At 62.7% G+C, this 57,671-nt stretch carries 39 protein-coding genes and 1 pseudogene (1 of these 40 running past the window's edge); 12 read left to right on the top strand and 28 right to left on the bottom strand.

Annotated elements, in window-relative coordinates; all coding sequences use genetic code 11:
• The 3 genes in view from BFN03_RS00195 to BFN03_RS20885 are tightly spaced (at most 45 nt apart) and all read right to left on the bottom strand, a layout consistent with a single transcriptional unit that may run on beyond the window.
• Positions 1-228, bottom strand: the 5' end (the start) of a protein-coding gene (locus BFN03_RS00195) for a mycofactocin-coupled SDR family oxidoreductase (protein WP_070377310.1). Its footprint begins 612 nt before the window's first position; the window shows 228 of its 840 coding nt (coding positions 1-228); it begins with the start codon at positions 226-228; its stop codon lies beyond the left edge, outside the window.
• A 45-nt stretch (positions 229-273) separates the two neighbouring features.
• Positions 274-1,110: a mycofactocin-coupled SDR family oxidoreductase gene (locus BFN03_RS00190; protein ID WP_070377309.1), complete on the bottom strand. Its 837-nt coding sequence runs from the start codon at positions 1,108-1,110 to the stop codon at positions 274-276.
• An 18-nt stretch (positions 1,111-1,128) separates the two neighbouring features.
• Positions 1,129-1,251 carry a hypothetical protein gene (locus tag BFN03_RS20885; RefSeq protein ID WP_269748457.1) on the bottom strand — a complete coding sequence of 41 codons (123 nt, stop codon included), beginning with the start codon at positions 1,249-1,251 and terminating at the stop codon, positions 1,129-1,131.
• Positions 1,252-1,562: 311 nt separating this feature from the next.
• Between BFN03_RS20885 and BFN03_RS00185 the strand changes: the two genes are divergently transcribed.
• Entirely contained in the window at positions 1,563-3,047 is a 1,485-nt protein-coding gene (locus tag BFN03_RS00185) for a multicopper oxidase family protein (protein ID WP_070377308.1), read from the top strand.
• Between the two features lie 49 nt (positions 3,048-3,096).
• On the opposite strand, the gene BFN03_RS00180 is transcribed toward BFN03_RS00185, so the two are convergent.
• The 3 genes from BFN03_RS00180 to BFN03_RS00170 form a co-directional block, all read right to left on the bottom strand.
• Complete coding sequence (locus BFN03_RS00180) at positions 3,097-4,164, bottom strand: 2-oxoacid:ferredoxin oxidoreductase subunit beta (RefSeq protein ID WP_084385715.1); 1,068 nt, start codon at positions 4,162-4,164, stop codon at positions 3,097-3,099.
• A gap of 11 nt (positions 4,165-4,175) precedes the next feature.
• Positions 4,176-6,104 (bottom strand): 2-oxoacid:acceptor oxidoreductase subunit alpha, encoded by a 1,929-nt coding sequence (locus BFN03_RS00175; protein ID WP_070377306.1) that lies wholly within the window; start codon positions 6,102-6,104, stop codon positions 4,176-4,178.
• Positions 6,105-6,201: 97 nt separating this feature from the next.
• Positions 6,202-7,092: a haloalkane dehalogenase gene (locus BFN03_RS00170; RefSeq protein WP_070377305.1), complete on the bottom strand. Its 891-nt coding sequence runs from the start codon at positions 7,090-7,092 to the stop codon at positions 6,202-6,204.
• Positions 7,093-7,232: 140 nt separating this feature from the next.
• On the opposite strand from BFN03_RS00170, the gene BFN03_RS00165 reads away from it, so the two are divergent.
• Entirely contained in the window at positions 7,233-8,240 is a 1,008-nt protein-coding gene (locus BFN03_RS00165) for an NAD(P)H-dependent glycerol-3-phosphate dehydrogenase (protein ID WP_070377304.1), read from the top strand.
• 138 nt (positions 8,241-8,378) lie between these two features.
• A complete protein-coding gene (locus BFN03_RS00160; RefSeq protein WP_084385444.1) occupies positions 8,379-23,057 on the top strand; it encodes a non-ribosomal peptide synthetase in 14,679 nt (4,892 codons plus the stop codon).
• Positions 23,058-23,064: 7 nt separating this feature from the next.
• Here the strand turns inward: BFN03_RS00160 and BFN03_RS00155 are convergent, their stop codons facing one another.
• The 3 genes from BFN03_RS00155 to BFN03_RS00145 are packed head-to-tail and all read right to left on the bottom strand — an operon-like array spanning position 23,065 to position 26,017.
• Entirely contained in the window at positions 23,065-23,256 is a 192-nt protein-coding gene (locus BFN03_RS00155; RefSeq protein ID WP_070377302.1) for a hypothetical protein, read from the bottom strand.
• Between the two features lie 58 nt (positions 23,257-23,314).
• Positions 23,315-24,031, bottom strand: coding sequence for a M50 family metallopeptidase (locus BFN03_RS00150; protein ID WP_070377301.1), 717 nt, complete (start codon positions 24,029-24,031; stop codon positions 23,315-23,317).
• A 30-nt stretch (positions 24,032-24,061) separates the two neighbouring features.
• On the bottom strand, positions 24,062-26,017 hold the full coding sequence (locus BFN03_RS00145) for an aconitate hydratase (RefSeq protein ID WP_070377300.1): 1,956 nt from the start codon (positions 26,015-26,017) through the stop codon (positions 24,062-24,064).
• Between the two features lie 557 nt (positions 26,018-26,574).
• Between BFN03_RS00145 and BFN03_RS00140 the strand changes: the two genes are divergently transcribed.
• Positions 26,575-27,453, top strand: a complete 879-nt coding sequence (locus BFN03_RS00140) for an alpha/beta fold hydrolase (protein ID WP_070377299.1) — start codon at positions 26,575-26,577, stop codon at positions 27,451-27,453.
• Positions 27,454-27,619: 166 nt separating this feature from the next.
• Here BFN03_RS00140 and BFN03_RS00135 read toward each other — a convergent pair whose 3' ends face one another.
• The 12 genes from BFN03_RS00135 to BFN03_RS20525 all read right to left on the bottom strand — a co-directional run bounded on the left by BFN03_RS00135 (position 27,620) and on the right by BFN03_RS20525 (position 41,741).
• Positions 27,620-28,825, bottom strand: coding sequence for an Ig-like domain-containing protein (locus BFN03_RS00135; protein ID WP_084385443.1), 1,206 nt, complete (start codon positions 28,823-28,825; stop codon positions 27,620-27,622).
• Between the two features lie 40 nt (positions 28,826-28,865).
• Complete coding sequence (locus BFN03_RS00130) at positions 28,866-29,726, bottom strand: Ig-like domain-containing protein (protein WP_070377297.1); 861 nt, start codon at positions 29,724-29,726, stop codon at positions 28,866-28,868.
• Positions 29,727-29,765: 39 nt separating this feature from the next.
• Complete coding sequence (locus tag BFN03_RS00125; RefSeq protein WP_070380470.1) at positions 29,766-31,214, bottom strand: Ig-like domain-containing protein; 1,449 nt, start codon at positions 31,212-31,214, stop codon at positions 29,766-29,768.
• Between the two features lie 114 nt (positions 31,215-31,328).
• On the bottom strand, positions 31,329-32,747 hold the full coding sequence (locus BFN03_RS00120; RefSeq protein WP_084385441.1) for an Ig-like domain-containing protein: 1,419 nt from the start codon (positions 32,745-32,747) through the stop codon (positions 31,329-31,331).
• A 38-nt stretch (positions 32,748-32,785) separates the two neighbouring features.
• Positions 32,786-34,000, bottom strand: a complete 1,215-nt coding sequence (locus tag BFN03_RS00115) for an Ig-like domain-containing protein (RefSeq protein WP_198163330.1) — start codon at positions 33,998-34,000, stop codon at positions 32,786-32,788.
• 40 nt (positions 34,001-34,040) lie between these two features.
• Positions 34,041-34,889, bottom strand: coding sequence for an Ig-like domain-containing protein (locus tag BFN03_RS00110; protein ID WP_070377294.1), 849 nt, complete (start codon positions 34,887-34,889; stop codon positions 34,041-34,043).
• Between the two features lie 38 nt (positions 34,890-34,927).
• Entirely contained in the window at positions 34,928-35,788 is an 861-nt protein-coding gene (locus tag BFN03_RS00105; RefSeq protein WP_070377293.1) for an Ig-like domain-containing protein, read from the bottom strand.
• Between the two features lie 39 nt (positions 35,789-35,827).
• Entirely contained in the window at positions 35,828-36,997 is a 1,170-nt protein-coding gene (locus tag BFN03_RS00100) for an Ig-like domain-containing protein (protein WP_070377292.1), read from the bottom strand.
• Positions 36,998-37,036: 39 nt separating this feature from the next.
• Entirely contained in the window at positions 37,037-38,233 is a 1,197-nt protein-coding gene (locus BFN03_RS00095; RefSeq protein WP_157109533.1) for an Ig-like domain-containing protein, read from the bottom strand.
• A 41-nt stretch (positions 38,234-38,274) separates the two neighbouring features.
• Entirely contained in the window at positions 38,275-39,438 is a 1,164-nt protein-coding gene (locus BFN03_RS00090) for an Ig-like domain-containing protein (RefSeq protein WP_084385438.1), read from the bottom strand.
• A gap of 41 nt (positions 39,439-39,479) precedes the next feature.
• Positions 39,480-40,676 carry an Ig-like domain-containing protein gene (locus tag BFN03_RS00085; RefSeq protein WP_084385437.1) on the bottom strand — a complete coding sequence of 399 codons (1,197 nt, stop codon included), beginning with the start codon at positions 40,674-40,676 and terminating at the stop codon, positions 39,480-39,482.
• 195 nt (positions 40,677-40,871) lie between these two features.
• Positions 40,872-41,741, bottom strand: a complete 870-nt coding sequence (locus BFN03_RS20525) for a hypothetical protein (protein WP_198163328.1) — start codon at positions 41,739-41,741, stop codon at positions 40,872-40,874.
• A 1,513-nt stretch (positions 41,742-43,254) separates the two neighbouring features.
• Between BFN03_RS20525 and BFN03_RS00075 the strand changes: the two genes are divergently transcribed.
• Both BFN03_RS00075 and BFN03_RS20965 read left to right on the top strand, forming a co-directional pair.
• On the top strand, positions 43,255-43,539 hold the full coding sequence (locus BFN03_RS00075; protein ID WP_232320378.1) for a transposase: 285 nt from the start codon (positions 43,255-43,257) through the stop codon (positions 43,537-43,539).
• Positions 43,540-43,568: 29 nt separating this feature from the next.
• On the top strand, positions 43,569-43,895 hold the full coding sequence (locus BFN03_RS20965) for an IS3 family transposase (RefSeq protein ID WP_070377286.1): 327 nt from the start codon (positions 43,569-43,571) through the stop codon (positions 43,893-43,895).
• A 92-nt stretch (positions 43,896-43,987) separates the two neighbouring features.
• Here the strand turns inward: BFN03_RS20965 and BFN03_RS00065 are convergent, their stop codons facing one another.
• Positions 43,988-45,175: an ATP-binding protein gene (locus BFN03_RS00065; RefSeq protein WP_070380469.1), complete on the bottom strand. Its 1,188-nt coding sequence runs from the start codon at positions 45,173-45,175 to the stop codon at positions 43,988-43,990.
• A 171-nt stretch (positions 45,176-45,346) separates the two neighbouring features.
• On the opposite strand from BFN03_RS00065, the gene shbA reads away from it, so the two are divergent.
• The 3 genes and pseudogenes from shbA to BFN03_RS00050 all read left to right on the top strand — a co-directional run bounded on the left by shbA (position 45,347) and on the right by BFN03_RS00050 (position 48,438).
• Positions 45,347-46,033, top strand: a complete 687-nt coding sequence (gene shbA / locus BFN03_RS00060) for an RNA polymerase sigma factor ShbA (RefSeq protein ID WP_084385436.1) — start codon at positions 45,347-45,349, stop codon at positions 46,031-46,033.
• Between the two features lie 43 nt (positions 46,034-46,076).
• Positions 46,077-46,786 (top strand): annotated as a pseudogene (locus tag BFN03_RS00055) (TetR/AcrR family transcriptional regulator).
• Positions 46,783-48,438, top strand: coding sequence for an FAD-binding dehydrogenase (locus tag BFN03_RS00050; RefSeq protein WP_070377284.1), 1,656 nt, complete (start codon positions 46,783-46,785; stop codon positions 48,436-48,438). Before BFN03_RS00055 ends, BFN03_RS00050 begins: the two are co-directional and overlap by 4 nt.
• A 119-nt stretch (positions 48,439-48,557) precedes the next feature.
• On the opposite strand, the gene BFN03_RS00045 is transcribed toward BFN03_RS00050, so the two are convergent.
• The 3 genes from BFN03_RS00045 to BFN03_RS00035 form a co-directional block, all read right to left on the bottom strand.
• Positions 48,558-50,030 carry a DUF4185 domain-containing protein gene (locus BFN03_RS00045; RefSeq protein ID WP_070377283.1) on the bottom strand — a complete coding sequence of 491 codons (1,473 nt, stop codon included), beginning with the start codon at positions 50,028-50,030 and terminating at the stop codon, positions 48,558-48,560.
• Positions 50,031-50,209: 179 nt separating this feature from the next.
• Complete coding sequence (locus tag BFN03_RS00040; RefSeq protein WP_070380468.1) at positions 50,210-51,310, bottom strand: VIT1/CCC1 transporter family protein; 1,101 nt, start codon at positions 51,308-51,310, stop codon at positions 50,210-50,212.
• Between the two features lie 69 nt (positions 51,311-51,379).
• Positions 51,380-52,045 carry a SanA/YdcF family protein gene (locus BFN03_RS00035; RefSeq protein ID WP_070377282.1) on the bottom strand — a complete coding sequence of 222 codons (666 nt, stop codon included), beginning with the start codon at positions 52,043-52,045 and terminating at the stop codon, positions 51,380-51,382.
• Between the two features lie 264 nt (positions 52,046-52,309).
• Here BFN03_RS00035 and BFN03_RS00030 point away from each other — a divergent pair, with 264 nt between their 5' ends.
• On the top strand, positions 52,310-52,738 hold the full coding sequence (locus tag BFN03_RS00030; protein WP_157109532.1) for an ester cyclase: 429 nt from the start codon (positions 52,310-52,312) through the stop codon (positions 52,736-52,738).
• 34 nt (positions 52,739-52,772) lie between these two features.
• Here BFN03_RS00030 and BFN03_RS00025 read toward each other — a convergent pair whose 3' ends face one another.
• Positions 52,773-53,258 carry a hypothetical protein gene (locus BFN03_RS00025; protein WP_070380467.1) on the bottom strand — a complete coding sequence of 162 codons (486 nt, stop codon included), beginning with the start codon at positions 53,256-53,258 and terminating at the stop codon, positions 52,773-52,775.
• A gap of 64 nt (positions 53,259-53,322) precedes the next feature.
• Positions 53,323-54,138: a DUF72 domain-containing protein gene (locus tag BFN03_RS00020; RefSeq protein ID WP_070377280.1), complete on the bottom strand. Its 816-nt coding sequence runs from the start codon at positions 54,136-54,138 to the stop codon at positions 53,323-53,325.
• 84 nt (positions 54,139-54,222) lie between these two features.
• Between BFN03_RS00020 and BFN03_RS00015 the strand changes: the two genes are divergently transcribed.
• Positions 54,223-54,543 carry a GYD domain-containing protein gene (locus BFN03_RS00015; RefSeq protein ID WP_070377279.1) on the top strand — a complete coding sequence of 107 codons (321 nt, stop codon included), beginning with the start codon at positions 54,223-54,225 and terminating at the stop codon, positions 54,541-54,543.
• 51 nt (positions 54,544-54,594) lie between these two features.
• Positions 54,595-55,449: an LLM class F420-dependent oxidoreductase gene (locus BFN03_RS00010; RefSeq protein ID WP_070377278.1), complete on the top strand. Its 855-nt coding sequence runs from the start codon at positions 54,595-54,597 to the stop codon at positions 55,447-55,449.
• A gap of 212 nt (positions 55,450-55,661) precedes the next feature.
• On the opposite strand, the gene BFN03_RS00005 is transcribed toward BFN03_RS00010, so the two are convergent.
• Entirely contained in the window at positions 55,662-56,171 is a 510-nt protein-coding gene (locus BFN03_RS00005; RefSeq protein ID WP_070377277.1) for a hypothetical protein, read from the bottom strand.
• Positions 56,172-57,671 lie beyond the last annotated feature (1,500 nt).

Genomic DNA, 57,671 nt, shown 5'->3' with positions numbered 1-57,671 from the left:
CTTGACGGCCACGATTTTCCTGCCGAGTGCCTCCACCTGCGCCACGGTCTCCTGGAACTCCTGATCGGTTGCAAGCGGGTAGAGCGGCGTAACCGTGTCGATGTTCCCGCAGATGTCGACCGCGATGATGTCCGCACCCTCCCCCGCCAGCCGTACCGCATGACTTCGCCCCTGCCCCCGCGCGGCACCGGTGATGAATGCAACCTTGCCCTCGACACGACCTGACATGTCGGCAAACCTCCTGAAGATGTTGTGTGGATTAGGATTTACGAGTCATTTCACGCACGCACCAGCATCGACAGGGAAGGTGACCCCGGTGACGTACCGCGCCTCGTCGCTGCACAGGAACAGCACGGCATTGCTGATGTCGGCCGGATCCATCCACGGCACGGGCAGCGTGTTGTGCGACATGAATTCCGGTATCGCCTTGTCCTGAGACGGCTCGGGTTCGTCCGGCAAGAACGCCGAGTACACGCCCAGATTCTGGAACATCGCCGTGTCCACACTGCCGGGATGGATGGTGTTCACCCGAATGTTGTACTGCCCCAGTTCCTTGGCCATGGTCCGCATCAGACCGACTACTGCGTGTTTGGCGGCCGCGTAGTGCCCCATCCCTTCCAGCCCTTTCAACCCGGCGGTCGAACTGGTGAACAGGATGGACCCACCACGACCGGCGGCGATCATGCTCGGGACCGAGACCTTGGCCGTGTTGAACACACCGGTCAGATTGACGTCGATCATGTCCTGCCACTGCTCCGTGGTGAGCTCCCACGACTGCCCGAAGGTGGCGATGCCGGCGTTGGCGACGACGATGTCGACATGGCCGAACTGCTCGATGCCCGAATCGAAGGCCTTCTGGAGACCGGCCAGGTCGCGCACGTCGGCCTTGACGGCCACGATTCGCCTGCCGAGTGCCTCCACCTGCGCCACGGTCTCTTGCAGCTCCTCATCGGTACCCAGCGAGTACGACGTAACCGTGTCGATGTTCTCGCAGATGTCGACCGCGATGATGTCCGCGCCCTCTTCCGCCAGCCGTACCGCGTGACTACGCCCCTGCCCCCGCGCGGCACCGGTGATGAATGCGACCTTGCTTTCTACACGACCAGACATGTTCAGACCTCCTGCACCCTAGAGCGCCGTGATGTCTTCGATACCGTTCGGAGGCCCGACGAGAGCGGCAGCATCCACGTCGAACTCGTATACCAATCCACAACGCGCGAGCGAATTTTCGATGCCATACCTGATCGACATTCCGGTTCCTCCGAACCGAAAGGTGTGATGTCGCACACTTTATACGAACGATCCGCAGGGGACTAGAGCAGCGCGATTTCTTCGGAGCACAGGGAACTTCAACGCCTAGTCGCTGCTTCGCCCCTTTGCCACTGAGTACACCGAACAAGCCGTTGTCCGAAGTTCGGTGTCGCCTGCATCAGCGCTGTCGCTCAACTCCTGAGCGAACAGTGCATGAGCACCCAGCAAAGAACGAGTAACCTCAAGAGAGACGCCCTAGCCACGCCGACGGGTTCTCTCGCACCCTAGGCAATCGCGCGGAGGGAGCGAGGATGCCCAGAAGGCCGGAGCTCGACGTTCAACTGTCGAGACGGCAGGCACTGCGCCTCGGCGCCGGAGTCGCGCTCCTCGGCTTCGCTGGTGCCTGCTCCATCACTGACGGCACAGCGTCCGCCGTCGAGCCCGACTCACCGCAGGCACGTGCGTTCGCCGAGGCCAAGGCCCGACAGTTCCCGCTCGGTAAACGGGTCGAATTCGACCTCCGTGCCGCCCCGGAAGAGGTCGACGTCGGAGGGGCACGCTGCGCCGCATGGCTGTACGACGGCCAGCTACCCGGGCCGATTCTGCGGGTAAATGTCGGAGACAGGGTTCGGGTTCTGTTCCGCAACCGGCTTCCGGCCGAGAGCACCGTGCATTGGCACGGCATCGCGATCCGCAACTACATGGACGGGGTGCCAGATGTCACGCAGCCCCCGATACCGGCTGGTTCAGAGTTCACCTACGACTTCATCCCGCCTGATCCGGGTACCTACTGGTACCACACACACGTCGATCTACAGCGCGGCCGCGGACTGTACGGGGCCCTGATCGTCGACGACCCGGGAGCACCGGCGGATTGGGACGCCGAGTTCGTCGTCGTGCTCTCCGACTGGCTGATCGGCCGCACGCCGCCACAGGTATTCGACGATCTTCGTAGCTCGACCACTGAAGCGACGCCCGAGATGACTTCGCCCGCTCTCGGTGGCGACGCCGGGGACGTGGTCTACCCCATGTACCTCGTGAACGGCAAACCACCCGTCGACCCGACAACCTTCATGGCGAGGCCGGGGCAGCACGTAGTGGTTCGTATCATCAACGCCAGCGACGACACCGCGTTCCGGGTCGCGCTCGGCGATCACCGCATGACGGTCACTCATACAGACGGCTTTCCCGTCGAACCGGTTGACACCGATTCGGTATTGATCGGTATGGGTGAACGGTACGACGCCACCGTAGTCATGCGGGACGGCGTCTTTCCACTGGTCGCGAAAGCGGAGGGGAAAGGAGCGCAGGCCTTCGCTCTGGTACGCACCGGCGCGGGCTGCCCGCCGAACCCTACGGTGGCGCCCGACGAACTGCGTGGCCAACCGCTCACCATCGCCGATCTCAACGCCGCCGAAGGCGCAAGACTGCCGACCAGGGAACCCGACACCACCTTGCTGGCCACACTCGGCGGGAGCATGGACCCCTACAACTGGATGATCAACGATCAGGCCTACCCCGAATACACCCCTTTGACCGTCCGAGAAGGCCAACGAGCTCGGCTGGTCTATACCAACACGACGGCGATGTATCACCCCATTCATCTGCATGGCCACACCTTCGCCGTTTCCCGGGCAGACGGATCGGGCCCCAGGAAGGACACCGTCATCGTGCTACCCGGCCAGACGCTTGCGACCGACATCGAAGCGAACAACCCGGGACAGTGGATCACTCACTGCCACAATGACTATCACCTCGCCGCCGGCATGGCGACCATCTTTTCCTACGTAAGCTGATGTCCGGGCATGTCAATCGCGAGGTTTTTCAACCTCATCGGCGCGCCACTCACTCCACCGTCCACGTCTCACGACCGGTGAGGAGTCGTTGAAGCGAGCCGTCGTCGACGGGATTTTCCTCGAGCGCAAGGTCGTTCTGCAGGCGCACCATATCGTCGTAAGTGTCCCGCACGACGCTGCGGAACACGCCGGTCACGGTATGGGTGAGGTCCTGATCCGAGAGCCGCGACAGCGCGTAGGCGTAGTCGGGATTGTCGGTGTGGGCGTCGTGAACGACGATCTCATCGCTGTCTACCTGGGCCGTCGGGACCACACGGAGACCGAATCCGGATCGGACAACGCAATATTCGCCGACGCCCCCGAACACGATCGGCTCACCGTGGGTCAGCGGAATCAATCGTTGCTCCGAACCCTCCTTGCGCAGAACATCGAAGGAACCGTCGTTGAAGATGGGGCAATCCTGGTAGATCTCCACGAACGAGGTGCCTCGGTGCTCCGCCGCCTGGCGCAGAACGTCGGTCAGACCTTTGCGATCGGTGTCCACCGCACGTGCCGCGAAGGTCGCTTCGGCGCCCAGCGCTAGTGACAGGGTGTTGAACGGATGATCCACCGACCCCAGCGGGGTCGACTTCGTGACTGTGCCCACCTCCGACGTCGGCGAATACTGCCCCTTGGTGAGGCCGTAGATCCTGTTGTTGAACAGCAGGATCGTCATATTGACATTCCGACGCAGGGCGTGGATGAGGTGGTTCCCGCCGATCGACAGCGCATCACCGTCGCCGGTGACCACCCATACCGACAGGTCCGGTCGAGTTACGGCCAGACCCGTCGCAATCGCGGGTGCGCGACCGTGAATCGAGTGCAGACCGTAAGTGTCGAGGTAGTACGGGAATCTGCTCGAACATCCGATGCCGGAAACGAACATCATGTTTTCGCGGCGAAGTCCCAACTCCGGCAGAAAGCTTCGGATTGTTGCGAGGATGACGTAGTCGCCACACCCCGGACACCAGCGGACTTCCTGCTCCGTGGCGAAATCCTTTGCTTTCTGAGGTTCGTGGGCCTTGGGCACCCTCGCACTGGCACTCAGCCCCAGATCCTTGCCGACCCTACCGATCATGCGTGTCACGCTTATTCCCCCTGCTCTGGTGCGGTCGTTCGGTAGGTTGCCGAGGCAAGCGCTTCGGAAGTCTTCGCGAGCTCGCTGCAGCTCAGGGTGCCCGCCAAAGCTGCGGCGATCACCTCGTGCAGTTCGTCGGAGAGGAAGGCCAGGCCCTGCACCTTCGTCACCGATTGCACATCCACCAGGTACTTCGAGCGGAGAATGGTCGCGAGCTGACCCAAGTTCATCTCCGGCGCAACAACGGTTCCGTAATTCCGAAGCACGTCACCGAGATTCGAGGGGAGAGGGTTGAGATTGCGCACCTGCACGTGGGCAACCTTCTTGCCCTCGCGGCGGGCTCGCCGGCACGCCTCGCCGATCGGCCCGTACGAACTGCCCCACCCGACGAGCAAGAGGTCTGCCTCTCCTGAAGGGTCGTCGACAACCACATCGGGAACGGTGATTCCCTTGATCTTCGCCTGGCGCAACCGCACCATGAGGTCATGATTGGCAGGGTCGTAGGAGATGTCCCCGCTGCCGTCCGACTTCTCGAGACCGCCTATCCGGTGCTCGAGCCCGGGTGTTCCCGGTATCGCCATCGAACGCGCGAGTGTGTCCCGGTCACGGGCATACGGGGCGAACCCCTCCCCCGCCGAGGACTCCACCTCAAACCCCGGATCGATCCGATCCAACTCGGACACCTTCGGAATCGCCCACGGTTCACTGCCGTTCGCGATCGCGCCGTCCGACAGCAACAGCACGGGCGTGCGGTAGGTGATGGCAATCCGTGCGGCCTCGACTGCGGCGTCGAAACAGTCTGCCGGTGATCGGGGTGCAATCACCGCGACCGGCGATTCACCGTTGCGTCCGTACATTGCCTGCAGCAGGTCTGACTGTTCGGTCTTCGTCGGGAGCCCGGTCGACGGCCCTCCGCGCTGGACGTCGATCACCAGCAACGGGATCTCCGTCATTACGGCCAGTCCGATCGATTCGGTCTGGAGGGCCAGCCCCGGACCGGACGTACTTGTCACGCCGAGGGCGCCGCCGATTGACGCTCCCAACGCTGCACCGATTCCTGCGATCTCGTCCTCCGCCTGGAAGGTGGTGACGCCGAGATTCCGATGCTTGCTCAGTTCGTGCAGGATGTCCGATGCGGGGGTGATCGGATACGTACCGAGAAAGACGTCCTGCGAGGCCAGTTGGCCCGCAGCCACCACCCCGTATGCCAGGGCCGTATTGCCCGTGACCTGGCGGTAGGTGCCCGGCGGCAGCTTTGCGGCCGACACCTCGTACGTGGTCGCGAGACTCTCGGTCGTCTCCCCGTAGTTCCACCCCGCCCTGAACGCAAGAAGATTGCCCTCGGCTATCTGCGGTGTCGCGGCGAACTTCGACCGTAGGAACTGCTCGATGCCTTCGGTGGGGCGGTTGTACATCCATGACAGCAAGCCCAGCGAAAACATGTTCTTCGCCCGGTCGCCGTCCTTCCGACTCAGACCTACGGGTTCCACCGCCCCGGCCGTCAACGTCCCCATCGCCACCTGATGAACCACGAAGTCCGCGAGGGAGTCGTCGTCGAGGGGATTCGAAGCATAGCCGACCTTCGACAGGTTCCTCTTGGTGAATTCGTCCGTGTTCACGATGATCGTGCCGCCACGCGGCAGATCACCGACGTTCGCCTTCAGGGCTGCCGGATTCATGGCAACCAGTACGTCCGGGCGGTCGCCGGCGGTCAGGATGTCGTAGTCCGCGATCTGGATCTGGAACGACGAGACACCGGGGAGCGTGCCTCGCGGGGCCCGAATCTCCGCGGGGAAGTTGGGCGCGGTAGCGAGGTCGTTGCCGAATGCCGCCGCTTCAGATGTGAATCGGTCGCCGGTCAACTGCATGCCGTCGCCCGAATCTCCGGCAAACCGAATGACCACCCGTTCCAGCTTGGTGGGGCCCGCAGTCTCGTTCATATGTGGACTTCGATCCCTCTCGACTCGACGTCTTCGCAGATCAGCTGCCTCTCATCCGACGATACCGGCGTTTGGGAGATTCATGGCGTATCGCGGCTTACTGCATCCAGGCGATCAGCGCCTCCGCGAGAACGTCGCCGCGATCCTCCTGCACGAAATGACCGCCGCCCTCGACGGTCTGGTGCGGTTGTCCTGCGGCGCCGTCGATCTTGTGGATGAGGGCCCGTTCGCCCCCGGCGGTGATGGGATCCTTGTCGGAGAACAGGCACAGGAACGGCTTGTCGAACTTCGCCAGTCCGACCCATGCCGCCCGGTTGTCCGGAGTGGCAACATTGTCCTCGTCCTGCGGAATGAGGTCGGGGAACGCTCGGGCACCGGCCTTGTACGAGGAGTCGGGGAACGGGGCCTCGTACGCGGCGATTTCCTCCTCGGTCAGCGGCTCCGTGCACCCGCCGGACACCAGACGGCCGATCGGCAGGTCGGGAGTGCTCGCGACGAAGTTGCGGAACATCTGCCATGCCTCAGGGAGCTTCCGGGTGCCGTCCGGAAGCCCGGTATTGGATGCGCAGACGCGGGCGAAACGCTCAGGGTGCTCACCGACCAGTCGCAGACCGATCAACCCTCCCCAATCCTGGCAGAACAGGGTGATGTCATTCAGATCGAGCGCATCGAACAGGAACGACCGCATCCACTCGACGTGGCGCGCATAGGTGTAGTCGGATACTTCGGTGGGCTTGTCGCTGCGACCGAACCCGATCAGGTCCGGGGCGATCACGCGCATGCCGGCATCGACCAGGACCGGGATCATGTGGCGGTACAGATATGACCAGCTCGGTTCTCCGTGCAGCAAGAGCACAACCGGACCGTCCTTCGGGCCCTCGTCGATATAGGCCATCCGCAGGCCGTCCGACGTGTCCGCATAGTGAGGACTCCATGGGAAACCGGGAAGGTCGGCGAAGCATTGGTCAGGGGTTCTCAACGTCTCCATCGCTCGACCCTAGCGCCAAACGCACAGCCGTAGCGCGCGAGGCGGCAGGAGAGATGGGAGTTGCCGATTCACCGTCGTCGAACGGCTTCAGATGCAAGGCTTGTCGTTATGCACAACAACAGATCTGGTGGTGATCGCTGATGTCCCGGCCGGTACGCGTTGTCATTCTCGGGGCCGGTTCGTGGGGCACGACGGTCGCAAGTCTCGCCGCCCACAACACTCCGACCCTGCTGTGGGCACGTCGACACGAGATTGCCGACGAGATCAACACCGAGCACCGCAACTCTCGCTACCTCGGCGACCGCGCGCTTGCCCCCACCATTCGCGCGACGTCCGATCTGGTCGAGGCGGCGCGGGAAGCCGATGTCCTGGTGGTCGGCGTGCCTTCGCACTCGATCCGGAGCACACTCGGCCAGATCGCCAACGAAGTGCGCGCGTGGGTGCCGGTGCTGTCCTTGGCCAAAGGACTCGAGCCGGGCACCCGATTGCGGCCCACCGAGGTGATCGCAGAGTGCCTGCCCGGCCATCCGGTCGGATTGCTCGCCGGCCCCAACATCGCGCGGGAGATCGTCGATGGGTATGCGGCGGCTTCTGTCGTCGCCACCCAAGATGTCCGGGTTGCTACCGCGCTGCAGCCGTTGTTCGCATCCGTGGTGTTCCGCGTCTACCGCAACACAGACGTGCTCGGTTGCGAACTCGGTGGAGTACTCAAGAATATCGTCGCCATCGCATCCGGAATGGCCGACGGACTGGGGGTCGGTGACAACACCCGGGCGATGGTGCTCGCTCGTGGACTGGCCGAGATGACCCGACTGGGCGAAGCGATGGGTGCGAATCCACGGACGTTCGCCGGACTCACCGGGGTCGGCGACCTGATCGCTACTTGCATGAGCCCGAGTTCACGCAACCGGCGAGTCGGTGAGGCCATCGCCCGCGGCTCGACGGTGGACGAAGCGCTTGACGCCCTCGGCCAGGTCGCCGAGGGTGTCAAGACTGCCCCTACGGTGATGGAACTGGCCCGCGATTACAACGTGGACATGCCCATCGCCGCCGAGGTCGAGGCGGTGGTCGCAGGGCGGCAGACGGCCGAGGGTGCCTATCGCGGGCTGCGAAGAGTGGCCCCGGGAAGTGAAGACGAGGTTGCCTGAGCCGAGGGCCGAACCCCGGTAGTATCAGTCTCTGGACGCTTCTAAGTTTTCTCCTAGAAACCTCGGGCAGACTCTGGACAGGAGTCATGTCCCCGGCAGGCGACATCGTCGGGGAGAATCCGTGAGAGAAGCCGACCAATGAGCTCAGTGACCTCGAACCATCCCGACGCATTTCCCCTCTCCCCTGCTCAGCGGGGTATGTGGCTGGCCCAACAGGTCGACCCGACGGTGCCGGTCTCGGTCGCCCAGTACGTCGAGATCCACGGCGCCCTGGACCGACGGTTGCTGGCGTCGGCGTGTACCCGAGCTGCATCGGAATTCGATTCGTTCTCACTGCGCATAGTCGAGGTCGACTCCCAACCACTGCAATGGGTTGACCCGAACCTCGAACTGAAGCTCGAGTACCTGGACTTCCGCGCAGAATCCGATCCCGAGGCATCGGCGCACGCCTGGATGCTCGCCGAGACCACTGCCCCGATCGACGTCCAGCGCGATCGGCTGACAATCTCCTGCCTGTTGCACGTCGGGCGCGAACACTACTTCTGGTATTCGCGGGCCCACCACATCGCCCTGGACGGTTTCGGCTCCATCAGCGCGCTTCGCCGGAGCGCCGAGATCTACACGGCCGGGATGCACGGACGGTCTCCGCCGGTCAACAGCCCACTGGGCGTTCGAGACATCCACGAACTCGAGATCGGGTACAGCCGCTCGGCGCGCCGGGAAGCCGACCGGAAGTACTGGACCGAAACTATGCGCGGGGTCGGTCATTCGTGCACGCTGGCGCGCGGCAGTGCCCCCGCCGCGGCCGGTTCCCGGGACGTCAGCGGACTGTTGCCCGATGACATCGCCGACCAGTTCGACAAGTGCGCCTCGGCTCATGACGTCAACGCGGCTACAGTCATGGTGTCTGCGGTGGCCGGGTATCTGGCGAGAATGACCGGCGAGGACGACGTCACGCTGAGCCTCCCCGTCTCGGGGCGCACAACAGCGGCGCTGCGTATGTCGAGCGGCATGGTCGCCAACATGGTCCCATTGCGGATCGCGGCCTCGGGCACATCGAGCGTAGGCGATCTCGTGTCCCGCACACGGCTTGCGATGTCCGGGGCCTTGCGACATCAGCTCTACCGTCACGAGGACATCCGAGCGGACCGGAGAGATTCGCCCACCGAACCCCGGCTGTTCGGCCCCGTGGTCAACATCATGCTCTCCCCCGAGGATCTCGAGCTCGGCTCTTTGACGACACACGTACACGTGCTCTCTTCGGGACCGATCGAGGACCTTCTGGTCAATCTCTACCGCCAGGGACCCAGCGAACCCATACACCTCGACTTCAAGGCGAACCCGCGCCTCTATTCGCAAGAGCAGCTCGAACACCATCACTTTCGATTCCTGCGATACCTCCGTCAGTTCCTCCGAGCCGATTCGGCCCACCCGATCGGCGACCTACCTGTCCTCACGACCGAAGAAGCGGCGGCGCTGGTTCCCTCCACCGGCCCTCCCGGCCACACCGGCGTCACCCTCGCCGAACTGTTGCGCCGGTCCGCAATGCAGAATCCGGATTCTGTCGCGGTCGTCTGCACGGGCCAGGAGATTACGTACCGCGAACTCGACGAACGGTCGGACCTGTTGGCTACGACTCTGATCAGCGCCGGGGTGGGGACGGACGACATTGTGGCGCTGGCATTCGGACGATCGGTCGACTACGTCTGCTCGGTCTGGGCGGTGGCGAAATCAGGGGCGGCGTTCTTGCCCGTGGATCCGAGCTACCCGAGGCCTCGCGTGCGGCACATGCTCGACGGATCCGGCGCTTCGGTCGGGTTGACCACCGAAGAGTTCTTGCCGAACCTACCGGCCACCGTCGACTGGCTGCCGGCGAGCGGATCGACTACTTCCCATCCTTCACGCTGTACACCGCGACTCGACCAGATCGCCTATCTGATTTACACATCCGGATCGATGGGCGTTCCGAAGGGAGTCGCGGTCACGCATCGCGGGATTGCCAACCTCGTTGCCGAACAGCGCGCCCGATTCGGCATCGATGGAGTGTCCAGGGTTCTGCATGCCGCGTCGCCCAGTTTCGACGCTTCCGTCTTCGAGATGTTGATGGCCTTCGGTTCCGGTGCCACCCTCGTGATCGCCCCGCCCACGGTCTACGGCGGATCGCCGCTGGCCCAGCTGGTGACCACCGAGCGCGTCACACACGCGTTCATCACCCCGTCCGTACTGACCTCGATCGAGCCGAGCGACGTCGAGGGCCTGCGCACACTGGTCGTCGGCGGTGAATCCTGTCCGCGAGACCTGTTGTCTCGATGGACTTCCCAGTGCAATGTCATCGACGCGTACGGTCCTGCCGAAAGCACCGTGATGGCAACCCTCAGCAATCCCCTGGATGCGTCGAAGCCGGTCACCATCGGCCGGCCGATTCGGGGAACGCGAGCGGTAGTACTCGACCACCGGCTGCGCCCCGTTCCCGTCGGTGTGGTCGGTGAACTCTACATCGCGGGAGCCTCACTTGCCCGGGGATATCACGGCCGAGTAGCGGACACCTCGGCTCGGTTCATCGCCGATCCGTACGGACCTTCGGGCAGCCGCATGTATCGCACCGGAGACACCGTCCGATGGACGCCCGACCATCAACTCGACTACCTCGGGCGCAGTGACGATCAGGTGAACCTTCGCGGTGTGCGCGTCGAACCCGGCGAGATCGACGCCACCCTGTGCCGACATCCGTCGGTCCGCTTCGCGGTCACCGTAGTCAGGTCGCAAGGTGCCTACTCCCAGCTGGCGTCTTACGTGGTCGGAACCGATCACGTCGACGAGGAGGAGTTGCTTGCATTCCTCGGCGCCGAACTGCCCTCGTATCTGGTCCCCGCCTCGGTGACCCCCCTCCCGGAAGTCCCCCTGACACCGTCCGGAAAGCTCGATCGTAATGCTCTTCTCGACAACGACTTCCGATCGTCGAAACGGAGATCACCGGGTAACGAACGCGAACGCATCCTGCACGACATCTACGCCGAAGTTCTCGGATCCGGTGACTTCGGGGTAGACGATTCGTTCTTCGCACTCGGCGGCGACAGCATCATGGCGATTCAGGTAGCGTCCCGCGCACGGACTGTGGGGATCTCGTTCACCCCCCGTGACGTGTTCGAGCAACGCACCGTCTCCCGCCTCTCCGGCATCGCCGATGACGCGATCGACACCCCCCTCCTCGAGGAACTTCCCGGGGGCGGGATCGGAGACATCCCGCTGACTCCGGCGGCGGCCTTTCTGCTGGACAATCTCCCCGACATCGATCGCTACGCGCAGGCCGTACAGGTGGAGTTGCCACCTGGAATCGATGCGACCGGACTGTGCGAGGTGGTCACAGCGGTACTCGAACGCCACGACGCTCTGCGCACACATCTGTTTCGACACTCGGATGGCAGGGCATTCCTCAGCGCGAGTGCATCCGGCCCGGCGGCCGCCGATCTCATTCTCCGAGTTCCCGTCAACGCACAGATCGGCGATGAGGAATTGGACGGCCGTGTTCGACATGAACTCGAAGCAGCTGCACGACGGCTGGATCCCGTTGCGGGCGTGATGTTGCAGTGCGTCTGGCTGGACGCCGGGGCGTCGGATACCTCCCGGCGCGGACGGCTTCTGCTCGTCGCGCATCACCTGGTGATCGACGGCGTCTCGTGGCGAATCCTGATCGGTGATCTCGCGGAAGCCGGGGCTCAGGTAGGGGCTCGGTCGTATCCCATCACGCTTGCCGCAGTCGGGACCTCACTGCGACGGTGGTCATACGGGCTGATCGAAGAGGCTCAGCGGCCGAACCGACGGTCCGAGTTGACATTCTGGCGCGAGGTTGTCGGTGCAGACGAGCCCCCTCTCGGCACCCGACCGCTCCATACCGAGCGCGACACCAACTCCACCGTCGACCGTGTTGCCGTGAATCTTCCTGCAACGGTCACACACTCATTGCTCATAGATGTCCCGAGGTCACTCCACTGCGAGATCGACGACGTTCTGCTCACCGCCCTTGCCCTTGCGCTGACGGAGTGGCAGCGACGTCGAGGTCGGCCCACGACCGCGCCCCTGATCCGAATCGAGGGGCACGGCCGGGAGGAATCGCTTCTGCCCGGCGCAGATCTCTCACGCACACTCGGGTGGTTCACCAGTATGTTCCCCGCGCGACTGGAGCTGTCAGGAATCGATCTGGCCGAAGCATTCGCTGGCGGACCCGCCGCGAGCAGCGCGATCAGCTCGGTCAAGGAGCAACTGAACGCCGTGCCCGACAAGGGAATCGGATACGGGCTGTTGCGGTATCTCGGTGATGACACCGCGAAGGAGTTGCGGGAGCGTCCGGACGGACAGATCAGCTTCAACTATCTCGGACGACTCGATGCCGCTGTTACGGACGGTGACTGGCGCCCCGTGCTGGACGACCTTGCTGTCTTCTCGTGGACCGACCCGTCGATGCCCGTGACCGCGCTGATCGACGTCACCGCATTCGCGTCGGCCGGCGCCCTTGACACAACGTTCGCGTTCGCCGCCGACGCAATCTCCGGCGAGGACGTACGCGATCTGGCTGATCTGTGGGTGCAAGCGCTGACCGCTCTCACGAAGCGGACTCTGAGTCCACCCCCGGGTGGGCTGAGCCCGTCGGATCTACCGCTCGTCTCCGTCGACCGGCGCGACATCGAGAAGTGGGAAAGGCGCCACTCCGACCTGCTCGAAGTGTGGCCGTTGACTCCGTTGCAAGCAGGTCTCCTCTACCACGCAGCGCTCACCGGTAACGATCCCGATCCGTATGTGATTCAGGTGATCCTGAGCCTGTCGGGGAAGGTCGATCCCGAGCGCCTGCGCCGCAGTTGCTCGGCCGTCCTTGCAGCGCACGCGAATCTGCGAACCGCGTTCGTACGTGACCGTCGGGGCGTCCCGGTTCAACTCGTACTCGACGACCCACCTCTTCGATGGCGACACGAGGACTTGTCTGGCCCCGATGCGGATGCCGCCGCCGAGCAGATTCTGCTCGAGGACCGCACCACCGCCTTCGACCTCGCCGCTCCCCCACTGCTTCGATTCACACTGCTCACGTGTGATCGAGGTCGCGTCGAACTCGCAATCACGAGCCATCATCTCGCGCTGGACGGCTGGTCGATTCCGGTTCTGGTGCGCGAAATGTTCACCGTGTATCGGGGCGGTCGAGCACCGAGGGAGTCGCCCTCGTCGAGCCCGTACCGCGACTTCCTGGTGTGGCTCTCGACAAGGGACACGGCCGAGTCGGCGAGGGTTTGGGCTGAGGCACTCGACGGTATCACCGCACCCGTGCCACCGACACAGAACACCGGGCACATATCCGAGGCCGAATTGGAACTGAATGCGGAGACCACCCGGACGCTGGCCGCACACGCGGCAGATCTCGGAGTCACGCTGAGCACCCTCGTCCAGTTGGCCTGGGGAATCGTACTCGGACACGCGACCGGAAGGGACGAAGTCGTCATCGGCGCAACCGTCTCCGGCCGACCGGCGGAACTCACCGGCGTCGAATCGGCGGTCGGGCTGTTCGTCAATACCGTCCCTGTCCGGATTCCGCTCGACCTCGATGTCGACGCGGCGACACTGCTCACCCGACTGCAGGCTCACCACGTCGAACTCCTCGATCACCACTATCTGGGTCTCACAGAGATCCAGAAGGCAGTCGGTGTGGCACCGCTCTTCGACACCTTGGTCGCGTTCGAGTCCTACCCCGTCGGCCGGATCGGGTCGACTGTCGCGGCGGACGGACTCGTACTGAAAGGAGTCCGTGCACATGATGCCTCGCACTACTCCGTGACGCTCTCGGCGCAAAACTATGAAACGCTTCGGCTCACCGCCAAATACCGGACGGGCGAGTACAACGGGGCCGCACTGCTCTCGCGCATGGGGTGCATACTCGAAGGCATCGGGCGGGATCCGCACACTCCGATCGGTGCTCTCGACCTGCTCGGCGCCGAGGAACGGGAACGAGTCCTGCGTGCGTGGAATGCGACAGATACGCCGGTTCCCCACGATACCCTGCCCGATCTGTACTCCGCCCAAGTGCGCCGCACGCCCACGGCCACCGCAGTGGTATCGGGTACGGAACGACTCACGTATGCCGAGTTCGATTCGCGGGTCAACCGGCTTGCGCGGTACCTGGTAACGAAAGGTGTCGGACCGGAAACCGTTGTCGGTGTGTCGATTCCCCGATCCTTGCCCCTTCTCGTTGCGCTGTACGCGGTAATGAAGGCGGGTGGCGCTTATCTTCCTGTCGATGCCGAGCATCCTCTCGGCCGCACCTCCCAGGTGGTCGACACCGTCCATCCTGCGCTGCTCCTGGTGTCCGGCGCCGAGCAACGAACCACGCCCGAGGGTGTGCCCATCGTGGACCTCGACGCTCTGGACGTGGCCGGCTTCGAATCGGATCCCATCACCGATGCCGACAGACGCTCGCCGTTGCGTCCCGCGAATGCCGCGTACGTTCTATTCACGTCCGGATCCACCGGAAGACCCAAGTGCGTCACGGTGACCCACGAAATGATGGTGAACCAGTTTCGCTGGGCCCAGAAGCAGATCCCGCTCGACTCCTCCGACGTGGTGCTCCACAAGACACCGCTGACATTCGATATCTCTGCATGGGAACTGTTCTGGCCGTTGGAGACCGGGTCGAAGGTAGTGGTCGCCGAACCCGATGATCATCGCGATCCCCGCTGTCTCGCAAGCATCGTCGAGCAAGAGGCGATCACAACACTTCATGTCGTGCCGTCCCTGCTCGACGCGTATATCGAGCAATGTGGGCGGGGCACGCCGGCAACGCTGCGCCGTGTGATCTCGGCGGGGGAGCTTCTGACCACGGCGACGGCAGCCGGATTCCGCGACATCAGCCACGCGGACCTCCACAACTGGTACGGGCCGTGCGAGGTTGCCGCATCGACCGCGGAGACGTTCGGCGCCGCGGACCTCGGCGACGCCGTCCCCATAGGTAGACCCGTCGACAACATACGTACGTATGTTCTCGACACCCGATTACGCCCAGTGCCCGCTGGGGTCACAGGCGAGTTGTATCTCGCCAGTGCATATGTGGCGCGATGCTACTCCGGGCGATCGGACCTCACTGCGGTCAGTTTCGTCGCCGATCCCTTCGGCGGAAAGGGCGGGCGAATGTATCGCACCGGCGACTCGGTGCGGTGGGACGACGAGGGCCGACTCCACTACATCGGACGGGTCGACTTTCAGATCAAGAGTCGCGGCCAGCGAATCGAACCCGGCGAAATCGAGACGGCGCTGAAGTCCGACCCCGCGGTGAGAGAGGCTGCGGTGAAGGTCAATCGAGATCTACGGACGGGAGAGCGACTGATCGCCTACATAGTTCCCGCCGATGGTCTGACTGTTGATGCCGAGGAGATCACCGAGCGGCTCGCGGACGTGCTTCCGGCCTATATGATTCCCTCGGTAATCGTCCACCTCGCCGCTCTGCCCCTCACGAGCAGCGGGAAGCTCGACCGCGCATCCCTACCGGAACCGCCCCCATTGCGAGGTGAAACCGGTTCTGTCATTCGCCCAGTCGAGGACGTCATCGCATTCGTATTCGCCGAGGTAACCGGCACACCCCACGTAGGTAGAGACGTGAACTTCTTCGCGGCGGGGGGCAACTCTTTGACCGCCTCGCAGGCTGTCGCCCGTCTCGGATCAGCGTTGGGGGTCTCACTCGGGATTCGCGAGCTTTTCGATCATCCCACCGTGGCGGGTCTGTCCGAGTACCTCGCCGTGCGAGGACGCGGCACAGAATCGATACCTCTCGTGGCTCGCGCTCCGGCCGCCTACGTTCCACTGTCGTCAGCACAACGGCAACTGTGGTTCCTGAACCGCCTCGACGGCTACGCGACCGTTGACAACATTCCGGTCGTGTTGTCCCTGAAGGGTGCACTCGACGAATTGGCGCTGTGCGCGGCGGTGAATGACGTGATCGAGCGTCACGAACCCCTGCGCACCGTTTATCCCGAGTGTGACGGGATTCCGTACCAACACATTCTTCCCGCGTCTGCTGTACCGCCGTGCCGGATCAGGAAGACGGTGGACCCCGCAGGACTGGTACACGAACTGCATTCGACGGAATTCGACCTCACCGTCGAACCCCCGATCGTCACGGCGCTCCTCGCAATCGGTGAGGGCGAGTGGGTACTGGTCGTGGTCATGCATCACATCTGTGTCGATGGTTTCTCGCTCAGTCCTCTTGTGCGAGATATTCTGGCAGCATACAAATCTCGGACAGCCGGTACCACGCCTGCCTGGGCTCCGCTGCCCGTTCGATATGCCGACTACGCACGGTGGCAGCAAGAACTACCCGGTCGACAGGGAGGCGCGGCGCTCTCGTATTGGACGCAGGCTCTGTCCGGCCTACCCGAAGTGTTGCCGCTTCCCTTCGACCGCACCCGCCCTCCTGTTGCGACCCACCGCGGCGCCGACGTGATATTCACGCTAGACGCGTACAGCCACCAACGGATTCGTGAACTCGCACTTTCACTCGACGCAACTCCGTTCATGGTGGTGCATGCGGCACTGGCGGTTCTTGCAACCAGGCTCAGCGGTGTCCACGACATCGCCGTCGGCACTCCGATTTCCGGACGTGGACCGCGAAAGCTCGACGATCTCGTAGGCATGTTCGTCAACACTCTCGTGCTGCGAACCGACACCCCTCTGCATACATCCTTCACCGAGGTCGTCGCCCACGTACGCAACGTCGACCTCGCCTCGTACTCCCATGCTGACGTTGCCTTCGAGGATGTGGTGGAGGCGCTTTCGCCAACTCGTTCCCGCAGCCACAACCCACTGTTCCAGCTGGCGCTGGCTTTCCACAACCCGGTCCCGATCGCGATCGACTTTCCGGACGTGTCCGCAAGAATCGTCGAGGTCGCCACCCGCACATCGAAGTTCGACCTTCAGTTGACGGTGACCGAGTCCTTCGACTCTGCGGGTGACCCAGGCACACTGTCCTGCGTCTTCACCTACGCCACCGACCTTTTCGACGAGGTGACGGTGACTGGCTTCGCGGATCGGTTCCAGCGAATCCTCGCGGCCGTATTCGAAGATCCCGCCGCAGTGATCGGTGACATAGAGCTGCTCGGCCGTGAAGAGCGAGAGGTCGAGGTCGGGCACCCAGGTCCACCGTCACTGCCACCACGAACGCTGCCCGAGTTGTTGTCGGAGGCCGTCCGACGAGACCCGGACGCGTTGGCGTTGAGAGCGGAGGGCCGGTCTGTCACCTACCGCGAACTCGACTTCGAGTCAAATCAACTTGCTCGCGCACTGATTCAGCGTGGAATCGGCCCGGAATCGGTTGTGGCCCTGGGCCTACCTCGTTCGATACTGTCGGTCCTCTCGATATGGGCCGTCACAAAGACCGGGGCTGCGTTCGTGCCCGTAGATCCCCACTACCCTGTACCCCGCATCGCGTACCTTCTCGAAGACTCCGACGCCGTCCTCGGGCTGACCACTCAGGCGGATCGCGAGGTGATGCCGAACGCGGTCGACTGGATCATGCTCGACGACCCGGGCTTCCGTACCGAGTGCCGCGGCTACTCGTCGGCGGAGATAACCGATTCCGATCGTGTGCAACGACTGCACACCCAGAATCCGGCGTACGTGATCTACACGTCGGGTTCGACCGGCAGGCCCAAGGGTGTCGTGGCGACACACGCAGGTCTCGCCAATCTCACTACAGAGCAGCGTGAGCGATACTCTGTGACGGCGTCCTCACGCATATTGCTCGCATCGTCCCCCAGTTTCGACGGGACGATGCTCGAACTGCTCATGGCGCTCGGCGCGGGTGCCTGCGCGGTGCTTACGCCACCGACGGTCTACGGCCACGATCAACTCGCAGATGTACTCGTAGCCGAACGGGTTAGCCACATGTTCACCACCCCGACGGTACTGTCCACGATCGACCCGGCCGGACTGCACGCACTACTAGTCGTCGTCGGCGGCGAACCCTGCCCCCCGCGCCTCGTTGCCGACTGGGTCGCGCAGGAACATATCTCATTGTTCATCGCTTACGGGCCGACCGAAACCACCATAGTTACGAGCATCAGTGATTCGATGGCGCCCGGCGAGGTCGTCACGATCGGCCGTCCGGTGCGCGGTTCCGCGATCCTGTTGCTCGATTCGCGCCTGCACCCTGTTCCGCCGGGTGTTGCGGGCGAACTCTACATTCGTGGTCCGGGTGTTGCGCGAGGCTACCACCACAAGTCGGGGCTGACGGGGGAACGTTTCGTGGCTTGCCCATTCGGGGCGGCCGGCGAACGTATCTACCGGACCGGCGATGTCGGGCGGCGGCGACCTGACGGCTCGATCGAGTACCTGTATCGCAACGACGCGCAGGTCGAACTGCGCGGAGTCCGGATCGAACTCGGCGAAATCGACGCGACCCTCCTCGAGCATCCGAGCGTGAAGTTCGCCGCAACTGATTTGCGCGTGCTCCACAACGGTGCTGACGCACTAGTGTCCTATGTCGTTCCGGCACAAGATGCAAACATTGATCCAGAGCAGATCATCCGATACGTGGCCGCGTATCTGCCGACGCCACTCGTTCCCACGACCGTGGTCGTCGTGGACACCGTGCCGCTGACCGGGAACGGGAAACTCGATCGCGCGGCCCTTCCCGACCCTGAGCCCGCCGCGGTCCGTTTCCACGCCCCCCGCACGCCCACCGAACAGGTAGTGGCGACGGTGTTCGCCCAGGTGATCGGTGCCGAACTGGTGGGGCGGGACGACAATTTCTTCTCTCTCGGCGGTACCTCTTTGTCCGCCACACGTGCCGTCTCGCGAATCGGTGCGGCACTGGGAACCACCGTGCCGGTGCGCACCCTGTTCGACGCCCCTACCGTGTCCACGCTCGCTGCGGTCGTCGCAGATCGAGCTCCGGGCACGGCCCCGGTAGCCCTGACCGTCCGTCCCCGGCCTACGCGTATCCCGCTCTCTCCCGCTCAACAACGTCTATGGTTCCTTGCTCGCCTCGCCCCCCGATCACCCGACTACAACATCTCTCTGGCACTGAGGCTTTCGGGGTCACTGGATGTGGCCGCCCTTGGCGCAGCGCTCGGGGACGTGGTGCGCCGTCACGAGCCATTGCGCACCCGATACCCCGAGCATGACGGTGTCGCCTATCAGCAAATCATCCCGGCACCGAGGGCGGTGCCGCGGCTCACACCGATTCCCGTATCCCATGATGAGCTCGCTGCACGAGTGACGGCTTGTGCGACTACTGGATTCATGCTCAGCGACGAGCTTCCGATACGCGCCCGACTCTTCGCCCTGTCTCGTTCCGAGTGGGTGTTGGCCGTGACCGTCCATCACATCAGCGCGGACGGCTATTCGATGGGCATACTGGCTGGCGACCTCATGCAGGCATACTCCGCGCGACTGTCCGGACAGGCGCCACACTGGCAGCCGCTACCCGTCCAGTACACGGACTACACGCTGTGGCAACACGACTTCCTCGGTGAACGAGAAGATTCCGATTCGGTTGTTACACAGCAGCTGTCGTACTGGAAGAAGATGCTGGACGGGGCACCGGAACAACTATGGCTTCCGACCGACAGACCGCGCCCCGCCGTTGCGTCGCACCGCGGCGGCAACGTCGAATCAACTCTCGACGACGATCTCTGCCGTGCGATCGAACGCACGGCAGCGGCGAACTCGGTCACCGCGTTCATGGTCGTGCACGCCGCATTCGCGGCTCTACTGGCGAAGCTCAGCGGATCGAGCGACATCGTGATCGGTACACCTGTCGCCGGACGAGGAGACCAAGCCCTCGACGAACTGGTCGGCATGTTCGTCAACAACCTTGCTCTGCGCACCGAAGTTGCTCCCGCGGAACGCTTCAGCAGCCTGCTCGCCCGGGTCTGCGAAACCGATCTCGATGCGTTCGCGCACTCCACCGTCCCCTTCGAAACCGTGGTCGAGGTACTCGACCCTGCGCGCTCCCGCGCACGTAATCCCCTGTTCCAGGTTGCCCTGGCCTTCCAGAACCTCGACCACACCCAGCTCACTCTGCCCGCTCTCGAGGTCCGCGAGCTATCCCCGTCCATCAGGTCAGCAAGGGTCGACCTCCAACTCACCGTGATCGTCGGACCGCACCCGCCGGCGGAGCGAGCCGGAATGTCCCTCGTGTTCACCTATGCGACCGATTTGTTCGACCATGACACTGTCGCGGCGATCGCCGACCGTTTCGTTTCGACCCTGAGCGAGGCTGTCGCACAACCTGATTTGCCCGTTGGAGATCTGGCCGTCCTCGAACGGATCGCTCCACCTGCGGTGGAAGCTCCCACCGGCCTGACGCTCGTCGATCTGTTCGACCGGCAGGTCGCCGAGTCGCCGGAGGCGACAGCAGTCGTGCAGGGCGGGCGCGAACTCACGTACCGCGAACTCGACGTGGCCGTCAATCGTCTGGCCCGCCATCTCATCGGCCTCGGCATCGGGCCGGAATCCATCGTGGGACTCGCCGTCCGCCACAGCGTTGATCTCCTCATCGGGATGTATGCCGTGGCGAAAACCGGTGCGGCGTACATGCCGATGGATCCGGAGCATCCGGCGTCTCGCAATGCCGAGATGATCCGGTCCTCGGGCACGCGCATCGTCCTCACCACAGAGCGCGACCGCCACGATGTCTTCGATGCCCTGCCCGAGAGTGTCCGTCTCGTCGTCCTCGACCGCGCTGATGTGTCCGTTGTCGATTCGTCTCCGGTCACCGATGCCGACCGGATCGCACCACTGCGGGCACAGAACCCCGTCTACGTAATCCACACGTCGGGATCGACGGGTACACCGAAAGGCGTGGTGGTGACTCATGCGTCCGTCGTGAACTTTCTGGACTGGCGGCAGCACGCCGACCCGATCGGCACGCAGGACACGGTGCTGATGAAGTTGCAGTCCACGTTCGACGCCTCGGTGCGTGAGCTCTGGTGGCCGGTCGTCGCGGGTGCGCGGTTGGTGATCGCACCGGCGGGCAGCCGGCGCGATCCGCGGCGCCTCGCCGAATTGATCGAACGGCATCGGGTGAGTGTGGGGTACTTCCTCCCACTCATGCTCGCCGAGATCCTGGCGGTTCCCGATGCCGATCTCGGGTCGCTGCGACAGCTGTCGTGTGGCGGCGAGACGCTGCCTCGGGACACCGCCCACGCCTTCCACACACGGTGTCCGGATGCGGTGCTGTACAACGAATACGGTCCGACCGAATCAACTGTGGCTGTCACACGCTGCATCGTCGACACCAGTGAGGGGGCCGTCCCGATCGGCTTGCCTGCTCCCGGCGTCGGTGTGCTCGTTCTGGATACGCGACTACACTCTTCCCCGGTCGGCGTTCCTGGTGAGCTGTATCTCGCGGGGGCGCAGCTCGCACGCGGTTACCTGGGACAACCCAGTACGACCGCCGCCCGGTTCGTTGCCAATCCATGGGGTTCGTCCGGTGAACGGATGTATCGGACGGGCGATGTGGTGAGTCGGCGAAATGACGGAACCCTCGTCTACCTCGGCCGAAATGACCTCCAGGTGAAAATTCGCGGCCAACGCGTCGAACTCGAGGAAGTCGAAGTGGCGATGCGAGCTCACCGCGATGTCGCTCAATCCGCAGCCGCCGTGCACCAATCCCCTTCTGCCGGAACCCGTCTGGTCGGGTATGTGGTCCCCTGCCCAGACGTAGAGATCGACACCCGACTGTTGTCGGCGGAACTGGCTCGGAGTCTTCCTCAATACATGGTGCCCAACCAGATCGCAGTGGTCGACGCGCTGCCGTCGACACCCCACGGCAAGCTTGATCGGCGAGCACTGCCCGATCCCGGTATTGCGCGGACCCAGCCATTTCGGCCTCCCATCACGCGTATCGAGAAAATGGTCACGTCCGTGTTCGAGGAGATTCTCGGTACGAGTCCGGTCGGGTTGGACGACAGCTTCTTCGAATTGGGGGGCAACTCGTTGTCCGCAGTCAGGGCCGCATCACGACTGCACGCCATGACGAGTGTCGAGGTCCGGCTCGAATGGTTCTTCGACGATCCGACGGCAGAAGCAATCGCGTCCAGGATGTCGTCCAGTGACGCGCAGGCTCCCGAAGCCGCTTCCGCGCTCGACATACTGTTGCCTCTGAGCCGAGGCGACGATCGAGAACCCCTGTTCTGCATACATCCTGCGATCGGATTGTCTTGGTGCTATTCGGGACTCCATACCCACCTCGATCCAGGTAGACCCGTCTACGGTGTGCAGTCGCCGGCCTTGACCGTGCCCGGCGCACGATTCACTTCGATCACCGACCGTGCCCACCGGTACGTCGAGGAGATTCGACGAGTACAGCCGCAGGGGCCCTACCATCTGCTCGGGTACTCGGTGGGTGGCGTAATTGCCCACGCAATGGCCGTCGAGTTGCGGTCGCTCGGTGAAGAAGTGGGCATGCTCTCGATGATCGACAGTTACGCCACCGCGCAACGAGAAGATCCGCTGCCGTCGGCGCTGGAGTTGCTGGCGGAGTTCGACGGCGACCTCGCCCAGCACCTCGGTCCGGAGCACCTGACGCGGCTGTACGAAGACTATGTCGACGTCATAGAAGCCGCTGCCGGCTTCGCGCCGGAGCGGTTCGATGGCGGATTGCTTTTCTTCAGCGCGGCCCGGGACGAATCCCAACCCGTCGCGGCGAGCGAGACGTGGCGGCAGTGGATCGGCGGGGAGTTGATCAACCACACCCTCGAGTACCCGCATCGCCACATGACGGACCCGGAGGCCCTCGCGGTCCTCGGACCCGTCTTGGCTTCCGCGCTCGTCAGCCGATAGGCGGCCGCTAGGTTCGTGCAACAGCCTGATCGCCGTGAGGGCCGAAGAGGTGCAGAATTTCCACGACGGTGGTTCCATTCGGGCCGAACCAGTGCGGTTCTTCGGTATCGAGTTCGGCTACTTCCCCCGGACGGAGCACGAGTTCTCTCGCGAGTCGGTTCGACGTGGTGGACGTGATCGGGCCTGGCCGGCTGGTCATGGGGCTGTGCGGACCACGCCCTGCACCCCCCGCATCACCGACCTGGCATCCGCGCTCGTCAGCTCAGAACCGGGCGGAGGATCCAGCCGCCGCCCAGCACGAGACAACTGACCGTTACCACGAGGAACAGACCCACCCAGACCAGCCCCGGAATGTGGGTGAGACGCGCGAGTTGATCGGCGTCAGAGTTCGGGGCCGCACCCTTGGCGCGATGCCGCTGCAGTTCGATGACCGGCCTCGTCGCGGCCACAAGCATGAACAGCGTGATCAGGTAAGCCGCCGCTACCTGCTGGTCCTGCGTCCCGAACCAGACGAGCCCGAACAGCAGCGCCCCGACCAGACTCAGGGAGAACAGCCCGTAGAGATTTCGGACGAGAAGCAGCATCGCCGCGAGGGCCGCCACCCCGATCCACAACACCGCCACCGCATGCCCGGTGCCGAGTACCCAGGCCGCACCCAAGCCGAGCAAGGCGGGGCCCACATAGCCTGCGAAGGTCATGAGAACCACGCCCAGACCGGTGGGCTTCCCCGAGGAAATAGCCACACCTGACGTGTCCGAGTGCAGTCGCACGCCTTTGAGTCTTCTCCCGAAGAGCAGCGCGACCAACAAGTGTGCGCCCTCGTGAACGATGGTCACTACATTTCGGGTAAGTCGCCAGGCGTGCGGTTCGAGAACCAAGACCACCGCCACCACCGCGGCGACCTGGACAATCCATGTGGGGGGTGCGGGACTGACCGCACTCATGCGCTCCCACAACGATTCAATTTCGTTCATCGGCGCCGAGTGTATCGGCGCCGACGGGTCCTACCCGCGGCTCGCGAGATGTGGGATCAGCCCGCCTGCAAGCACATCGTCCACCTGACGTCGGCTGAGACGATGGCGAACCGGAATCTCGGCCCCGCGCCTCGCATTCAAGAGGGTCAAGGACTGCCCGGATTGAATGGCCGCACGCACGCCGTCGAGGATCAACACATCGCCCTGCGCAATCGTGTCGTAGTCATCCGGGTTTTCGAACTCGAGTGCGAGCACACCGAAGTTGGCGAGGTTCTGCCAGTGGATACGGGCAAACGACTTGGCGATCACCGCATGGAGTCCGAGATAGCGGGGAGTGATAGCCGCGTGCTCTCGTGAAGAACCCTGACCGTAGTTTTCGCCGCCGACGACGAAGTGCCCGGTGCTCTTCGCCGACTTCTCCGCGCGCCCAGGATAGGTCTCGTCGATCTGAGTGAACGTGAACCGGGCCAGCTTGGGGATGTTGGACCGGAACGGCAGAGCCCGTGCCCCTGCGGGTGAAATCTCGTCGGTCGATACGTTGTCGCCGACCACGAGAAGGGCTGGCGCCTCGATCCGATCGCGAAGCGGAGGAAGCTCCGGCAGAGACGAGATGTTGGGCCCTTTGACCAGTTCGACTTCAAGGGCCTGGGCTGCCGGTAGCGGAGCCACGAGCATGGCTGTGTTGATCGCTGCCCGATCCGGAAGCTCGATCGTCGGGTACGGCATCCCGACGTCATCCGCCCAGCGACGCGGATCGGTGATGACCCCGGTGAGCGCCGACGCCGCCGCCGTCTCCGGCGAGCACAGCCACACCGAGTCCTCTCTGGTTCCCGAGCGGCCCGGAAAATTGCGGGGCATCGTCCTGAGTGAATTCTTGCCCGTTGCGGGTGCCTGACCCATACCGATACAGCCCATGCACCCGGACTGGTGGATACGTGCGCCCGCCATGACGAGTTCGAGTGTGGCACCCATTCCGGTGAGATCGGAAAGAATCTCTCGGGAACTCGGGTTGACATCGAAGCTCACGCTAGGAACGGTCTGCCTCCCCGACACCATGGCCGCAGCGATCGCAAAGTCGCGCAGCCCAGGATTGGCGGACGATCCGATCACAACCTGACTGACGGCTTCACCGGCAACCTCACGGACAGGTACCACGTTCCCCGGCGACGACGGTTTCGCGATCAGGGGCTCGATAGCCGATAGGTCAAGGTGTTCGCGGACGTCGTAACCTGCGCCGTCATCGGCGAGCAACTCCACGAAGTCCCCTTCCCTTCCCTCGCACCGCAGGAAGTCCCGAACCGCGTCATCTGCGGGGAATATCGATGTCGTCGCACCCAGCTCGGCGCCCATGTTCGCGATGACATGACGATCCATCGCGGTCAAAGTCGTAAGCGCCGGTCCGTGGTACTCGATGATCCTGCCGAGCCCGCCCTTGACCCCGTGGCGGCGGAGCATCTCGAGAATGACATCTTTCGCTGAGCACCACTCGGGCAAACGGCCGGTCAACTCCACTCCCCAGATCTGCGGCATCCGCAGATGCAGTGGCTTCCCCGCCATCGCCATGGCGACCTCGAGCCCGCCGACCCCGATCGCGAGCATGCCTAGAGAACCTGCCGCCGGAGTGTGCGAGTCGGAGCCGGCCATCGTCTTGCCTGGAACACCGAATCGCTGCATGTGGGTCGGATGGGAGACCCCGTTTCCGGGCTTGGAGAACCACAACCCGTACCGCAGCGCAGCTGTGCGGAGAAACTCGTGGTCCTCGGCGTTCTTCTCGTCGGCCTGCAATAGATTGTGGTCGACGTACTGCACGCTCAGTTCCGTGTCGACCCGGTCGAGGTCGAGTGCCTCGAGTTCCTGCATCACCAGTGTTCCGGTGGCATCCTGGGTGAGGGTCTGATCGACCCGAATAGAGATCTCCTCGCCCGGTTCCATTCGACCGCCGAGGAGGTGGGCACCGATGACTTTGCGGGCGAGATTGTCCGGCATCGTTGATCCCTTCGTCCTATCTTCAGGATGCCCCGCGACCCCCGGCGAGAGCCAGAGCCGACAGGCAACTCGAGACTCGACAGAACAATCTTCAACTATCTACACCATGCCCTAGATACCCCTAGATTTTGCTAGCGGCGCGGGTAGTGCGATTGGTGACAGTGCACTTCTCACAAGCGGCCCAGGCGGCGTGAGGCTCGCAGCACAACCGTGCGGAGTCAACCGAAATCGGGGCAATTCTCGTCACTGGACGATGGCACACCGGCCGAGTACGCTGCCCAATGCAGGCAACCCAACCGCCTGTGCAGTCAACTGAATTCAGATCAACAAGGCTTGACTCTAGCTCCAGGTGGACCCGGTATCGGGGACCAGCCAGGGTCAGGGCACTACAACATGGGACCCGATCGGCCTGAGTCACGCAAGGCGGACACGTCACGCTGAAAACCGAAGTGAGACACGGTTAATTCACAGCTGGATCATCTGTTCCACTTTGACAACTACACGTTGCCGAGAACGCACGAGCGCATCAGGTTAGGGGTCGAAGGAGAGTAGCTGACATGCCTCAAGTCACGCTGGAGCAGGCAACAATCAAGTATCAGGTACTGGGACCCGAGGACTCAGCGTATCCGCCAGTGCTTTTCATCCATGGTCTCTGTGTCGATCACCGGCTGTGGTCAGAAGTTGCCGAGTCCTTAGCCCGCAGTGGATTTCGGTGCGTCATGCCCACGTTGCCGTTGGGTGCCCATACCATCCCAGTGGATGACACCGTCACGTTGTCCTTTGCCGGCCTTGCGACGCTCATCCGCGATCTGATGGACGCCCTGGAACTGACCGATGTGACGCTTGTCGGTAGCGACACCGGCGGTGGGCTGTGTCAGGTGGTGGTTGACTATTACCCAGACCACGTCGGACGGATGGTTCTGGCCAACTGCGACGCCTTCGAAAAGTTCCCGCCGTTTCCGTTCACCATGACACTGCAACTGATGCGCGGTCCGATGTCCATCAGAACGATGTTCACCGCGATGCGGCTGCTACGTCCATTGCGCCACTCGATGTTTGGCTACGACCTGCTCACGGATGAGTACGCGGATCTCACCAAAGCCTGGTTCGAGCCGTGCCGGAACGACGAGCGCATCTGCCGGGATCTGGCGATCCTAGCGCGGCAAATCAGCGTCAGCGATCTCGTCGGGGTATCGACTAGGCTTCACCAATTCAACAAGCCTGTCGTCCTCGCCTGGGGACAGCAAGACCGGCTTTTTACACCGAGGCTCGGCAGGCGCCTTGCAGACGTCTTCCCCAACTCGACATTGATCGAGATTCCCAATTCGAGAACATTTGTCCCCCTGGATGATCCAAAGTCGGTAATCGAGGCCATCACAAGAGTGAACGCATCGCCACATCTAGACGTCGCAGCCGGAACGGACGCGAAAGCGTAAACGGACAACCGTCCATCCGCAACAGGGGACCAACGAGAACGCGAAGTGCAACAGAACTTTCCGAAGCCGACAGGCTTGTCTCGATGTGATGCGAGCCAGTTGTACGCAGCAGCCGACGCCGCGAGCGTTATGCCGCCACCTGAAACACCTGGCGGATAAACCTGGGTCAGGATCCGAAGATGTTGCCCGGCGATCCCATGCCGCCGTCGTCGGTGTTGCCGTCGCCGTCGCCGGGGCCACCGTCCCCGGGGACACCGTCCGTGTCGGTGACAGTGACCGTAACGGCCCCGGCGGTCGAAACGGAATAGCCCGGGGCTCCGCTGTAGACGGCGGTGATGTCGTGGGTACCTCCGGAGTTGAAGGTGTGAGTGATGCTCGCCTTGCCGTCCTCGATCACCGGCACCGGGATACCCAAGTCGGTGTCGCCGTCCCTGAACTGCACGATGCCACCCTCAGGGGCTGGAGACACCTGCGCCTCGAAACTCACCTCCACGCCGGCCTGCACGCTCGACGGGCCGGTGAGCACCGTGGTGGTCTCAGCGTCCGGGACCGGGACCTGCACGGTCTGCACACCCGACTGCGAGCCCTTCGAATGCGGGGTCTCCAGAAACTTCGCGGACAGTGTGTGCTCACCCGCCGCGTCCGGAGTCCACTCGAATGCCGCCACACCCTTTTTGTCGAGCTCAGCCGTCCCGATCTTGGTGGCACCGTCGTAGAACTCGACGGTGTCGCCTTTGGCGCCACCGGTCACGGTCGCAGTCAGCGATACCGACTTGTCTACCTGCACGTCGGACGGTGCGGCAGCGAGATCTGTGGTGGAGGTGTCCAGCGCGACCTTGATGGTCGGACCTTTGGTGCTGTACTTACCGCTGCCGAGCGAACCCGTGTAGCGCATTCCCGTATCCAGCGCAACGTTGCGGTCACAATCCGCACCGACCCTGTAGGTGAACTCGAACGTGCGCGACTGCTTGAACCCGGGAAGCTCCGGTCCGAACATCGGGTACACCGGCCACTTGATGATGTTGCCCTTTACCTTCGCCCAATCATCGCCCTTGCTGTCGATGCCATAAGACTTCCCACCCACCTTCGCCGACACGACCGTCAGGCACGCGGGATGCACATCCCGAACGTTGTAGATGTACTCGACGGCGCCACCGGCTTTGCGTTGGAACTTTGTCGTCACGGTGATGGTCTCTCCCGAATGGGGGTTCACGTTGCTTATCGTCCGGGTGAACTGGCTGAAGTGGTCGGACCATTTCTTCGAGTCGTCAGCCGCGTCAGCAACGCCGGCGCCCACGGTGACCGCGAATCCTGCGGCCACCACCACGGCACTGAAGGCACCGAGCGCACGACGAATGTTCATGCCAGGCATGAATTTCCTCTCAATGACGAAGCGTGCGTGATGGTTCGGGTCAGGATCCGAAGATGTTGCCGATCGATCCTGTTCCGGTCTCGGCGTCCGAAACCTGCACGGTCTGCACACTCGACTGCGAACTCTGGGTCTGCGGGTTTCCCAGGTACTTCGCGGTCAGGGGATGGGCACCTGACGTGTCCGGTGTCCAATCCAATGTCGCGGCGCCAGTGTCGTCGAGCTCAGCCGTCCCGATCTTGGTGATGTCGTCGTAGAACTCGACGGTGTCACCGGCGCCGCCGCCGGTCACGGTGGCCGTCAGCGGTACCGACTGCCCTATCTGCACGCCGGACGGTACGGCAGCGAGATCGGTAGTGGAGGCGTCGGAGACCGTGATGCGCGGTCCAAGGTTGACTTCTTGGACGGTGGTACCCCTGTCGTTCAAGACCGTAAATCGCATTCCCGTCGCGAGCGGAACATTGCGGCCACAATCCTCGCCGACCTCGTACGCGAACTCGAAGGTGTGCGATTCCGGGCCGATTGTCAGGGGCAGCACATCCCCTGCACCATTGCCGCTGCTGACCGTGACGGAATCGGGACCGAGAGTGTTGGTGAGATCCAAGGGCTCCCCGTCCAGCTTCACCGATTGAAACGTCATACATGCCGGGTAGATATCCGTGAAGTCATCGATGGTCTCCGACACATCACCGACCGGTTCGATCCTCGTCGTCGACGTGATGGTGTCTCCCGGGGCCGCGCTCACGTCGCTGATCGTGCGAGTGAAGGTGCTTGTGCCGTCGTTGAATGCCACCGGCGCCGGCGCCGCAGCACCGACGCCGACGCCGGCAGTGACCGTGAATCCTGCGGCCGCCGCTACGGCGCCGAGGGTGCCGAGAGCGCGACGATTGTTCCTTTCGGACATGAATTCCCTTTCAAATATGAAGCATTCGTGATAACAGAGTCAGGAGCCGAAGATGTTTCCCGGCGATCCTGTGCCGCCATCGTCGGTGACGGTGATCGTGACGGGACCGGAGGTCGAGCCCCGATGGCCCAGCGTTCCGCTATAGACGGCTGTGATTTCGTGGTCACCTGCGGAGCGGAAAGTGTGGGTGGTACTCGCCTTGCCGTCCGCGCCCACCAGTACCGGGCTGCCCAGGTCGGTGTCGCCGTCTTTGAATTGCACGACACCGCCACCGATTGCCGGTGTGATCTGAGCCACGAGATCCACGGCGGCACCCCTTGCCGCGGACGCGGGTGGAGTCAGCATCACTGTGGTCTCGGCCTCCGACACCGGCACGGGGAGGCCGTCGGAGGTCGAACGGGCAAACCCATCCGTGCCCGAGTATTCCGCGATGATGGTGTGGGTGCCTTGGGAATCGAAGGTGCGGGTGATATTCGCCTTGCCGTCCGCATCCACCGGTACCGGGTCGCCCATATTGGCTGCGCCGTCTTTGAATTGCACAGTGCCACCGCTTGGTACGGGCGACATCTGCGCCGTGAAGGTTGACTCGGAGCCGATATCCGCAGCCTCCGGACCGGTCAGCACCGTCGTAATCTCAGCATCCGAAACCTGCACGGTCTGCGCGCTCGACTCCGAGGGCTCGGCCCGCGAGTTCCCCACGTATTTCGCAGTCAGAGAGTGCTGACCGGGCGTATCCGGTGTCCAGTCGAATGTCGCCACACCCTTGTTGTTCAGCGGACCTGTCCCGATCTTGGTGGTGCCGTCGTAGAAATCGATCTTGTCGACCTCGGCGCTGTCGGTCACGGTCGCCGTCAGCGTTGCCGACTGCGTGAAAGGCACATCGGCGGCCGCGGAGAGGCTTATCACGGGCTGGTCCTTCTGGACCGTGATGGCTGGGCCCTTGGTCTTGTACGTGCCGCTGCCGAGCGAGCCCTTGTAACTCATCCCCGTATCCAGTGGAACATCGCGGTCGCACTTCGCTTCGACCTTGTACGTTATCTCGAACGTGCGGTGCGACGGATATGTCGGCCTACCGCTCAGCGTTGGTGAGTTCACCGACCATTTTGTGAGATTGCCGTCAAGCTTCGTCCAGTCACCGTTTTTGCCGTTGCTGTCGATGCCATAGGATTCAAAGCTGTCGTACCCGTTGGGGTTACTACCCACCCTCGCCGACAGAGGCGTTAGGCACGTCGGGTGCCAGTCCTTGACCCAGTAGATGAACTCCATGACGCTCGAGGTCCGCTCGAACCTCGTAGTCGAGGTGATGGTGTCTCCCGCGCGGGGGTTCACATTGCTGATCGTCCGGGTGAACTTGCTGTTGCCGTCGGTCCACGTCACCGAATTGGAAGCGGCGTCAGCGACGCCTGCACCGACGGTGACCGCGAATCCAGCGGCCACCGCAATGGCGCCGGCGGCGCCGACAAGGCGGCGAATATTTCTGTCGAACATCGATTTCCTCTCGATCACGAGGCGTGCTTCGTCGGTGACGAACTGCTACTCGACCAGGTGAACTGGTTTCGGACCGGATTCTGCGAACGCAGATGGACGGGTGGTGAAGCCAAGTCAGGATCCGAAGATGCTTCCAGGCCAGTCGGCGACGGTGACCGTACCGGCCTGCGCGGTCGAGCCGAGCTGGCCCTGTGCTCCATGGAAGATCGCGGTGATTTGGTGATCACCCGACTCGGTGAAAGCATGTGACAGCGTTGCTATTCCATCGGTCACCGGTACCGGGTCCCCGATCGGGACGGTGCCGTCGAAGAACTGCACGGTACCACCCGTCTGGTTCGGGGAGACCGTCGCTGAGAGGTCCACCGCAACGCCCCTCGCCGCGGACGCGGGTAGGGTCAGCACCGTGGTCGTCTCGATCGAAGACACCGTCACCGAGAGGCCGGCGGATGTCGAACCGGCGACTGCGGCCGTGCCGCTGTAGACAGCCGTGATGTCATGGGTGCCTTCGGAATCGAACGCGTGGGTGATGCTCGCTTTGCCGTCGGCATCCACCGGCACCGGGAGCCCCATATCGCTGTCACCGTCCCTGAATTGGACGATACCGCCCCCGGGGGTTGGTGAGACCTGCGCCTCGAAACTCACCTCCGTGCCGGTCTGCGCGGTCGGCAGACCGGTGAGCATCGTGCTGGTCTCGGCGTCCAGGACCTGCGCGGTCACGTCCGACTGCGAAGCCGCGGTCCTCGTATCCCCCAGGAATTTCGCGGTCAGCTTGTGTTCACCGACCGTGTCGGGTGTCCAGTCGAATGTCGCCGTCCCCCTGAAGCCGTTCAACGTAGCCGTCCCGATCTTGGTGGGACCGTCATAGAATTCGATGTCGTTCGGGAAATTGTAGGAGTTACTCAGCGTAGCCGTCAGGGGTACGGTCTGCCCGACCTGCACATCGGGTGGCACAGTGAGAACAGTGGTGCTGGGATTGAGTGAGACCGTGACGTCTGGCCCCTTGGTGTTGTAGCTGCCACTGCCGAGTGAACCGCTGTAGTTCATCCCCGTCTTCAGCGGAACGTCGTAATCACAGTTGTCGCCGACCTTGTAGTGGAACGTGAATGTGCGTTTGTTCGGATTGACATTCGGGTACACCGGCCAGTCGCCGACGCTACCTCTGTTGGCCTCCGCGTAATCCATGCCTTTGGCCGTACCTTTGGTAATACTGCCCGTGGAAGTTCTTCCCCAGTAAATACTGTTCACATCCGCCCCAGTGAACTGCCAACACGGCGGATGCACGTCCTTTACGTGGTAGATGTACTCAACGGCGCCAGGAGACTTCCGTTCGAACTTTATCGACACGCTGACGTTGTCTCCCGGGTGGGGGTTCACGTTGCTGACCGTCCGGGTGAACTTGCTGTACCCATCGGACCATTTCATTGTTTTTTCAGCCGCACCCGCGGCGCCGGCACCCACGGTGACCGCGAACCCTGCAGCCACAACCACAGCACTGACGGCACTGACTGCACGACGAATATTACTGCCAGACATGAATTTCCTTTCGATGATGCAGCGCGCTTGGCATCAGATCAGGATCCGAAGGTGTTACCCAACGATCCTGTGCCGCCGTCGTCGGTGTTGCCGCCTCCGTCGCCGGGTCCTCCGTCGCCGGGTCCACCGTCCCCGGGGCCGCCGTCCACCACGTCGGTGACCGTGACGGTGACGGTCTCGGCGGTCGATCCGGAATATCCCGGTGCTCCGCTATAGACGGCGGTGATGTCATAAGTACCCTCAGCATCGAAGGTGTGAGTGATACTCGCCGTACCGTTCTCGCTGACCGCCACAGGGCCACCCAGGTCGATGTCGCCATCCTTGAACTGCACGGTGCCACCCTCAGGGGCCGGGGACACCTGCGCCTCGAAACTCACCTCCACGCCGGTCTGCGCGCTCGACGAGCCGGTCAGTACCGTGGTGGTCTCCGCATCCGGCACTGGCGAGACCTGCACGGTCAGCACACTCGACTGCGAACCCGCCACTCGTGCGGTAGCCACGTACTTCGCCGACAATGTGTGGGTACCCTCCGTGTCCGGCGTCCAGTCGAACGCTGCGCCACCCTTGGCGTTGAGCGTGGCCGTCCCGATCTTGGTTGCGCCGTCGTAGAACTCGACGGTGTCGCCGGTGGCGCCACCGCTCACCGTCGCGTTCAGCGGGACCGCCTGCCCGATCTGCACATCGGCCGGCACGGCGTCCAAAGCGGTGGTGGAATTGCTCAACCCAACCGTGATGGCCGGCCCCTTGGTGTTGTACGTACCGCTGCCGAGCGAGCCCGAGTATCGCATTCCCGTCTTCAACGCAGCGCCACGGTCACAGTTCGCACCGACCTTGTACGTGAACTCGAACTTGTGCGACTTCGGACTGATGATCGGGTGCACGACCCACGTACTGTTGCCTCCCCTGACCTTCACGTAGTCGGTACCCTCGCTCACGAGATTCGAGTTAGGGGACTTGCCGTCCACCTTGACCGACTCGAGCGTCAGGCATTCCGGGTGCACGTCATTGACCTCGTGGATGTACTCGAGCACACCACCGACCTTCCGTTCGAACTTCGTCGTCACGGTGATGGTGTCGCCCGCGTGGGGGTTCACGTTGCTGATCGTGCGGGTGAACTTGCTCTTCCCGTCGGTCCACGACTTCGATTGGGAATCCGCAGCCGCGACGCCGGCACCCACGGTGAACGCGAACCCCGCAGCCACCACCACGGCACTGAACGCGCCGGCCGCACGACGAATGTTCCTACCAGACATGAATTTCCTCTCGATGATCAAAACACGCGTAGTGGGTGGGTCAGGATCCGAAGATGTTGGTCGCCGACCCCGTACCTGGAGGCTCGGCGTTCGGGGCGCTCGAGACTTGCACGGTCTGCACGCTCGACTCCGAACTCTGTGTCCGCTGGGCACCAACATATTTCGCGGAAAGTCTGTGCTCACCACCTGTGGCGGGCGTCCAGTCGAGTGTTGCCATGCGAAGGCTGCCCAGCTGAGCTGTCCCGATCTTGGTGCCGCCGTCGTAGAACTCGACGTCGTCACCGGTGGAGCCGCCGGTCACGGTCGCCGTGAGCGGTACCAACTGCCCGACCTGCACATCGGCCAGCACGTCAGCAAGAGCGGTGGTCGTGGGGTCTTTTGTAACCGTGACAGTCGGGCCCATGGTGTTGTAGGCATGGCTACCCCCACCGTAGTAGCGCATTCCCGTCGTCAGCGGAACGTTGACATCGCAGTTCTCGCCGACCTCGTAGGTGAATTCGAACGTGTGCGAGGGGTTTCTAGACTTGCTCCACTCCCACGCCCCCGTGATTTGCGCCCCAACGGCATCCTGGCTGTCGAGATCGTAGGGCGTCCCGTCCACCTCCACCGACTCGAACGTGAAGCATTCCGGGTGTACGTCGTTGACCAGGGTGATGTACTCGATAAGGGCAAAGGCGTTGGTTTCGAACTTCGTCGACACGGTGACGGTGTCTCCCGGGTAGGGGGTTGCGTCGCTGATCGTGCGAGTAAACGTGTGGTCACCATCGGTCCAGGTCACCGTGTCGGGTGCCGCACTGGCGACGCCGGCACCGGCGGTGACCGCGAATCCTGAGGCCACCGCCACGGCGCCCAGGGCACCGATTCTGCGACGAATGTTCGTGCCAGACATCAATTTCCTCTCAATGAAAAAGCGTGATTGTGGTTGGGTCAGGATCCGAATATGTTGCCGAGCGACCCCGTCATGCCGGGCTCGATGCCGGAGTTGCTCGAGACCTGCACGGTCTGCAAACTCGACTGAGAGCTCTCCGTCTGTGGGTTTCCCAGGTATTTCGCGGACAGACCGTGTCTGCCCGCCACGTCCGGTATCCAGCCGAAGGACGCCACACCAGTGCCGTCGAGCAGGGCCGTGCCGAGTTTGGCAGGACCGTCGTAGAATTCGACTGCTTCTCCGGCGGCACCACCGGTAACCGTCGCCGTCAGCGGCACCGACTGCCCGACCTGCACGTCGGACGACACAGTATCGAGGGCGGTGCTGGAGCTGTCCAACCTGACCGTGACGCCCGGGCCCACATCGGTGTAGGCATTGATGTTTCCGTCGGAACGGCTACTGAGGTAGCGCATCCCCGTCGTCAGCGGGACGTTGCGGTCGCAGTTCGGCCCAACCAGATACGTGAACTCGAACGTGTGCGACTGATTCGTATTTACATACCACGAGCCGCTGACCCTCACGAAATCTGCACCCTGGGTATAGGGGTCATATGGCTTCCCGTCCACCCTGGCCGATCTGAAGGTCAGACATTCCGGGTGTATGTCCCAAATGTCATGGACTTGTTCATTATCCAAGACCGAACCCTTGAACCATTCGAACTTCGTCGTCACAGTGACATCGTCGCCCACGCTAGGTTTTATGTTGCCGAAACTGCGGGTGAGCCTGGCATTTCCATCGGTCCACGTCACCGAACTGTCTGCCGCACCGGCAACACCGGCACCAGCGGCGACCACGAGTCCTGCGGCCACCGCGGCGGCACCGAGGGCACCGACTATGCGACGTATGTTCCTGCCGGGCATGATTTTCCTTTCGATGATGCGGTGTGATCGGTATTCGTGTCAGGATCCGAAGATGTTGCCGGGCGATCCTGGCCCGCCTCCATCGGTATTGCCGCCGTCGTCGGTGCCACCATCCCCGTCGTTGTCGGTGACCGTGACGGTGAGCGCCTCGGAGGTCGAACCGACATAACCCGGTGCTCCGCCGTAGACGGCGGTGACGTTATGGGTGCCAGCGGAATCGAACGTGTGGGTGATGCTGGCTCTGCCGTCCGCATCCACCGGTACCGGGGTACCCAGGTCGGCGAAACCGTCCCGGAACTGCACGGTGCCACCCTCGGGAGTCGGGGAGACCTGCGAGCCGAAGATCACCTCGGTGCCGGTCTGCGCGGTCGCCGGTCCCCTGAGTACCGTGGCGGTCTCGGCGTACCCAGCCCAGACCTGCACGGTCTCGAAGCTCGACTGCGAGCTCCGGGTGTGCGAGTTTCCCGGGTACTTCGAGGTCAGTGTGTGCGCACCCTCCCTATCCGGTGTCCAGTCGAATAGAGCCACACCACTGCGGTTGAGCACGGCCGTCCCGATCTTCGTGGCACCGTCGTACAATTCGACGGTCTCTCCGGCGTTACCACCGGTCACCTTCGAGTCGAGCGGTACCGACTCTCCGACCTGCGCATCGGTCGGTACAGAGCGGAACTCGGTTTTGGAGGTGTCCAACCCGACCAAGATGGCCGGACCCTTGGTGTTGTGCTTACGGGTGACGAGATTGCTCACGTAGCGCATTCCCGTGTCCAGCTCAACGTTGCGTTCACAACTCGATCCGACCTTGTACGTGACCTCGAACGTGCGCGACCTCGTACCGACGACCGGGTGTATCGGCCACTTGATTCTGTTGCTACTGAACCTCACCCAATCGGCACCCGTGCCGACTCCAAAGGACTTACCATCCAGCTTCGCCGAGTCAAACATCAGACACGCAGGGTGCACATCCGTTACCTCGTAGATGAACTCCGTCACACCGCCGAACTTCTTCTCCAACTTGGTTGTCACGGTGACGGTGTCGTCGACTCGAAGGTACGCATTGCTGACCGTTCGGGTGATCTTGGTCATGCCGTCCGTCCATGACACCGATTCGTCTTCGTCCTTTGCGCCCGCGGGACCGGCCCCGACCGTGGCAACCAATGCTGCGGCTGCCACCACGGCGCCGACCGCACGACGTATGTTGCTGCCGAACATCTATTACCTCTCGATGGTGAAGCGTGTTTCGTGGTCGAATCAGGATCCGAAGATGTTGCCGGCCGATCCTGTGCCGCCTCCATCGGTGTTGCCGCCGTCGTCGGTGCCGCCATCCCCGTCGTTGTCGGTGACCGTGACCCTGATGGGCTGAGCGGTCGAACCGACATAGCCCGGTGCTCCGCTGTAGACGGCGGTGATGTCATAGGTGCCAGCGGAATCGAACGTGTAGGTGATGTTCGCCTTGCCGTCCGCATCCACCGGTACCGGGATACCCAAGTCGGTGTCACCATCCCTGAACTGCACGATGCCACCCTCAGGGGTCGGGGACACCTGCGCCTCGAGGTTCACCTCCGCGCCGGTCTGCACGCTCGACGGGCCGGTGACCACTGTTCTGGTCTCCGCGTCCGGGGCCGGCGAAATCTGCACGGTCCGCTTGCTCGACTCCGAGCGCGCGACCCTCGAGGTCTCCACGTATACCGCGGACAGGCTGTGGGCACCGTCCGTCTCGGGTGTCCAGTCGAGAACCGCCGTGCCCGTCCAGTAGTGAGACCCCCTTCCGACTGGGGCCTCTCCTATCTTGGTGGTGCCGTCGTAGAACTCGACGACGTCACCACTGACTATCTGTTGCGCTCCATTGGTCACGTTCGCCGTCAGCGGAACCGAATGCCCGACCTGCACACCGTCAGGCACATCGCCGAACTCGGTGGTCGTGGGATCTTTGACGACCGTGACCTTCGGGCCCTTGGTCTTGTTGCCGCCTTTGCCGAGCGATGTGTCGTAGGTCACCCCCGTGTCCACGGTATCGGTGCGCTTGCAGCTGTCCGTGACCCTGTACGTGAACTCGATTGTTCGCGAATTCTTGCTGACCAGGCCGCGAATCGGCCACTGGATAGCGCCTCCCCGGACCTGTGCCGCACCCGCGGTAGTGCCGTGACTATAGGACTCCCCATTCACCTTCGCCGACAACACTTCCCAGCATGTAGGGGTGATATCCGTGAACTCTCTGAGGTACATCACCACCCCACCAGTCCGTTCGATCTTCGTCTTCGTGGTAACCCTCTCGTTGACGTGAGGGTTCACATTGCTGATCGTTCGGGTGAGCTTGGTGTTGCCTTCTTTCCAGGACACCTCACCTTGATCTGCACTGGCTACGTCGCCGGCGGCCAAGGTGAATCCTACGGTTACCGCCACGACACCCAGGGCACTGATCATGCGGCGAATATTCCTGCCGGACATCTCTTTCCTCTCGATCACGAAGCGCGCTTCACAGTCAGGTGTCAGGATCCGAAGGTGTTGCCCACCGATCCTGTGCCGGTGGGCTCGTCGGTGCCACCGCCGCCGTCGTTGTCGTCGTCGAGAGTGACCGTGAGAGCCTCGGAGGTCGAACCGACATAGCCCGGTGCTCCGCGGTAGACCGCGGTGATGTCATGGGTGCCAGCGGAGTCGAAGGTATGGGTGATGTTGGCTCTGCCGTCAGTATCCACCGGCACGGGACTACCCAAGTCGGTGTCGCCGTCCCGGAACTGCACGATGCCACCCTCGGGGGCCGGGGAGACCTGCGAGCCGAAGATCACCTCGGTGCCGGTCTGCGCGGTCGCCGGTCCCCTGATCACCGTGGTGGTCTCGGCGTCCGGGGCCGGCGAAACCCGCACGGTCTCCACGTTCGACTGCGAACCTCGGATCTCCGAGTTGCCCACATATTTCGCAGACAGTTTGTGCAAACCCTCTGTGTCCGGTGTCCAGTCGAACGTTGACACACCCCAAAATAATTGATCCGTCAAGGGTGCTGTCCCAATCATCCTGGTGTCGTCGTAGAACACGACGGAACCGATGCCATGGTTGACGAACGAGCCGGAAACGGTCGCCTTCAATCGCACCGGACTACCGACCTGCGGGTCGCCCGGCACTTCGAGGATGGTGCTGGTTGTGCTCTGACCGACCGTGATTTCTGGCCCCTTGGACTCGTAGGAATGTATACCGCGTGAACTCGTGTAGTTCATTCCCGTCGTCAGCGGACCGCCCCCGCACTCGACCCGGTACGTGAACTCGAACGTGTGCGACTTCTCCCAAATGATCGGGTGCACTGTCCAAGACCCTCTGACCTGCGTCCACTGGGGGTACCGGTTCGCGATATCGTGGCTCTTCCCGTCCACCTTCACTGACAGGGCGTTCAGACATTGCGGGTGCACGTCGGTGACCTCGTGGATAGTCTCGAGCGCACCACCGACCTTCCGTTCGAACTTGGTCGACACGGTAATGGTGTCTCCTGGGCTGGGATTCCCGTTGCTGATCGTCCGCGTGAACTTGCTCTTTCCGTCGGACCACGACTTCGTGACAGGAGCCGCACCCGCGTCTCCGGCGCCCACCGTGACAGCGAAACCCACGGTCATCAGCATGGCACCGACGGTGCCGACCACACGTCGTATGTTCCTGCCGGACATCTCTTTCCTCTCGATGTTGCAGCGCGCTTCGTAGTCGGGTGTCAGGATCCGAAGGTGTTGCCCGCCGATCCTGTGCCTACGGGGTCGTCGGTGCCGCCGTCGTCGTTCCCGCCGCCGTCGTCGTCGAGGGTGACCGTGACGGTAAGCGCCTCGGAGGTCGAACCGACATAGCCCGGTGCACCGCTGTAGACGGCGGTGATGTCATGGGTGCCAGCGGAATCGAAGGTGCGGGTGATGCTGACCATGCCGTCTTCGACCACCGGTACCGGGATACCCAAGTCGGTGTCACCGTCTCTGAACTGCACGATGCCACCCTCTGGGATCGGGGAGATCTGCACCTCGAAATTCACCTCCGCGCCGGTCTGCACGCTCGACGGGCCAGTGAGCACCGTGGTGGTCTCAGCGTCCGGGGTCGGGACCTGCACGGTCTGCACACCTGACTGAGAGCCCCCCACCCGCGAGGTCCCCAGGTACTTCGCCGACAGCTTGTGCTCACCATCCGTGTCCGGAGTCCACTCGAACGACGCCACGCCCTTGGCGTCGAGAGCCGCCGTCCCGATCTTGGTGGCACCGTCATAGAACTCGACGGTGTCGCCTTTGGCTCCACCGGTGACGGTCGCCGTCAGCGGCACCGACTGCCCGAGGTGGACTTCGGCCGGCACATCGCCGAACTCGGTGGTAGTGGGGACTTTACCGATCGTGACCCTCGGGCCCTTGGTTTTGAAGTTGCTGGTGCCGTGCGAGCCCTTGTAGCTCATCCCCGTGTCGAATGGAACACCTTGCTCACAGTTGCTCCACACGTTGTACGTGAACTCGAACAGAATCGACTTCGGACTGATGATGGGGCGGATCGGCCAATCGAAGATGCCAGCCGCGAGTTTCGCGGCACCGGGGGTATCGCCATAACCCCCTGGGCCGCGGCCGACCGATTGATAGGGATACCCGTTCACCTTCGCCGACAATAAGCTCCAGCATGTAGGGGTTCTGTCCGTGATCTCGTAGATGTACTCCGCCGAACTGCCGAACTTCTTCTCGATTTTGGTCTGCACGGTGACCCTGGAGTTGACTGAAGGGTTCACATTGCTGATCGTTCGGGTGAACTTGGTCTTTCCGGAAGTCCACGACACCGATCCGGACTCTGCACCCGCAACGCCGGCACCAGTCGTCACCGCGAAACCTGCGACCACGGCCATGGCACTGACGACACTGACCACGCGACGAATAGTCGTGCCAGACATGCGTTTCCTATCGATAGCAATTCGAGACAGGGCACCGATTAGAGGGAACAGCGCGAAACATGCAAGACTTCCGGCCGGGTATCGCCAACCCCTGACCCGTCACGCGACGGCTACAGAGACAACAAGCACCACTTGGGTCCGCATCCGGCATCGTCGGTGGTCCCGATGCCGGATGCGGCCCTTTCCACGGCCTCCCTATTCGGTGGCCGTATCCCGAGGCGCGTGGCGAATCATGTCCACGCTCCCGGTGGTCTTGCCACTAGTAGTCCCCTCATCCGAGGTCCCCTCATCCGAGGTCCCGTCATCGGAGGTCCCGTCGTCCGAGGTCCCGTCATCGGAGGTCCCCTCATCCGAGGTCCCCTCATCGGAGGTCCCGTCGTCCGAGGTCCCCTCATCGGAGGTCCCGTCGTCCGAGGTCCCCTCATCCGAGGTCCCACCGTCGGCATCTTCTGGGTTGAGGACGCCACGTGCGAACTTCAGCTCGTCGACAGCAGACTGCAGGTCGAACTTCGCGCCGAGAGAGTCCAGCACGGACTGCATCGAGCGCACCTTGTTGGGGTCCAGGTTGTCGACGTCAATTCCGATCTTGCGGAGGTTGCTGTCGATTACGTCCAGGTTCTTGGCGAGATCTTCCCTGTCTTTGGCGCTCAGGTCCGAGATCGAGACATCATGGCCCGGATTGGTAAGGCCGCTCGGGAAGAGCTCACCCGTATTCAGCACTTGCTCCATTGCATAGAACGATGCATAGAGGGCGATCGGATCCCACGGCAGGAAGTAGCTCACTACCGAGAGCGTCGGACTGACCAGGTTGGGGAATTGCCGGACGAAGGCCTCCTTGGGGTCCCCGGTCTCGCTGGCTCGGGTGGCGGCGTCGACAGCGGCCTGACCAATGCCGGGGAACAGGTAGTCGCCGAGATCCGACGCGAACCCCGCAAGTTGAATGTCCGGTGCCGTGGTGCTGGTTGAGGGCTGTGTGGACGAGAGGATGCCAGCGCCGGCGATGCCGCCGACCACAGCAAACCCGGCTATCCCAGCAGCAAGCCGAGAACAAACTGATACCTTCATATTACCTTCTCTTTGGAATCAAAGCTGGCTGAACTCGCTTGCGGCAACACATGTCTCGAGATCCCTCCCAATGGTCTTCGCAGGGTTCGCCGACCAGCTCGGCCGGAGGCAGTGATTGTTCGTAGGAGATGTGACTGAGCATTCCGCTCCCGGAATGTGTACGGGACAGTATTTGGACGTATCCCACTTGTCAACCGCCGCAATAAATTCCGCAACTCACAGTAGTTGAAACGCCAAGCACTATTCGCAAATCTGCCGATGACGTGCGAGAACATAGCGAATCATGTTCAGCGCCAAAGGTGAACGCGAGTTCGAACTCGAACTCTAGAATCAGTTCGTGCCGACGAGGAGGAAGAGCAAGCGACATGAGACCAGTCGAGGTGAGAGTGGCGGCCGCACTATCAGTTCGGCGTCGTTGATCCGAACTATCCTGTCCCCATTGACGAGTCAGGATGAAACTAGAGCCTCACTACCTGCCGAGTGAGGTCGGGCAACTCGATGAACAAGATGCCGGGATGAAAGAGGCGTGCATAGGCCACTGTGCGGGCAGCTACAGCGAACGCGACGAACCACCGCGTTGGGAAGAACCGGCGAACAGATCGCGAGCGAATGCGCCTCGGTTCCGTAATCGCCGTAGATACATTTAATACGTTGCAGGCATTGGCTTTTGATTTGATCCCACCATTGCCCACCAAATCGCAACTCGGCTTCTCGCGAGCCATCGAGGCATGCGCACTCCCCGGCTGCCCACCGACGATGGACCTGCGAAGCGACAAGAGTTCGGCGTTCGTTCTCGAGACCCTGAGCGACCGTTGCCAACTTCAAAGGGCGTCTAGCAGCACAGGCGCTGGACTGTGTGCTACTTCCACGAGACGGGCACACGCACCCGTGCTCAGCACCCGTCGACCGCGCTGTCAAACGACGCGAATCATTCGCCGGCCGCTCCAGAGCCGGCTGGACCGACTAGCGGGACCTCTCAGTCGAAGAAAACCCGCAAGCTGTCAACCCGGGGAGAGCGTCGACATCGGCCCATGCCACATGTAGGAAGCACAAGACCCCTGCAGAGAAGGTGCCGGTGCGGAGTGAATTACTCCTGCCACGACTGGTGAGGAATGGACTCGATTCATCAACTGTCCTTACAGACCTGCGCTAGGGGCGGACATACTCGTCATGCCAAGGAAGTACTCGTGCCGACCGGCACCTGCTTCTTGGCATCTTCCTGTCCCCTTCTCCTGCTGTGTACCCGGACAGACGACTGAGGACCGCATCGAGTGTGACTCCGACCAAGAATCATGTCAACAATTTTTTTGACGAATCTTGGCATGTCTCCCATGAACGGTTCCACAACGTTTTAGAGTCCAATTAATCCCCGACCTGCGGTGTGTCTCCCCCAGCTGGTCCACCCGGTCTTGGAGTCCCGCTGATCCCAGCCTCAGGGGGCAAACTTCCGCGCTTGTTTCACTTTGTCTAGAGTCCTCTCGCCCCCAAGACTGGGGGTGGAAGGACGATGGAGATGATGGCTGAACGGAAGCGGAGCTCTGCAGAGGACATCGTTCGGAAGCTGCGGCGGGCAGACGAGCTGACCGCTACAGGTAAGACGCAGGAGCAGATCGCCGCCGACCTCGAGGTATCGACAGCGACGCTGTACAACTGGCGACGCCAGTACAGCGGCGTAGATACCGAAGCCGCAAAAGAGCTCGAACAGCTCCGGAAACAGAACAGCAAGCTCAAACGCCAACTCGCCGAAGCCGAGTTGGAAAAGGACGCACTACGTGAGGTGGCCAAGGGAAAATTCTGAGCCCAGCAGCCAAGCGCCGCGCAGTCGAGATGCTGACCTCCACGTTGAGTATCTCGGAACGATTGGCATGCAAAGCTGTTGGGCTCGCCCGATCAACGTTTCGGCGGATTCCCGCAGCGCACGATCAACCAGATCCCGACGCCGACTTGCGGGCCTGGCTTCGCCGCTACGCCACGGAACACCCGCTGCATGGATTTCGGCGCGCATGGGCACATCTGCGTCAGAACGAGGGACTGTTGGTGAACAAGAAGAAGATCCATCGACTTTGGAAAGAGGAAGGCCTCCAGGTGCAGATCCACTGCCGTAGCAAGCGTGTGAACTCGAGTTCGGGTCCTGATGTCAGGAAAATCCTCTAAATACACTGCAAAACTGCATATTTCGGTTCAGCTGCGTTGTTGAGGAGATCCGCAATGATCTATAGCAATCCCAAAATTGCTGCCTTGCATAGTTAGTCGCTCTGCGCGCGCAAATACTGACCGAAGTGCGGGACGGTGAATCCGATCGATCCACGCTCGGCCGAATAGATCAGACCCTTCTTGATCAACCCATCCCGCGCGGGTGACAGCGAGGCGGGCTTGCGATCGAGTTCGGAGGCGATTGCCGCCGTTGCAACCGGCCCGTCATCCGCGGAGAGATCGGCCATCGCTCGCATGTACTCGCGTTCTGCGGGTGTGGCGCGCTCGTACCGCGAGCCGAAGAAGCCGACCGCGAGTTCTTCCTCCGCCCTCGGAGCAGCTACTCGAACATCCTCCTCGGTGATCGGACTCGCCGCAGCCACATCCCACGTCGCCTTGCCATACGCCTGAACGAAATACGGGTAGCCGTCGGCAGCCGCATACAATGCGTCGAGCGCCTCGGCGGAGAACTTCACGTCCTCGCGATCGGCCGGCGCGATCAAAGCCCGATCGGCCGACGACCGGTCGAGGCGGTCGATGCGGTGGTAACTGAAGAGCCGCTCCGAATAACTCCTCGAGGCCGACAGCACGGTGGGAAGATGCGGCAGGCCCGCACCGACCACGATCAGCGGTGCCGCGTCCTGACTGAGTTCGTGACAGGCGCCGCAAATAGCCGAGACGTCGGCGGCGCCAAGATCTTGCATCTCGTCGATGAACAATGCGATCCCGACACCAACGTCTCGGGCCAATGAGGATGCGTCGAGAAGCAACTCCACCAGGTCGATCTCGATGTCCCCGGAATCGGCGCGTCCCTTCACGGCCGGTACGTCGATACCCGGCTGCCACCGTTCCCGCATACCTTTGTCTGCCGTCGCGCGCAGCGCGAACGATTTCAGGGTGCCGAGAAACTCCTCCACCCGGTCGGGGCAGCGATGCGAACCGGCGATCTCTCGAACCGCCATGTGCAACGCAGACGACAGCGGCCTGCGCAACTCCTGGTCTGGACGAGCCTCGATCTTCCCAGTTCCCCATCGACGCGAAATCGCCGCCGAGCGCAGATGGTTGAGCAGTACCGTCTTTCCGACCCCGCGTAGGCCGGTGAGCATCACACTGCGTTCAGGACGGCCACGCGCGATCCGCTCGAGCACGACGTCGAACGCGTCGAGTTGCCTCGTTCGTCCAGCGAGTTCCGGCGGCCGCTGCCCGGCACCTGGCGCATACGGGTTGCGGACGGGATCCATGGCCATGAAGGTAACAACCTCTGTCACAGAATCTGCGCCGATCTAGCGCGTGTCCTAGATCTCGTTATGGAGTTCTCGTCAAGGAGTGGGCACATTCCCACCCTGCGGTGCCTATCACCGCTCGTACGTTCCGTCGATGCTGGATACGTACACACCAGCGGGGAGGAAGTCATGATCGAAGTGGACGTCAGAGCCGAGTTGGAGCGACTCGCGCCGCGCGCCGCGGCCGGGGACACGGATGCCGTGGAAGAGGTCCTGCGCGTCGCCTACCCCGTCGTGTACCGCTACTGCAGGACCCGACTTGATACCGGCGACGGGTCGAATACCGGCGCCGACGACGTCACCCAGGAGGTCTGTCTAGCGTTGGTGAGCGCACTTCCCACATATCAGGATCAGGGAAAGTCTTTGCTGTCGTTCATCTTCGGCATCGCGGCGCACAAAGTATGCGACGCTCGGCGCCGCGCCGCGCGATGGTCCGCCACCACCGCGCGCGTAGCAACCGCACACGCCATCGATTCGATCGGTGTCGAGGACGGACCGGAACACCGCGCATTACGCGGCGATTGGCACAGCGGCATGAGCTCGCTCGTCGAAACCCTCTCGACCCGCCACCAGCAGATCCTCTTCATGCGCATTGTTTTGCAAATGTCGGCGCAACAGACTGCCCGCGTCCTCGGCACCACTCCAGGCGCCGTCCGCGTCGCACAGCACCGGGCACTGAACCACCTGAGGGCCCGGATCAGCTCAGAGGCGTCACAGCATCATCCGCGAGCACCGCGCTGCACAGTCAGAGCAGAATCCGCTCGAACCGGGAACAGCGATCAAAAAAAGCATACGAGAATGTATCCGATGCACTAGCGTATCGAACGTTCCCGTCAAACCCGGATCGTGAGGAGGCGCTATGCCGACATCACCGTCGAGCTCCTCCGAACCTGTCGCCGATGCACCCCGGCGAGTGACGAAACGACGCGGACGTACTCGTCAGCGCCTTCTCGACGCCGCAGTCGAAGTTTTCGCGGAGAACGGATTCGGCCGGTCGACCGTCGAGCAGGTCTGTGAACGCGCCGGCTACACCCGCGGCGCGTTCTACTCCAACTTCGCGTCGCTGGACGAGATGTTCTTCGCCATGTGGGAGCAACGCTCCAATTCGATGCTCGACCGAATCCGGGACGCAGCCGACTCCTCCACCGTGGCCCTCGCCCAGCTCACCCCCGACGACAAGCTGCGGACCGGCACAGCACTTGTACTCGACGCCGTCCCGGTGGACGATTACTGGTACCGGATCAACGCCGAGTTCACTGCCCACGCTCTGCGCAATCCGTCGCTCAAGAAGGCACTCGCCGCCCGTGAAGAGACGATCTTGCACACCATCATGCCCATTCTCGAGAAGGCGCTTACCCGCCTCGGGCGCCGCATCGTCGGCGATCCTCCTGTGCTCGGCAGGGCACTTGTGGCCCTGCACGACGGCACCACGGTCCAGTGCCTGATCGAGGATGACAACGCGTCCGCACGCGAACTCCGCCTCGACCTCTTCACCCACGTCGTGGCCGCATACACCGAACCCGATACCACCAACACTCAACACACCACAGGACAGAGGAGTCTTCGTGACCGAACAAGCTGATGCGATCGTTGTCGGAGCCGGGCTGGCAGGACTCGTCGCCACGTACGAATTGGTCCAGGCAGGTCGGAAAGTCCTCGTCGTCGACCAGGAAAGTTCGGCGAACCTCGGCGGACAGGCCTTCTGGTCGCTCGGCGGACTGTTCCTCGTCGACAGCCCCGAACAGCGACGCCTGGGCATCAAGGACTCGTACGAACTGGCGATTCAGGACTGGATGGGCACCGCCGCATTCGACCGCGACCGTGAGGACCGCTGGCCACGACAGTGGGCACAGGCGTACGTCGAGTTCGCCGCAGGCGAGAAGCGGCAATACCTCCACGACCTCGGCCTACGTCTGATGCCGAATGTCGGTTGGGCGGAACGTGGGCGTGGCAGCGCTCTCGGGCAGGGCAATTCCGTTCCCCGTTTCCACATCACCTGGGGCACCGGTCCGGGTGTCGTAGACATCTTCCTCACCCGTGTCCTCGCGGCATCGAAGCGGGGACTGGTCACGTTCAAGCACCGCCATCAGGTCGATGAAATCGTCGTGACCGACGGCGCCGCCACTGGCGTACGTGGCACGGTCCTCGAACCCTCCACCGAGGCTCGCGGTGTGAAGAGTTCCCGCACCCCAATCGGGGAGTTCGAATTCTCTGCGCAGGCAGTGGTCGTCACGTCGGGTGGCATCGGCGGGAATCCCGAACTGGTCAAGAAGAACTGGCCCGCCCGCCTCGGAACGGCTCCCGAGCACATGCTCACAGGGGTCCCGGCACACGTCGACGGCCGGATGCTGGAAATCACCGAGAACGCCGGCGGCAACATCGTGAACCGCGACCGTATGTGGCACTACGTCGAAGGCATCGAGAACTGGGATCCGATCTGGCCGAACCACGGCATCCGGATCATCCCCGGACCGTCTTCGATGTGGTTCGACGGCAACGGCAAACGACTGCCGAGCCCCAACTTCCCTGGGTTCGACACCATGGGAACGCTTCAGCACATCATGAGCAGCGGTCACCATCACACCTGGTTCGTCCTCGATCAGAAGATCATCGAGAAGGAGTTCGCGCTGTCGGGATCCGAGCAGAATCCTGACATCACCGGACGCGATTTCAAGCTCCTGGCCGAACGAATCAAGAAGGGTGCGCCCGGACCGGTCGAAGCGTTCAAACAGAACGGCGCCGACTTCGTCGTCAGTGACAACCTGCGCGAACTTGTCGACGGCATGAACGCAATCACCCCGGAAGCACCGGTGGCCTACGAGGACATCGAGCGTGAGATAGTCGCCCGAGACCGTGAGGTGAACAACAGCTACAGCAAGGATTTCCAGATCATGGCGATCCAGAATGCGCGGAACCTGCTTTCCGACAAGATCACCCGAGTCGTGAGCCCTCACCCCTTGCTCGACCCCAAGAATGGCCCACTGATCGCGGTACGGCTGCACCTTCTCACCCGGAAGACCCTTGGTGGCCTCGAAACCGACCTCGACTCTCAGGTGATCCGGCCGGACGGCACCGCCTTCGAAGGTCTGTACGCCGCCGGGGAAGTTGCCGGGTTCGGTGGTGGAGGCGTCCACGGATACAGCGCACTCGAAGGCACCTTCCTCGGTGGCTGCATCTTCTCGGGCCGGGCTGCGGGCCGCGCGCTAGCCCGCAAGCTGTAGGCGGCACCGGGTACGACTCCCCGGCAGCCTCGTGCTTCCGGTTGCGGAGATGATGGGCGGGACACGAACAATCGTGTCCCGCCTACCCCGTAATCGGCCACAGTCCGCTGCCACGACCGCTAGTCGCCCATTCTCGCCCTCATCAGGAAGACGTTGTAGTCGGACCAAGTCGAGATGGTGAAGTACAGATCGTCGGCGGTCGACCACGGGTGGATGAAGCCGCCATACAGCTCCGGGTACTCGGTAACGCTGACCATCCGGGCGCCCTCGGACCAGGCGCCCTGCGGCGAGTCGGACTCACGTAGAACGATGGCCAGCTTCGACGTGTCGAGATATGCCATCTGCCACTTCCCCGTGGCCTCGTCGTAGCGGACAGATAGTTCCGCGACGGGAGCATTGACAATCGGTGTCGCTTCCGTGAAACCTCCGACCGGTGTCCAGTTGCCGTTCTGCCAGTACTGGTACGCAGAAGTGTTCAAGACTTGGTCGACCGGAACGCGGGCGAGGCCGACCGAGCCCAGCCTCGTGTTGGGGGTGCCGAACATGTAGACGAAATCACCGACAGGCACCATCGACGCGACTTGAAACTTGGTCACGCCGAAGATGTTCTCCCACTTCGCGTACGGGTCCTTCGTCCAGGTGGAGCCGCCGTCGTCCGAGTAGGCGATACCCCCGTGGTTCGTCCACCACGTGGTAGGGATGCTGTACCACGTGCGGATCGACATATAGCTCATGTACTGCCTGTCTCCGATGGCGAATCCCGACGTCGGAATGGTCGTGATCTCGACGTTGTCGAGCTTCCGGCTGCCCAGGACCTCTGCCGCATGGCAGCGGCTGTCCAGCACCATACTGTCCAAGCTCATCCCATCCGCCAGGTTGCGGTCGGAGCTGAACCCCAGAACGTTGCTACGCCAGTCGCCGCCCTGACCTCCGGGTGGAGTGAAACCCTTACCGAAGGTGTCACCGAACGCAATGGCGATCTGGTCAGGTGCAGATTCCCACATGATTCCGAGATCGGTGCCGTTCACCTGGTAGCGCTTGTCTGTGCGACTGACCGAACCCGGCCCGGTCACCTTGGCAACGCGAGTCACCTCGCCGATCTTCGGAGCCTGCGGCGCCGGACTGCGCGGCGCCTCCACAGTCGCCGGGTGGACCACGGGTGGTGGCGGAGGCAGTTGAATATCGGCTCCCGGCACGGGGATTCCAAGGTGGAACGGCGTGAACTTCAAGCTGACATCCGGAATGTCGAGCACACTAGACAGATTCCCGGGATCCGGAGCGGTCTCGTCGGTCAAGTCAGGGCACGGGTCGGCGCACGGGTCGGCCGGCAATTCCTGGGAAACACGGACGGGGTCCTTGGGCTCCACGGGATACGGGATCGTCGTGATCTTCGGGTACGGAATCGGGATTTCCAGCCTCTCGGGGATGAGAGACGCCGTCTCGTTCGAGACTTCGGCGGCGCAAGGTCCGCTACCTGGCATCCCGTTCCACAGCCCCTCGGGCTCGGCCACGGCATCGCTCTGATTCGAGTAGATGATCGCACCCGAACCTACCGCCACAGCCGCGAACGACGCGATCACCCGCTTCGACATTCCGCCCCCTTTACGTTGGACCTGCCGCTCGGGCGCGGCACCACCGCAGAGTGGAAGGTAGCACCGCGCGGCGCCACTCATCAGGTCACCACGCGCAACCTCGGCGAGAATTTTGCCGGCTGCCTGGCGCGGACGTCGTCTGTGCCCGTTGCCGGCTACACCGTCGAACCGAGGATCGTTCAGATACTCGCACCGAACAACATGCCCAGAAGATAGGTGGCTGCGGCGGCACCGTATCCGATTGCCAGCTGGCGCAGCGCTCGCTTGATAGGCGGAGCACCCGACAGCAGTCCCACCACGACGCCGGTCGAGAGCAGTGCCACGCCCACCAACGCTGCGGAGACGATTACCGCGGTGGTGCCTTCTATCCCGAAGAGGTACGGCAGAACTGGGATGATTGCACCGGATGCGAAGAAACAGAAACTCGCCGCAGCGGCACCGAGGCCGGTGCCAATGGCCTCATGCGCATCGACCGCATCGTCCGTATCGTCCTCCGAAACGAGATCGAGCTGATCGCTTTCCCGCAAGACTTCGGCTGCCTGTTTCTCGGCTTCCGCCACCGACATGCCACGCGCCCGGTAGACGAGTGCGAGCTCGTTGGCGTCTACATCGAGCAATGGGATTGCCTCCCGGGCCCCCTTCCCTGGCATCGATGCCTCGAGGAGCTCACGCTGCGACCGCACGGATACGTACTCGCCCGCGCCCATCGACAGAGCCCCCGAGAGCAGCCCGGCAAGTCCAGTGAGCAAGACGATCTCGTTGGAAGCGCCGCTACCACTGATACCGAGGATCAAGGCGAGGTTGCTGACCAGGCCGTCATTGGCGCCGAACACGGCTGCCCGAAAGGTGCCGGAGAGGCGGTTGCGTCCACGCGTCGCGAGCGCCCGCACCACTTCCTCATGGATGCGTTCGTCCGCTCCCATCGCATCGGTGGCGTCCAAGTCCGTTGGATACGGCGAGCGGGTTTCGGCGCGCTGGGCGAGCGCGAGCACGAAAACCGAGCCGAACCGCCTGGCCAGCACGCCGAGGAGTCTGGTCCGGAGGCTTCCCCGAACAGGCTTTCCGACCTGTTCGCCAAGCAGGGTGCGCCAGTGGGCCTCGTGCCGGCCCTCCGCTTCGGCGAGCGCTAACAGGATCTCCCGTTCCTCACCTGACCGTCGTTTCGCCAGATCCCGGTAGACCGCGGCTTCGGCGCGCTCGTCCGCAAGGTAGCGACGCCACCTCCGGACTTCTCGGGGAGTCGGGTCGGGTCTCGCACCCGAATCGGTCGGGGAAACCATAATCACGCCTCCGCTCGTCGTCCGGAAAGCAGCCTACCGATTTCACCGTCCCTGAATAGCCGATCTTCGTCAGCCCGCTACGTCGAGGGCATTGCCAAGCACATCATCTGATTCGGAAACGACGACGGGGTCTCGTCCGGTCAGGAGGTCGAGAATGGCTTTGGGGCGGGCTAGCCATTCGCGCACGGTATTCCGGGCCATCGTGATGGTGCTGCAATCGCAGCCGGCGGCTACACCGTCGGCGTCGATCCCGACTCCTCGGCACAGAGCCACCGCTCGCGGCACGTGGAACGACTGTGTGACGATCAGCGCCTTGCCGACACCATACGTTCGGGTAGCACGGACGCAGGTGTCGTAGGTGTCGAGACCGTAGGGATCGCCGACGATGCGACTCGGGTCTATCCCCTTCTCGACCAGGTACTTTGTCATGGCCGCAACCTCGTCGCCCGACCTGCCCGCCCCGTCTCCCGAGACCAGAGCTACCTCCGCACGACCGTCACGGAGAAGTTGCAGTGCGACGTCCAGACGACCGGTCAAGTACTCCCCGGGTCTGCCGTCGCGCACCAGCGTTCCGAGCACGATCACCACGGGTGCGCGGGGTGCGGCACCGACGTCGTAGATATGGCCGGACGCCTGGCGCGACGTCCACACCGCCGAGGCCGCTACGACGAACCCCACGAGGACGACGAATCCCGCTCCAGCACCGACCAGCCGGCGGATCACCCGTCGTTCCATACCATCATCCAACCACAGCAATATCCGGCCCAATCGTTGCCCGACCGGAACATTGTAGAAATCAACTCCGCAGCAACTAATTTCGGAAAGCCGACAGAGGAACTATTCGAGACGCTGGTGTCCGCAAGAGAAGCTGCTGTCCGTCTCCGTTGTCCAATGCGATTCGGTGAATTGTCATTCCGTTACCCGATGTCCTCTAGCGAATTGCCGTGAACTATTGCAGTCTGAAATGTGGAGACTCTGCTCGCCACACAGGAGGTCAGCATGGCTACTGATCACAAATCGACTTCGAAGCACTTCCTCGAACTCTGGGGTGACAATACCCCGCACGGCCCGGACGACTATTTGGCCGAGAACTACATCAACCATCAGATGCCCGACGCCGCGGGTGGCACGTCGACCAAGTCGCTGTCCGAATGGAGGGATCTGCTAGCGCAATTCCACGAGGCGTTCTCAGACGTGAAACTCGAGATCCTGCTACAGGTTCAGGATGGGGATTACGTTTGCTCGCGATTCCGAATGACCGCCAAGCAGACCGGCGAATTCGAGGGCCTCCCCGCCACTGGCAAGACAAGTACTTGGACCGGGGTCGACACGGGTCGGTACGAAGACGGCAAGCTCGTCGAGACCTGGGTCGATTGGGACAAGTACAGCTTCCTCGAAGGCCTCGGGCTCACTTCCGACGGCGGCTGATCCCTAGAGGAGAGACACTCCAAATCCCTTCACCTCAAGGCATTTCAACGATCTCGGCCCGCGCAACCTCGTCGAGCGCGCGACGAACGTAGTCGTGTACGGACACCTGCGCGCTCGACACAAGGTCGGCGATCAACAGGATCGCCGACGGTACAGCAGATGTCGGTAGATCGGATTCGTCCGCTTCCGCGACGCCGAGTGCGCCGGTGAGGACGGCGACGAACGACGCGACATCGACATCGGGCATCCACGTGCGCGCCACCCCCACCGCGTGGGCGAGCACTTCTTGCACGTCCTCACCCGTGAGCCCGTCAGGATGCATCGTCTCGAGAATCTCGCGAACGATCGCGGCCAGCACGACCCGCACCCGCTCGGCCGGCAACGCGGCGAGATCCTCGGTTGCCTCGAAGAACGCGGCGACATTCGAGGAGACCGCTGCCCCGACAGCAGCGTCTACGGCCTCCGCGATCTCCCGCGGAATCGTCGGCCACTGGGCGGGCCATACGCTGGCTTTTCTCATCTCGTCCCGTCTCATTTCGTCGCGCACATGATGCACGGCCACTGTGCCATGTGCCCGCGACAACTCATGCCAACCGGGCGCTCATCCGCTGGGCATCGAATGGAGCGTATCCCTTCACGTCGTTGTCGAAGTACACGAACACGTCGAGTCCGGAATCGGTCCATGCGCGGATGTCGTCGGCCCACCGGTCCAGTGCATCGTCGCTGTAGCCGCTGGCGTACAGCTCCGCGTCGCCGTGCAGGCGTACGTACACGAAGTCGCTCGTCGGCGTCTTTACCAGCGGGTATCGGCCGGCGGTGTCCGCGACGACGAACGCCACGTCGTGGGCGCGCAGAAGTTCGACCGCCTCAGGTGAGTCGAAGCTGCGATGCCGGACCTCGACAGCGTGCCGGACGGGGCGACTCGCGTCGCACTCGGTGAGCGCACTGCCGTCTCGAAGCTTGTCATCGTGTTCGCGGGCCAACCGCGCGAGGACATCGGTTGTGCGGGGCAACCGTTCGAGAAACCGACTCACCCTCGCTTCGTCGAATTCCAATGTCGGCGGCAGTTGCCACAGGAACGGGCCGAGTTTCGGTCCGAGTGCCAGAACACCCGACGCGAAGAAGTTCGGCAAGGCGGCCTCGACGTCGGCGAGCCGTTTCATATGGGTGATATAGCGGCTCCCCTTGACCGCGAACACGAAATCGTCCGGCGTCTCGTCATGCCACTTCGCGTAGCTCGCCGGCTTCTGCAGCGCGTAGAACGATCCGTTGATCTCGATGGTGGTCAATCGCCCCGCCGCATAGGCCAACTCCTTGCGGTGAGCCAGACCCTCCGGGTAGAAGTCACCGCGCCAACCGGGGTACGTCCAGCCCGAGATGCCCACCCTGGCCTTCGCCATCTCATGACCTTATCGCCGGTAGCTATTGCATGTGACCGCTCTGCGGAGAACCATGAGAATGTCCCCACAATCGAGGAGGCACCGATGCCGAGATATCTCTGGCAGGTCACGTACTCGCACGAAGGCGCTCAGGGTTTGCTGGCCGAAGGTGGAACCGCGAGACGCCAGGAGATCACGAGGATGGTCGAAAGCGTCGGGGGCACGGTCGAATCCTGCTATTTCGCGCTCGGCGGCAAGGACTTGTTCGTGATCGGACAGGTACCGGACGAAGTCGCCGCCGCAACACTCGGAATCCGCACCGCCGCGTCCGGTGCGGCGAGATCCGAATCCGTGCTTCTGCTGACGCCCGAGCAAGTCGATGAGGCAGTACGACGCGAAGCCGAGTACAGGCCACCCGGCACCTGACAAACACCCTCGGGGGGAATCCATGAGGACGAAGGGAAGAGTGCACGTCACATGACGCAAACCACAGAAGAAACCCCCCAGCTCGGACAATTCGGCATCTGGCGTCACGCTGCTGGACTGCAACCCGATGTCGGGAAGGCGATCGAGGACGCCGGCTACGGAGCGGTCTGGATCGGCGGGTCTCCGCCGGCAGACCTGGAGGTCGCCGAGAAACTTCTGGACGCGACCTCGTCCATCACCGTCGCAACCGGTATTACGAATATCTGGACCGCCCCCGCCCAGCAGATCGCGGACTCGTTCCATCGGCTCGAGTCGCGCCACCCGGGGAGATTCCTCCTCGGCGTGGGCGTCGGCCACCCGGAACAACCCGGCCTGAACTACAGCAAACCGTACTCCGCGCTGGTCGAATACCTTGACGTGCTCGACGGCGCAGGTGTGCCGAAGAGTAGACGTGTCCTTGCCGCACTCGGACCCAAGGTTCTCGCCCTCTCGGCGGCGCGTTCGGCCGGCGCCCACCCCTACCTCACCACCCCGCAGCACACCCGTGAGGCCCGTGAACTCCTGGGGCCGGGGCCGGTTCTCGCGCCCGAGCACAAGGTAGTTCTCGACACCGATGCCAGCCGCGCGCGTCCGATCGGCCGCGATGCGGTCGAGAACCCGTACCTGCACCTACGCAACTACGTGAGCAACCTGAAGCGACTCGGCTACACCGACGAACAGATCGCCGGCGGCGGCAGTGACGACCTGATCGACGCCCTCGTCGCGCACGGTGACACCGAATATGTGGCCGGGCGACTGCGGGAACACCTCGATGCTGGAGCCGATCACGTAGCCATTCAGGTACTCCCCATAGCCGACGATCCTGTTGCTGATTTGCGGGAGCTGGCCGGCGCGCTGGGAATCTGAGTTTCGCTGCATTGAGCAATCTCATCAGAACGGTGGATCCCCAGCGTTGAGCCCGCTGGGGCATCGGCGTCCCGAACCCACTTTCGCACAATCGTTCTCGTGCAGTATCGGCGCCCACTCGACGATCGAGCGGGCGCCGACAGCGCAGACTGCTGCAAGCGGCTTCGTCTCAGCCCTGGTCTACTGGCTGAGGGGCGTCCAATCGCCACAGCCTAGAGATTGAAATCTCCCGTCGGTGGGTTCGATTTGTGACCGTGACCGGATCTGTGATTGTCGTTCCCGAGTTGAAGGTAACCCCGGAACCGTCCTGACGGGACCAGAGGCCAGGACTTCTTTCCATCGCTCGACCCGTTGCTGAGATACGACCCCGGCTGGAGGTCAACTCCTACCGCGCCCGTGAAGTTGTACCCAGGAATTTTCGGTGCATCGGAATCGGCGGTGCCCAAGTTGACGGGATTCCACGGCGCGCAGTTGGTTGTGGTGAATCCGCCGTCGGTCGGTTCGATCGTCACCGTAGTCGAATCGAGGGTGGTTCCTCGCTCGACAATGTTTGCGTCGGTGTCGGTTCGTGTCCAGTCGCAAGTCTTGCCACCGGTTGGTCCGGCTGTCCGATAACTACCCGGAATTGCTTCTCCGACCACGGGAATCGTTGTCAGCGGCATGCCGCCGGCATTCACCGTGCCGGCGTTGGGAGTGTCCCGCGGTGCACAGCGGATACTCATGGGGCTTAGGATTCTGCCATCGACATCGGCTGTGCCGTCAGAGGTACCCCAATCGTTTGGAACGTGAAAAAATTCTCCGGCCGCCCATATTCGTCAGCGTGAGGATCCGCACTGCGCAGGCTTGGCTCAATTACGGATCCCTCGTCGCCTGCCCTCATTGTAACTGTGATCACCGGCCATTGAGTTTTCGACTTGATATTGACAGGGCTTGTGAGTCCAGAACGAGGATCGATCTCTTGGTCATGGACTCTGGAGTTGACTTGAGGTGGGAGGGGCAGAGCGTTAGGGCCATTTCCAGTGGGAGTTTTGAGAGTGCCCTCGGTGACTTGTCCTTTCCATACCCGCAGCAACTGGCCGCTATCGCTCGGGTTTCCGGCGTAATCCACACGAGTGATCTCGGCATCATCCGAACTAGTTTTGATAATTTAGCAACTCCGCGCCCGAAGGGATTGCAATGTCGATCTTCTCGCGAATCCAATCTGGGAATTCGTGCGGAGCCGTCACCCACGAGGTCGGGTGTTTGTCATTCCCCTTATAGTTACCCCAAGCGTCTTTTCGCCTCATCTGAACTGGATCCAAGGTTATCTTGTATTCAAAATTCTTTTCCGGCCGTAACCAGTTTCGGCGCTTGAATCTCCACGCCCCATTTGCTTGTGGAGTCGTTATTGCCGTTCAGGAACGGCGCGAAACGCCCATTCGACGACCAACAGCTGACCCCGAAGTCGATGTGCTTCGTGACCGGTGTCGCCGGTGCCGGTGACATCCGCTGCTGATGCGACACCAGCAGGAAGTAGGAGTGTTCCTGCAGCGAGGGTAGTGGCCGCTGCAATAGTGGACCAACGGTGAATCGGTTCTCATGGTTGTTTCGCTCTCTCTGATTGGCCCAGTGCGGGCAGCAGCATCCGTGATTTCCCGACAAGCGAGAGATCACGGATGACCTTCGGAAGTGGTTAGGGCATCGATCTCCCTACACCAACCACAGTTTGATGATTCTGGGAAATTCCAAGGCATCGTGCTCTTGGTATCGATACTGACGAGGCACTATAGAACTAGATTCCGTTGCCGCGCAACGTACTAGCGTGGCGCTCCGAGTTGTGGGCGGTGTTCTCAGTCGCCGAACGCTGAGACTGGTTCTGGTCGACCCGACTCGCGACCCAGGCGGGTTGCTTGCCATCGCACTAGCACGATGACCAAGGCAATGCGTTGCCACGCAGTGGAGTTCACGCATCTTGATTGTCATATCGAGTTCGGGCACGGAACCGTCACTCGGGTCCGGCGCGTAAGCGGGTACGGCCAGTTGCACGGGGGGTATCGAATGAGCGATGCGCACCCATCAACTTGTACACGACGTCCTCGAGTCGGGTGCCCGCCTGCCCCAGCGCGCGACTGTTTCGATCATCGTTGAACCGGTCCGCCCCGACAGATCGATCTCGAGTTCGAGTTCACCTACTGGTGCGGAACATGATTCGCCAGGAGATCGCTCGCTCGCGGCATCTTTGC

Origin of the sequence: Rhodococcus sp. WMMA185, from assembly GCF_001767395.1 — a bacterium.
In the GTDB taxonomy this organism is placed as follows: Bacteria; Actinomycetota; Actinomycetes; order Mycobacteriales; family Mycobacteriaceae; genus Rhodococcus_F.
Note: the sequence above shows the minus strand (reverse complement) of the source record. Positions and strands in the feature narration are given on the sequence as shown.

Coding starts and splice junctions, on each gene's coding strand:
- BFN03_RS00180 (WP_084385715.1), bottom strand. CDS start 4,164: ATGATCGGTAGGGTCGGCAAGGATCTGGGGCTGAGTGCCAGTGCGAGG.
- BFN03_RS20885 (WP_269748457.1), bottom strand. CDS start 1,251: ATGTCGATCAGGTATGGCATCGAAAATTCGCTCGCGCGTTGTGGATTG.
- BFN03_RS00090 (WP_084385438.1), bottom strand. CDS start 39,438: ATGTCCGGCAGGAACATACGACGTGTGGTCGGCACCGTCGGTGCCATG.
- BFN03_RS00035 (WP_070377282.1), bottom strand. CDS start 52,045: ATGGAACGACGGGTGATCCGCCGGCTGGTCGGTGCTGGAGCGGGATTC.
- BFN03_RS00175 (WP_070377306.1), bottom strand. CDS start 6,104: ATGAACGAGACTGCGGGCCCCACCAAGCTGGAACGGGTGGTCATTCGG.
- shbA (WP_084385436.1), top strand. CDS start 45,347: ATGATCGAAGTGGACGTCAGAGCCGAGTTGGAGCGACTCGCGCCGCGC.
- BFN03_RS00155 (WP_070377302.1), bottom strand. CDS start 23,256: ATGACCAGCCGGCCAGGCCCGATCACGTCCACCACGTCGAACCGACTC.
- BFN03_RS00075 (WP_232320378.1), top strand. CDS start 43,255: ATGATGGCTGAACGGAAGCGGAGCTCTGCAGAGGACATCGTTCGGAAG.
- BFN03_RS00185 (WP_070377308.1), top strand. CDS start 1,563: ATGCCCAGAAGGCCGGAGCTCGACGTTCAACTGTCGAGACGGCAGGCA.
- BFN03_RS00170 (WP_070377305.1), bottom strand. CDS start 7,092: ATGGAGACGTTGAGAACCCCTGACCAATGCTTCGCCGACCTTCCCGGT.
- BFN03_RS00100 (WP_070377292.1), bottom strand. CDS start 36,997: ATGTTCGGCAGCAACATACGTCGTGCGGTCGGCGCCGTGGTGGCAGCC.
- BFN03_RS00065 (WP_070380469.1), bottom strand. CDS start 45,175: ATGGATCCCGTCCGCAACCCGTATGCGCCAGGTGCCGGGCAGCGGCCG.
- BFN03_RS00030 (WP_157109532.1), top strand. CDS start 52,310: ATGGCTACTGATCACAAATCGACTTCGAAGCACTTCCTCGAACTCTGG.
- BFN03_RS00040 (WP_070380468.1), bottom strand. CDS start 51,310: ATGGTTTCCCCGACCGATTCGGGTGCGAGACCCGACCCGACTCCCCGA.
- BFN03_RS00110 (WP_070377294.1), bottom strand. CDS start 34,889: ATGTCTGGCACGAACATTCGTCGCAGAATCGGTGCCCTGGGCGCCGTG.
- BFN03_RS00140 (WP_070377299.1), top strand. CDS start 26,575: ATGCCTCAAGTCACGCTGGAGCAGGCAACAATCAAGTATCAGGTACTG.
- BFN03_RS00160 (WP_084385444.1), top strand. CDS start 8,379: ATGAGCTCAGTGACCTCGAACCATCCCGACGCATTTCCCCTCTCCCCT.
- BFN03_RS00045 (WP_070377283.1), bottom strand. CDS start 50,030: ATGTCGAAGCGGGTGATCGCGTCGTTCGCGGCTGTGGCGGTAGGTTCG.
- BFN03_RS00015 (WP_070377279.1), top strand. CDS start 54,223: ATGCCGAGATATCTCTGGCAGGTCACGTACTCGCACGAAGGCGCTCAG.
- BFN03_RS00095 (WP_157109533.1), bottom strand. CDS start 38,233: ATGTCCGGCAGGAATATTCGCCGCATGATCAGTGCCCTGGGTGTCGTG.
- BFN03_RS00165 (WP_070377304.1), top strand. CDS start 7,233: ATGTCCCGGCCGGTACGCGTTGTCATTCTCGGGGCCGGTTCGTGGGGC.
- BFN03_RS00125 (WP_070380470.1), bottom strand. CDS start 31,214: ATGTTCGACAGAAATATTCGCCGCCTTGTCGGCGCCGCCGGCGCCATT.
- BFN03_RS00085 (WP_084385437.1), bottom strand. CDS start 40,676: ATGTCTGGCACGACTATTCGTCGCGTGGTCAGTGTCGTCAGTGCCATG.
- BFN03_RS00020 (WP_070377280.1), bottom strand. CDS start 54,138: ATGGCGAAGGCCAGGGTGGGCATCTCGGGCTGGACGTACCCCGGTTGG.
- BFN03_RS00135 (WP_084385443.1), bottom strand. CDS start 28,825: ATGCCTGGCATGAACATTCGTCGTGCGCTCGGTGCCTTCAGTGCCGTG.
- BFN03_RS00120 (WP_084385441.1), bottom strand. CDS start 32,747: ATGTCTGGCAGTAATATTCGTCGTGCAGTCAGTGCCGTCAGTGCTGTG.
- BFN03_RS00025 (WP_070380467.1), bottom strand. CDS start 53,258: ATGAGAAAAGCCAGCGTATGGCCCGCCCAGTGGCCGACGATTCCGCGG.
- BFN03_RS00010 (WP_070377278.1), top strand. CDS start 54,595: ATGACGCAAACCACAGAAGAAACCCCCCAGCTCGGACAATTCGGCATC.
- BFN03_RS20965 (WP_070377286.1), top strand. CDS start 43,569: ATGCTGACCTCCACGTTGAGTATCTCGGAACGATTGGCATGCAAAGCT.
- BFN03_RS00005 (WP_070377277.1), bottom strand. CDS start 56,171: ATGAGTATCCGCTGTGCACCGCGGGACACTCCCAACGCCGGCACGGTG.
- BFN03_RS00115 (WP_198163330.1), bottom strand. CDS start 34,000: ATGTCTGGTAGGAACATTCGTCGTGCGGCCGGCGCGTTCAGTGCCGTG.
- BFN03_RS00190 (WP_070377309.1), bottom strand. CDS start 1,110: ATGTCTGGTCGTGTAGAAAGCAAGGTCGCATTCATCACCGGTGCCGCG.
- BFN03_RS00105 (WP_070377293.1), bottom strand. CDS start 35,788: ATGCCCGGCAGGAACATACGTCGCATAGTCGGTGCCCTCGGTGCCGCC.
- BFN03_RS00150 (WP_070377301.1), bottom strand. CDS start 24,031: ATGAACGAAATTGAATCGTTGTGGGAGCGCATGAGTGCGGTCAGTCCC.
- BFN03_RS20525 (WP_198163328.1), bottom strand. CDS start 41,741: ATGAAGGTATCAGTTTGTTCTCGGCTTGCTGCTGGGATAGCCGGGTTT.
- BFN03_RS00145 (WP_070377300.1), bottom strand. CDS start 26,017: ATGCCGGACAATCTCGCCCGCAAAGTCATCGGTGCCCACCTCCTCGGC.
- BFN03_RS00130 (WP_070377297.1), bottom strand. CDS start 29,726: ATGTCCGAAAGGAACAATCGTCGCGCTCTCGGCACCCTCGGCGCCGTA.